General features: G+C 71.5%; 31 protein-coding genes and 1 riboswitch. Of the genes, 16 read left to right on the forward strand and 15 right to left on the reverse strand.

All coding sequences use genetic code 11. The features are described from left to right. The first annotated feature begins 672 nt into the window (after positions 1-672). Complete coding sequence (locus ACFO0C_RS19760) at positions 673-2433, forward strand: NAD-binding protein (RefSeq protein WP_378068114.1); 1761 nt, start codon at positions 673-675, stop codon at positions 2431-2433. Here ACFO0C_RS19760 and ACFO0C_RS19765 read toward each other — a convergent pair. Further along, positions 2416-3633 (reverse strand): DUF4032 domain-containing protein, encoded by a 1218-nt coding sequence (locus tag ACFO0C_RS19765; protein ID WP_378068115.1) that lies wholly within the window; start codon positions 3631-3633, stop codon positions 2416-2418. The genes ACFO0C_RS19760 and ACFO0C_RS19765 overlap by 18 nt on opposite strands. 90 nt (positions 3634-3723) lie before the next feature. Here ACFO0C_RS19765 and ACFO0C_RS19770 point away from each other — a divergent pair, with 90 nt between their 5' ends. Then, the gene (locus ACFO0C_RS19770; protein ID WP_378068116.1) at positions 3724-5121 is read left to right on the forward strand and encodes a trypsin-like serine peptidase; all 1398 of its coding nucleotides are present in this window, start codon (positions 3724-3726) and stop codon (positions 5119-5121) included. A 9-nt stretch (positions 5122-5130) separates the two neighbouring features. After that, positions 5131-5817: a phosphatase PAP2 family protein gene (locus ACFO0C_RS19775; protein ID WP_378068117.1), complete on the forward strand. Its 687-nt coding sequence runs from the start codon at positions 5131-5133 to the stop codon at positions 5815-5817. Between the two features lie 27 nt (positions 5818-5844). Here the strand turns inward: ACFO0C_RS19775 and nagA are convergent, their stop codons facing one another. From nagA to ACFO0C_RS19790, 3 genes are read right to left on the reverse strand one after another with little or no spacing between them, the layout of a single operon-like run. Continuing rightward, a complete protein-coding gene (nagA, locus tag ACFO0C_RS19780; protein ID WP_378068118.1) occupies positions 5845-6936 on the reverse strand; it encodes an N-acetylglucosamine-6-phosphate deacetylase in 1092 nt (363 codons plus the stop codon). Further along, positions 6933-7859: an ROK family protein gene (locus ACFO0C_RS19785; RefSeq protein ID WP_378068119.1), complete on the reverse strand. Its 927-nt coding sequence runs from the start codon at positions 7857-7859 to the stop codon at positions 6933-6935. Before ACFO0C_RS19785 ends, nagA begins: the two co-directional genes overlap by 4 nt. Further along, positions 7856-8779 (reverse strand): SIS domain-containing protein, encoded by a 924-nt coding sequence (locus ACFO0C_RS19790; protein ID WP_378068120.1) that lies wholly within the window; start codon positions 8777-8779, stop codon positions 7856-7858. The genes ACFO0C_RS19785 and ACFO0C_RS19790 overlap by 4 nt, the downstream gene beginning before the upstream one ends. Positions 8780-8969: 190 nt before the next feature. Here ACFO0C_RS19790 and ACFO0C_RS19795 point away from each other — a divergent pair, with 190 nt between their 5' ends. Both ACFO0C_RS19795 and ACFO0C_RS19800 read left to right on the forward strand, forming a co-directional pair. Continuing rightward, positions 8970-9755: a DeoR/GlpR family DNA-binding transcription regulator gene (locus ACFO0C_RS19795; protein WP_378068121.1), complete on the forward strand. Its 786-nt coding sequence runs from the start codon at positions 8970-8972 to the stop codon at positions 9753-9755. A gap of 160 nt (positions 9756-9915) precedes the next feature. Then, complete coding sequence (locus ACFO0C_RS19800; protein WP_378068518.1) at positions 9916-10251, forward strand: DUF3263 domain-containing protein; 336 nt, start codon at positions 9916-9918, stop codon at positions 10249-10251. Between the two features lie 7 nt (positions 10252-10258). Here ACFO0C_RS19800 and ACFO0C_RS19805 read toward each other — a convergent pair whose 3' ends face one another. Next, on the reverse strand, positions 10259-12472 hold the full coding sequence (locus tag ACFO0C_RS19805) for an AAA family ATPase (RefSeq protein WP_378068122.1): 2214 nt from the start codon (positions 12470-12472) through the stop codon (positions 10259-10261). A 171-nt stretch (positions 12473-12643) separates the two neighbouring features. On the opposite strand from ACFO0C_RS19805, the gene ACFO0C_RS19810 reads away from it, so the two are divergent. The 4 genes from ACFO0C_RS19810 (at position 12644) to thrC (ending at position 18711) form a co-directional block, all read left to right on the forward strand. Next, entirely contained in the window at positions 12644-15379 is a 2736-nt protein-coding gene (locus ACFO0C_RS19810; protein WP_378068123.1) for an alpha/beta fold hydrolase, read from the forward strand. After that, complete coding sequence (locus ACFO0C_RS19815) at positions 15376-16245, forward strand: ABC transporter permease (protein ID WP_378068124.1); 870 nt, start codon at positions 15376-15378, stop codon at positions 16243-16245. The genes ACFO0C_RS19810 and ACFO0C_RS19815 overlap by 4 nt, the downstream gene beginning before the upstream one ends. A 48-nt stretch (positions 16246-16293) precedes the next feature. Continuing rightward, positions 16294-17202, forward strand: a complete 909-nt coding sequence (locus ACFO0C_RS19820; protein WP_378068125.1) for a GNAT family N-acetyltransferase — start codon at positions 16294-16296, stop codon at positions 17200-17202. A 77-nt stretch (positions 17203-17279) separates the two neighbouring features. Further along, positions 17280-17418: riboswitch (SAM riboswitch) on the forward strand. 9 nt (positions 17419-17427) lie between these two features. Continuing rightward, positions 17428-18711, forward strand: coding sequence for a threonine synthase (thrC, locus tag ACFO0C_RS19825; protein ID WP_378068126.1), 1284 nt, complete (start codon positions 17428-17430; stop codon positions 18709-18711). 235 nt (positions 18712-18946) lie between these two features. Here thrC and ACFO0C_RS19830 read toward each other — a convergent pair whose 3' ends face one another. Beyond that, the gene (locus tag ACFO0C_RS19830) at positions 18947-19417 is read right to left on the reverse strand and encodes a hypothetical protein (protein ID WP_378068127.1); all 471 of its coding nucleotides are present in this window, start codon (positions 19415-19417) and stop codon (positions 18947-18949) included. Between the two features lie 22 nt (positions 19418-19439). Further along, positions 19440-19943, reverse strand: coding sequence for a GNAT family N-acetyltransferase (locus ACFO0C_RS19835; protein ID WP_378068128.1), 504 nt, complete (start codon positions 19941-19943; stop codon positions 19440-19442). An 83-nt stretch (positions 19944-20026) separates the two neighbouring features. On the opposite strand from ACFO0C_RS19835, the gene ACFO0C_RS19840 reads away from it, so the two are divergent. Then, complete coding sequence (locus ACFO0C_RS19840; RefSeq protein WP_378068129.1) at positions 20027-20734, forward strand: hypothetical protein; 708 nt, start codon at positions 20027-20029, stop codon at positions 20732-20734. A gap of 300 nt (positions 20735-21034) precedes the next feature. Next, positions 21035-22657, forward strand: a complete 1623-nt coding sequence (gene groL / locus ACFO0C_RS19845; RefSeq protein WP_378068130.1) for a chaperonin GroEL — start codon at positions 21035-21037, stop codon at positions 22655-22657. A gap of 325 nt (positions 22658-22982) precedes the next feature. On the opposite strand, the gene ACFO0C_RS19850 is transcribed toward groL, so the two are convergent. Further along, entirely contained in the window at positions 22983-27407 is a 4425-nt protein-coding gene (locus ACFO0C_RS19850) for an Ig-like domain-containing protein (RefSeq protein ID WP_378068131.1), read from the reverse strand. Between the two features lie 92 nt (positions 27408-27499). After that, positions 27500-32764, reverse strand: a complete 5265-nt coding sequence (locus ACFO0C_RS19855) for an Ig-like domain-containing protein (protein ID WP_378068132.1) — start codon at positions 32762-32764, stop codon at positions 27500-27502. A 177-nt stretch (positions 32765-32941) separates the two neighbouring features. On the opposite strand from ACFO0C_RS19855, the gene ACFO0C_RS19860 reads away from it, so the two are divergent. Further along, positions 32942-34741: a glycerol-3-phosphate dehydrogenase/oxidase gene (locus ACFO0C_RS19860; protein WP_378068133.1), complete on the forward strand. Its 1800-nt coding sequence runs from the start codon at positions 32942-32944 to the stop codon at positions 34739-34741. Then, a complete protein-coding gene (locus ACFO0C_RS19865) occupies positions 34738-35022 on the forward strand; it encodes a DUF4031 domain-containing protein (protein ID WP_378068134.1) in 285 nt (94 codons plus the stop codon). Before ACFO0C_RS19860 ends, ACFO0C_RS19865 begins: the two co-directional genes overlap by 4 nt. On the opposite strand, the gene ACFO0C_RS19870 is transcribed toward ACFO0C_RS19865, so the two are convergent. Then, positions 34994-35629: an HD domain-containing protein gene (locus ACFO0C_RS19870; protein WP_378068135.1), complete on the reverse strand. Its 636-nt coding sequence runs from the start codon at positions 35627-35629 to the stop codon at positions 34994-34996. The two genes, ACFO0C_RS19865 and ACFO0C_RS19870, sit on opposite strands and share 29 nt — an antisense overlap. A gap of 29 nt (positions 35630-35658) precedes the next feature. Between ACFO0C_RS19870 and ACFO0C_RS19875 the strand changes: the two genes are divergently transcribed. Beyond that, a complete protein-coding gene (locus tag ACFO0C_RS19875) occupies positions 35659-36786 on the forward strand; it encodes an FUSC family protein (protein WP_378068136.1) in 1128 nt (375 codons plus the stop codon). 57 nt (positions 36787-36843) lie between these two features. Beyond that, positions 36844-38553: a PrsW family glutamic-type intramembrane protease gene (locus ACFO0C_RS19880; protein WP_378068137.1), complete on the forward strand. Its 1710-nt coding sequence runs from the start codon at positions 36844-36846 to the stop codon at positions 38551-38553. Between the two features lie 19 nt (positions 38554-38572). Here the strand turns inward: ACFO0C_RS19880 and ACFO0C_RS19885 are convergent, their stop codons facing one another. After that, positions 38573-38869: a GroES family chaperonin gene (locus ACFO0C_RS19885; RefSeq protein ID WP_360331959.1), complete on the reverse strand. Its 297-nt coding sequence runs from the start codon at positions 38867-38869 to the stop codon at positions 38573-38575. 147 nt (positions 38870-39016) lie between these two features. Between ACFO0C_RS19885 and ACFO0C_RS19890 the strand changes: the two genes are divergently transcribed. Beyond that, positions 39017-40276, forward strand: a complete 1260-nt coding sequence (locus ACFO0C_RS19890) for an AI-2E family transporter (RefSeq protein ID WP_378068138.1) — start codon at positions 39017-39019, stop codon at positions 40274-40276. A 44-nt stretch (positions 40277-40320) separates the two neighbouring features. Here the strand turns inward: ACFO0C_RS19890 and ACFO0C_RS19895 are convergent, their stop codons facing one another. From ACFO0C_RS19895 to ACFO0C_RS19910, 4 genes are all read right to left on the reverse strand, one after another. Then, positions 40321-40668, reverse strand: coding sequence for a DUF1416 domain-containing protein (locus tag ACFO0C_RS19895; protein ID WP_378068139.1), 348 nt, complete (start codon positions 40666-40668; stop codon positions 40321-40323). A gap of 2 nt (positions 40669-40670) precedes the next feature. Beyond that, positions 40671-41519, reverse strand: coding sequence for a sulfurtransferase (locus tag ACFO0C_RS19900; protein ID WP_378068140.1), 849 nt, complete (start codon positions 41517-41519; stop codon positions 40671-40673). A gap of 173 nt (positions 41520-41692) precedes the next feature. Continuing rightward, positions 41693-41770 (reverse strand): Ms5788A family Cys-rich leader peptide, encoded by a 78-nt coding sequence (locus ACFO0C_RS19905; protein ID WP_311772860.1) that lies wholly within the window; start codon positions 41768-41770, stop codon positions 41693-41695. A gap of 69 nt (positions 41771-41839) precedes the next feature. Further along, a complete protein-coding gene (locus ACFO0C_RS19910; protein WP_378068141.1) occupies positions 41840-42568 on the reverse strand; it encodes an LmeA family phospholipid-binding protein in 729 nt (242 codons plus the stop codon). Between the last annotated feature and the right edge of the window lie 766 nt (positions 42569-43334).

Here is a 43334-nt window from a genome sequence, read left to right on the forward strand (position 1 = left end):
GCGGACGCCGGGACGATCGCGTCGGCCGGGTCGTCCGTGTCGATCACGGCTTCCGGGTCGACAGGGGTGTCCGGGTCGAGGACCGCATCGGGGTCGACGGCGAGGTCGGGATCGTCGGTGTCGGCCGGGTCGATCACGGCATCGGGGTCGACCAGCGTGTTGGGGCCGACCAGGACGCTCGGGTCCGGTGTGGAGCCGGGCGGGAAGTCCGGGGCGGTGACCGGGTCGTCACCGTCGTCGGGCATGCCGGCGCCCGGCCGGCCGGGCTGGAGGGGCGACCCGCCGAGGGGCAGCCCGGAGACGCGGCGGACCAGGACGGTCGTGCCGCCGGCCGCCCGCCCGTCGGGGCACAGGCCACTGATCCCGTCGACGGGGACGGGCGCACCCTTGACCGCGACGGGCCGGTCGGGGGCGGGCACGGTGCGCAGTACGTCGGCGGCGGGAAGGGTGTCCGTGTCCTTGCCGGTGGGAGCGTCACCGGCCCACGCGGGTGCCGCTCCGAGGAGAAGTACTCCGCCGGCGATCGCTCCGGTGCACCACAACTTGCGCACTGATCTTTCTCCCGTCACCTGAGGATGGGTTCGGGTGATACCCACCAAGTCGGACATTAGGTGTCGGATGGGGCAACGAGCGGGCCCACAGCGGGGTTCCGGCTGACTACGATTCGTGAACGTGAGTGCCGTACCGACTGAAAAGATCCACAACCGTCCCGAGTCCGACGAGGACACCCGGCCTCACCTGGTGCTCTGCGGTGCCGACGCGCTGGTGTACACACTTGCCGAGGAGCTGGCCAACTCGCGCCACCGGATCCGCATCACGGTGATCACTCCGCACCGGATCCGTCCGGACGTGCCCGACCTGGCCCAGCTCGCCGACCGCGACGTCGTGTGGATCAAATCGGACCGGCTGGACGAGCGCACCTTCCGCGATGCCGGCCTCACCGGGTCCTCGGCGCTCGCCCTCGTCATGCCCGACGACATGGTCAACCTGCACGCCGCGCTCTGCGCCCGCGAGGTCGAGGAGGATCTGCGGGTCGTGGTGCGGATGTTCAACACCGGGCTCGGGCAGAGCGTGGTCCGGCTCTTCCCGGACTGCGCGGTGCTGTCCGACGCCGAGATGGCCGCACCGGCGTTCGTCGCGGCGTCACTGGGCGAGGTCGCACCGACCCATTTCCGGCGCGCCGGCCGCACTCTCTATGTCGCGCACCGGGGAGACGTACCGGAACGATCGATTGTCCTGACCCTGACCTCCGCGAACGGTGAGGGCGAGGTGAGCGTCCTGCCCGCTGAACCGGAGCGCGCGGCGGCGAAGCCGGCCGATCTGGTGCTGGCCGAGGCGGTCGGGCGCCCGGCCGGTGAGGACGTCACCCGCAGGCTGCTGAGCCGGGCCGGGCGCCGCCGGAGGCCGGGACGCTCGATCCGCAACGCGGTGCGCGCCGCCCTCAGCCGCAAGCTCGGCATCGCCGTGCTGATCACCCTGGCCACCACGCTCGTCGCCGGCCTGGTGCTGGCGGAGTACGACGGTGCCGGCCACGGGCTGTGGGAGTCGATCTACATGACCCTGCTGACCGCCGTCGGGTCGTCCGATGTGGAGATCGGCCGCAACCCGGTGGCCCAGGCCGCGCAACTGGTGCTGACGATCGCCGGGCTCGCGCTGCTGCCGCTGATCACCGCCGCCGTGGTCGACGGGATGGTGAACGCGCGCCTCGCCCTCAGCCAGGGCCGGATCGTCGGCGAGATGAGCGACCACATCGTGCTCGTCGGTCTCGGCAATGTCGGCACGCAGGTGTTGCGGCAGCTCACCGACCTGGGCGTGCGCGTGGTGGCGATCGACCGGGTCGCCGACGCCCGCGGTGTGAAATCCGCCCAGCGCCGCGGTGTGCCGGTGATCGTCGGTGACGCCTCGGCCGAGGCCACCCTGCGGGCCGCGTCGATCGACACCTGCCGGGCGCTGGTCGTGCTCTCCACCGACGACACGGTCAACCTGCAGGCGGCGCTGCAGTCCCGGCTGGCCCGCCCCGACCTGCGGGTGGTGCTGCGGCTCTTCGACGACGACTTCGCCCAGCGTGTCGAGTCGGCCTTCCAGATCAACACCTCGCGCAGCGTCTCCCGGATCTGCGCCCCGGTCTTCGCCGCCGCCCTCCTGGAACGTGACGTGCACGCCACCATCCCGGTCGACCGCCACTCGGTGCTGGTCGCCACGGTCACCGTGTCGGCACTGTCCCCTCTGGACGGGGCGCCCCTCGATCACGCCGACCACCCGGGTGAGGCCCGGGTGCTCGGCATGTCGTCGGCCGGTCAGCAGTGGGTCGACTGGGTGCCGGACCGGCGGCGGGTGCTGGCCGAGGGCGACCGGATCCTGGTGGTGGCCCGTCGCGGCGGGCTGCGTGTCCTCGTCGAGCTGGCCAGCCCGCCGTTACAGCGTCCCGCTTAGCTCCTCGGCGTCGACGCCCAGCACCGCCTGCTCGTCCGGCTTGTTGGCCAGCACGTCGGTCAGATAGCCCTGGACCGCCGGGCCCATCCCGACGTCGCGCCCGGCCTTCTCGGAGAGTAGCCACTTGTGCTGGATGATCTGCGAGAAGACCTCCTGCGGCTCCAGCTTGCGGCGCAGATGGGCCGGGACGGCCCGGACCACCGGCTCGAACACCTCGGTCAGCCAGCGGTGCGCGGCCTGCTGCTCGTCCTTGAGGTGGCTCTCCGCGCGGTAGGCGTCGAGGTCGTTGAGCAGCTGCCGGGCCTGGTTCTCCTCGGCGTCCAGGCCGGTCAGCCGCATCAGCCGCCGGGTGTGATAGCCGGCGTCGACGACCTTGGGGCGCACCAGATAGCCGCCGTCCACCGTGGACATGGACACCTCGGCGATGTCGAAGCCCATCTCGTTGAGCCGCCGGATGCGCCGCTCGATGTGGTGCCGGGCGTCCTTGGCCACCTCCTGCTCGTAGGTGACCTCGTGCCACAGCCGCTCGTAGCGCGCCACGATGTCGTCGACCACCGTCTCCGGGTCGATCGACTCGTGCAGCAGCTCGGCGGCCTGCAGGTCCAGGCACTCACCGAAGATGTTGAGCCGCAGGATCTCGATGTCCTCGCTGCGCTGGCCCTCGGACAGTTTCGGGTACAGATTGCCGGTCTCGGCGTCGACCAGGTATGCCGCGAACGCACCGGCGTCCCGGCGGAACAGCGTGTTCGACAGGGAGCAGTCGCCCCACGAGAACCCGGTCAGGTGCATCCGCACGATCAGCGCGGCGAGGGCGTCCAGGAGGCGGCTCATGGTCTCCGGGCGGAGCACCCGGGAGAACAGCGCACGGTACGGCAGCGAGAACTGCAGATGCCGGGTGACCAGCACGGTCTCCAGCGGCTCACCCTCGGGCGTCTGCCGGTCGGTGGCGATCGCGACCGCCTCGACCGCCGGGAAGTCGATCTTCTCCAGGGCTCGGAGCAGGTCGTACTCCTTCTCCGCGATCCGTTCCCGGGTCTCCTTCATGGCGTAGACCACGCCGTTCAGCTTCACGAACCGGACGATGTGCCGCGAAATGCCCTGTGGCAGTGCGACCAGGTGGTCAGCGGGCCACTCCTCCAGCGGGATGTGCCACGGCAGATCCAGGAGCGCGGGGTCGACGACGGCAGAGGTGATGCGCACGGACCAAGTGTGCCGGTTCCTCCGGCGCGTCGTGCCCGCACGTGGCTCGTTACACAGGTGCGAAACGGCCCACGACGTAACGGGAGTGGCATGCGACGCAAGACAGGCATGGTCATCGGAACGTGCGCCGCCCTGACGCTGGCCGGAGTGGCCGGCGCGGTGGCCTCGGCGCGGGACGGCGCGGACCCGGCCGGATGGCACCAGGCGCCGGCGGTGGCACCGGCCCCGGTGGCGGAGCAGGGTCGCGTCCCAGCTGCCGCGGCCCCACGAGTCCCGCGGACCACGCCGGCCTCACCGTCCCCGTCGGTCACATCGGACACTCCCGGCCGGCCCGCCGCGCCGTCCGCCATACCGTCCTCCGTGCCGCCGATCCCGGAGCACGTGCAGGACCGGCGGCTCGAGTCGACCGACGTGCCCGCCTCCGGCCGTCAGCGGATCGGCACCCTCCACCGCGTCGACGAGCTGCTCGGCTACCAGGCGGGACCGGCCCGGCAGGAACTGTCCTACCCCGGCGCCTCCTACGTGAAGGTGCACTTCGAGCGGATCGCCGTGCCCGCCGGTGACTATGTGACCGTGTCCAACCCGTCCGGCACCGAGTCGTACCGCTACGAGGCCGACGCCGACGGCCGCTGGGCCATGTCGATCACCGGTGACACGGCCGTCGTCGAGGTGCACCGGCGGGCCGAGTCGCTCAGCAGCGCCGCCCTCAGCGACCTGGGCGTCGACATCGACCGGGTGGCCCGCGGGGACGCGCGTGAGTCCGGCGGCTCCGGGGCGGGCGGGCGTGTTCCCGGCCCGGCCGGTCCCGGGCGGGAGGAGTCGGTGTGCGGCACCGACACCTCCACGGACGCGGTCTGCTACCAGTCGAACGATCCGGTCGCCTACACCAAGTCGAAGGCGATCGCCCGGCTCCTGATCAACGGAACCGAGCTGTGCACCGGCTGGCGGGTCGGCGCCAAGAACCGCATGATCACCAACAACCACTGCCTGACCAGCTCGGACGAGGCGTACGACACCGAGGTGTGGTTCAACTACCAGTGCGCCCGGTGTGGCGGCTTCGACGTGTTCAAGCCCACCAAGGTCTGGGGTGACAAGGTGCTGGCCACCGACAAGACCTACGACTACACGCTGTTCACGGTGGACGGTTTCGCGTCGATCGAGAAGTTCGGCTTCCTCGTGCTGGACAACGCCCGGCCGAAGAAGGGCCAGGAGCTCTACGTGCCGCAGCATCCGGCCGGTGAGCCCGCCCGGATCGCCGGCAGCAAGGGTGAGGCGGCCGGCAACTGTGCCGTCGACAACCCCGACTACACCGGGTACGCCGCACACTCCGACGTCTCCTACTTCTGCGACACCGCGGGCGGCTCCTCCGGATCACCGGTGATCTCCCGGGCCACCGACAAGGTGGTCGCCCTGCACCACTTCGGCGGATGCCCCAACTCGGGGGTCCGCGGTGATCTGCTGGCCGGGAGGTTGCGCGCGTACCTCTAGGTTGGAGGGGTGCCCGAGAAGATCAACCGCAGCTGGTGGCCCGACCTGCTGGCCGTCGCCGCCTTCGTGGCGCTGACCGTCGCCCTGGCCCGGGGTCACCTGCTGACCCTCGACCAGCAGGTGGCCGACTGGTCCTTCGCCCAGCATGACCAGCGGCAGGTCTACTGGACCGCCCGGGTGTTCAACTACCTCGGTCAGGGCGCTCAGGTGCTGATGCCGGTGGCGGCGATCCTGACCTTCGTCTGGTGGCGCCGGACCCGGTCGATCCGGGTCGCGCTGCCGTTCGTCGCGGCGTTCGTTCTGACCTACTTCACGATCGGTCCGGCGAAGGTCTTCTTCGACCGGGCGGCGCCGCGGTTCCCCTTGGAGAACCGGGCGATGCTCTTCAATCCGGATGCGTCCGGCACTCTGTCGGTGAGCTACCCGTCCGGGCATGTGGCGAACTCGCTGGTCTGGTACGCGGTGATCGCCATCCTGCTGGTCGGCGTCCTGGGGCGCGCCCTGACCGGGCGCGAGAACTTCCTGGTCCGGGTGCTGCCGGTGGCGATCGTCTTCGTCACCACGGTCTACACCGGGTTCCACTGGATCACCGACTCGATCGCCGGGCTCCTCCTGGGAGTGGTCCTGGCCAGGTTGATCGAGCGGACCCCGTGGGACCGGATCCCGCTCGGCCCGCTGGAGAAGCGCGAGCCGTAGCCGGGACACCCGGCGACGGCTCGCGATCTAACCTTTGCCGGACCGCAGGACCGTACGCAGCGTCAGGTCGGCCGAGAGCACGACGACGTCGGCACGCAGCCCGGGCCGCAGAGCACCCACCCGGTCAGCGAGGCCGAGAAGCCGGGCCGGCGTGGTCGAGGCCATGTGCACCGCGTCGACCAGGGAGACGCCGGCGGCGACCGCGTTGCGCAACGCCACGTCCATGGTGAGGGTGCTCCCGGCGATCGCGCCGTTGTGGGCGAGCCGGGCCACCCGGTCGGCGACGACGACGTCCTGGCCGCCGAGCTCGTACTGTCCGTCGGGCATGCCGGTGGCGTCCATCGCGTCGGTGATCAGGACCGACCGGCCGGGCCCGGCGCTGCCGGCGGCGAACGCCAGCATCCCCGGGTGCAGGTGGATGCCGTCGGCGATCAGCTCGCACACGATGGTCGAGGAGAGCAGGCCGACGACCGGGCCCGGTTCGCGGTGGTGGGGCGGGCGCATGCCGTTGAACAGGTGGGTGGCCACGGTTGCGCCGGCCGCCACCCCGGCGTGGGTCTGGTCGTAGGTGGCGTCGGTGTGCCCGATCGCGGCGAGGACACCGTGCTCGGCCAGGTACGTGATGGCGTCGAGGGCTCCCGGCAGTTCCGGGGCGACGGTCATCATCCGTACCGCGCCCTCGCCGGTCTTGATCAGATCCTGGATCTCCGTCATCGACGGGTCACGCAGGTGGGCCGGGTTCTGTGCGCCGCACCGCACCTCGGAGAGGTAGGGGCCCTCGAAGTGGATCCCGGCCAGCGTGCCGTCGGCGACCAGCGGCTGGAAGGCCGCCACCGCCGACCGCATCAGGTCGAACGGCGAGCTGACCAGGCTGGCCAGCATGGTCGTCGTCCCGTGCGCCAGGTGGAAGGCGGCGGCCGCTCGCGCGGCCTCGGACGACCCGGTGGTGAAGGTGTGCCCGCCACCGCCATGGCAGTGCAGGTCGACGAAACCGGGCACGATCATGTCGTCACCGGCGCTCTCGTCCGGCACGATCGCCGTGATCAGATCGCCGTCCAGGTCGAGGTGGCCTCGGACGACCGCGTCGGGGGTGACGATCCGGCCGGAGATGCGGGTCACGGCGAGCCTTTCAGCCTGTCCAGGGCGAGCAGGGCGGAGCCGAGGCAGCCGGCGGTGTCGCCGAGTCCGGCCCGGACGATCTCGGGGGACCGGTGGAAGGTGACCCGCGCGGCGACCGCGGCGCGGACCGGGAGCAGCAGGTCGTCGCCGGCCTCGGCCAGTCCGCCGCCGAGCACGACGACACCGACGTCGTAGAGGGCCTGTGCGGTCAGCAGCCCGTCGGCGAGCGCCTCGACGGCGTCCTGCCAGACCCGGCGGGCCAGTTCCTCGCCGGCGGCCGCACGGGTGGCCACGTCGAAGGCGGTCGCGCCGGGCTCACCGGACAGTTCGGCGTATTTGCGGCCGACCGACTTGGCCGAGGCCTCCGCCTCCAGGCAGCCGCGCAGCCCGCAGCCGCAGGGCGAGCCGCCCGGCCGGACCACGACATGTCCCAGCTCACCGGCCGCTCCGTGCGCTCCCGGGTAGCCGCGGCCGTCGATCACCAGGCCACCGGCGATGCCGGTGCCGATCGCGACGAACAGCACATGCCGGCGTCCGCGTCCGGCGCCGAGGCGGGCCTCGGCGAGGGCGCCGGCACGCACGTCGTGGCCCAGGGCGGCGGGCAGGTCCAGGCGCTGCTCGGCGAGTTCCTTCAGCGGTACGTCACGGAAGCCCACATTCGCCGACCACACCGCGACGCCGCTCAGCTCGTCGACGACACCCGGCACCGCGATACCGGTCGCGACCGGCGTGAACCCGTCGGCGCGTGCCCGGCCGGCCAGTCCCTCGGCGACGCTCAGGATCGTCTCGGTGACCGCTTCCGGGCCGCGCTCGGCCCGGGTCGGGTGCCGTTCCTCGTGGTGCACGGTGCCGTCCGGGCGGACCAGCGCACACTTCATCCCCGTGCCGCCCACGTCGAGGGCGACGACTATCGGATCTTTCACGTGAGGACGACGGAACGGCTGAGGTTGCGTGGGTGGTCCGGGTCGAGGCCCTGGGTGGTGGCCAGCGACAGGGCGACGCGCTGGGCGAGGATCAGGTCGGCCATCGGGTCGAGGGGGGCACGTTTGCCCGCCCACTGGCCGATCGCGCCGTACCCACCGTGGTGCCGGCTGTGCACGAAGACGGCACCGGTCGCCTCGACCTCCTCGGCCAGCCCGGCCGGGACGTCACCGAAGGCCCACACGACACGGCGCGGGCCGGCGATCGCGATCGGGCCGTGCCGGTAGTCCATGGCCGGGTACGACTCGGTCCAGAACCCGGCGGTCTCCCGGCACTTGAGGGCGGCCTCCTCGGCGAGCCCGACGGTCCAGCCCCGGCCGATGAAGGTGATCTGGTCGACCAGCGACGGGTGCACCGGGAGCGGCAGGCGGATGGCGACCTCGGCGTCGGCCGCGGCGGCCTCGATGTCGTGACCCAGGTGGGCGCGGAGGGTGGCGAGCACGCTGGTGGCGAAGCGGGTCTGCACGACCGACTTCTCGTCGGCGAAGTCGAGCACGACGGCGTTCGTCGCGATCTCGGCGGCCGTCTGGGCGGCGTCGGCGGTGAAGACGGTGACCGGGGTGTGCTCACCGACGGCGCGCATCACGTCGAGCGTCTCGGTGGTGGTGCCGGAACGGGTGATCGCGACGAGCCGGTCGTAGCGCCGTGCATACGGGAAGTCGGAGGCCTGGAAGGCGTCGGTCTCGCCGTGTTCGAGCTGTTCGCGCAGCACCGCGTAGGACTTGGCCATGAACCACGAGGTGCCGCAGCCGACGACGGCGACGCGCTCCCCACGGGCCGGAAGCCCGGGTGACTCGGCTAGTTTCGCCGCCTGCCGCCAACATTCGGCTTGTGTGGCGATCTCCGCTTTGACATGGCTCATGTCGGTTCCTCACCGGTAGGTGCTGCGCATTCGCGCTCGGTTCCCGGGTCTTTCGCGCGTTATTGTGCTCAGAGTGTCGCCGCGGGGGCAAGCTCCAATGGTCCTTCGCGCATCAGATGGCTTTGCTTCCGGGCCTTTCGCGCACTAATGTGCACACACTTATCATGGAACGTGCATCGGAGAGTGGTGGGTGGACCGGTACGCGCGGTGGAATGCCCTGCTTGAGCTACTGACGGAGAGCGGCCGGGTGACGGTTGAGGAGGCCTCCGAGCGTCTCGACGTGTCCCAGGCCACCATCCGCCGCGACTTCGACCAGCTCGCCCAGCAGCAGATGATCACCCGCACCCGGGGTGGCGCGGTCGCCAACGGGGTGTCCTACGACCTGCCGCTGCGCTACAAGAGCGCCAAGCACTCGGCCGAGAAGCAGCGCATCGGCGAGGCCGCCGCCCGCCTGGTCTCGCCGGGCACGGTGGTCGGCCTCAACGGCGGCACCACGATCACCGAGGTGGCCCGGGCGCTGGCCGTCCGCCCCGACCTCAACGCCGGTGGTGAGGGCTCCCAGCTCACCGTCGTCACCAACGCCCTCAACATCGCCAACGAGCTGCTGCTGCGCTCACGGATGAAGATCGTGGTGGCCGGCGGAGTGGTCCGCCCGCAGTCCTTCGAGGTGGTCGGCCCGCTCGGCGGGGCGCTGCTCAAGGAGGTCACCCTCGACATCGTGCTGCTCGGTGTCGACGCCCTCGACGTCGAGCTCGGCGCGGCCTCCCACCACGAGGGCGAGGCGTCGATGAACAGCCTGATGGTCGCCCGGGCCAAGCGGGTCGTGGTGATCGCCGACTCGTCCAAGCTCGGTGGCCACGCGTTCGCCCGGATCTGCCCGATCAGCAAGATCGAGACGCTGGTCACCGACTCGGGGGCGCCCGCCTCGACGATCGCCGCGTTCCGGGACGCCGGAGTGGACGTCATCACCGCCTGATTTCCTCAGATCGGTGGTGATTTAGCCGATCGGGTGGCAGCTATGTGGACGGACCGTAGTCGATGGGTCGCGTCAGGTAGCGTCTGCGGGGATCTCCGGTGCGTCCTATGCTGAGGATCCCTCGTGAAATCCGTGGTCACCGATGCCGTCTGGGAGCGCCATGCAGCCCGCCGCCGACCCGACCGGTGACCAGCCGGTCGAGGAGCAGCAGCACATCCCCGCACCCCGCGTGGCGGAGCCGGTCACCCCCGTTCCCGCGACGGAGTCCGCGCTCACCGAGCGGGAGGTGGAGATCCTCGCCTTCGAGAGCAAGTGGTGGAAGCACGCCGGCTCCAAGGAGCAGGCCATCCGGGACACCTTCGGTCTCTCCTCGACCCGTTATTACCAGCTGCTCAACACCCTGCTCGACAACCCGGCCGCCCTGGAGAAGGACCCGGTCCTGGTCGGGCGCCTGCGCCGGCTCCGGTCGGCACGGGCCCGCACCCGCCGTCGCTGACCCCCGCTCAGGGCTGGTGCGACTCGGCGTAAGCGGCGAGCCACGCCACCTGGTCCGGATCGAGGGATGCCCGGACCCGGGAGCGGGCGGTCGCCACGTTCGCCGCGGTCACCGTCGTCGCCTCCAGTGAGTCGCGCATCGCGGCCAGCGCGGCCTCGCGGATCAGCGCCGAGCAGTCGGCCGCCGAGAAGCCGTCCAGTGCGGCGCCGAGCTCGGCCAGGTCGACCGAGTCGTCCAGCGGCACCGCCTTCGACGACGCGCGCAGGATCGCCGTACGGGCGTCGGCGTCCGGCGGCGGCACGAACACGAGACGCTCCAGCCGGCCGGGCCGCAGCAGCGCCGGGTCGATCAGGTCGGGCCGGTTGGTCGCCCCGATCACCACCACGTTGCGCAGGTCCTCGACACCGTCCAGCTCGGTCAGCAGGGCGGCCACCACCCGATCGGTGACGCCACCGTCGGTGCCCTGCCCGCGGGCCGGGGCCAGCGCGTCCACCTCGTCCAGGAAGACCAGCGTCGGTGCCGCCTCCCGGGCCCGGCGGAACAGCTCCCGCACCGACCGCTCACTGTCGCCGACCCACTTGCTGAGCAGCTCGGCGCCCTTGACCGAGAGGACGTTGGCTTTACCCGTACCCGCGATGGCCTTGACCAGATAGGTCTTTCCGCAGCCGGGCGGGCCGTAGAGCAGCACACCGCGCGGCGGCGACACCCCGAGCCGGGCGAACGTGTCCGGATAGGTCAGCGGCCACAGCACCGACTCGGTGAGCACCTGCTTGACCTCGGCCATGTCACCGACGTCGTCCAGGGTCACCGCCGCGACCTCCAGCGTGGACTCGACCATCGAGGTGGGCCGGACCACGTCGAGGGCCGCTTCGAAGTCGGCCATGGTGACCACCTCGGAGGACTCTCCGGCGGCTCCGACGAGTCGGAGGGCGGCCCGGACCCCGGCCTCCCGGGCCAGCGCGCCGAGATCGGCGGCGACGAATCCGGGGGTACGCCCGGCGACCTCGTCCAACCGCACGTCCTCGGCCAGAGGCATGCCGCGGGTGAGGACGCCCAGCTGCTCCCGTCGCATCGCCGCGTCCGGCAGCGGCACCGTGAGCTGGACGGACAGCAGCTCCGGAGCGCGCAGGGCCGGGTCGACCGACTCGGGTTTGCTGGTGGTGCAGACGACAGCGGTCCCGTCGGCGAGCGTGTCGGCCAGCACCTGACGGAACACCGTGGAGATCGGGCCGGGCTCCTCGCGTGGGGCCAGTGCCTCGACGTCCGAGATCAGTAGGACGGCCGGGTGCTTGGCTCGTACCTCCTGGGCGAGCTCTCGCAGCCGGGCCGCCGCCGCGTTGTTGGTGAGGGCGGCCAGTTCGGGTGCCCAGATCGTGCGCACCTCGGCGTTCACCGCCGTGCCGACCGCCCGGACCAGCGCCGATTTGCCGGACCCGGCGGGGCCGGAGATCAGCACGCCGAGTGTCACCCGGGTGCCCAGTTTGGCCAGCACCTCCCGGTGGTGGAAGCCGAGATCGAGCAGCTCCTCCAGCTCCTTGGCCTGGGCACGGAGGCCGGGCAGATCGTCGAGGCTCAGCGGCGGCACGTCCGGGTCGGTCGAGGCCGGCGCGTCCGGAGTGACCGCCGGTCGGGCCGCCGGAGTGGCCGCGGACGGGCCGTTCTGCCAGGCCACGACGGTGTCCATGGTGACCAGCGAGGCGTCTCCGCCGGCCACCTCGATCACTCTGAGCAGGGTGCTCGTCCAGGCGTAGCCGACCCGGTTGGCGAGGCTGCGCCGGGCGGCCTCGACGAGCGGCCGGTGGCCGGCCTCCGGCAGCACGTCCTGCGGCAGCAGGGAGACGTCGTCGCCGGCGCTGACCACCTTGCCGAGCAGGGCCAGCCGCAGCATCTCGGGGGAGACCACGGCCACCACCTCGGCCGGGCCGGAGAGCGTCACCCGGCTCGCCTGCGTCACCGGGACCGGGGTGACGGTTACCTGGCCGCCGTCGCGCATGCCGAGGTTGCCCAGAGTCAGGTCGTCGGCGTAGAGCAGGCCGCGCCCGGCCGTGGACTCGGCCCTGGCCACGATCCCGGCCGTGGTCCGTGTGCCGGTCAGCCGGACCGGATCACCGGGCCGCAGGGCCAGGGCGGCGATCACCTCGGGGTGCAACCGCACGATGCCGCGTCGCGCGTCCAGGGCGGCCGGTCGCAGGGTCACGGTCAGGGTGAGGTCATCGGCCACCGGGCGTGCCTTTCGAAAGGGCGGGTCTGCGGCGTCCACGCTATCCGTCCGTGGGTAGCCCCGCTTACCTCTGAAGATCAACTTTGGCAAGGTTGGAGTGCTTCTTACCTGTTCGGGCGGCTGAGAGGATTCACAGCAGCCGCTCAGCCGATTGCGGCTAGCGTGTGCGCCATGCCTGACCTGACCGCCGGACTGCGCCGTACGCTTTCCCGGCTTCCCCGGCGCCGGGTCCTGCCCGCCGCGGCCGCCCTCGTGGTGCTGGCCGGTGCCGCTGTGTGGGCGTTACGGCCCACGCCCGACGCCTGGACCACCGAGGACCTCCGGCTCGCCGGCGCTGACGTCGAGCTCGACGCGCGCTTCTACCTGCCGGCCGACCGGGACGGCAAGGTGCCCGCGGTGCTGCTCGCCCACGGGTTCGGCGGCACCAAGGAGTCGGTCCGTGACGACGCCGAGTCGCTGGCCGAGCGCGGTTACGCGGTTCTGACGTACACCGCCCGCGGGTTCGGCCGCAGCACCGGGCAGATCCACCTGGACAGCCCCGATCACGAGGTCAAGGACGCGCAGAAGCTGCTCGACTGGCTGGCCGCCCGTCCCGAGGTGGTCACCGACGCCACCGGCGATCCGAAGGTGGCGGCGGTCGGCGGCTCCTACGGCGGGGCGCTGGCCCTCATGCTGGCCGGTCAGGACCAGCGGGTCGACGCGATCGTCCCGCAGATCACGTGGAATGATCTGAACCAGGCCCTGGTCCCCGGCGGCGTCTTCAAGAAGGCGTGGGCCGGCTACTTCTTCGGCAACGGCGGCGCCTCGGCCCTGGGCCTGATGGGCGGCGGCGGGCGTGGCGGCGAGATGCCCGCGACCGACCCCGCCTGCGGCCGGTTCGCCGAGGACGTCTGCAAGGCCTACCTGCAGATGGCCACCACCGGCACCCCCGATGAGACGACCCGGGCGCTGCTGCTCAAGTCCAGCCCGGCCACCGTCCTCGACAAGATCAAGGCGCCGACGCTGCTGATCCAGGGCGCCGTCGACACCCTCTTCCCGCTCTCCGAGGCGGACGCCAACGCCAAGGGCATCGCCGCGACCGGCACCCCGGTGCGGGTCGCCTGGTTCACCGGCGGCCACGACGGCGGCGCCGGCCCGTCCTCCGACTCCGACCGGCTCAAATACCTGACGGTCCAGTGGCTCGACCACTACCTGAAGGGCGAGGGCGACGCGCCCGGCGACGACTTCACGTTCTCCCGGGTGGCCGGGTTCAGCGCGCTCGACCGCGGGCTGGTCACCAACGGCTACTCCACCGAGTCGTACCCGGGGCTCACCGGCACCGGCAGCACCGAGATCACCCTGGCCGGCGAGGCGCAGGCGATCGCGAACCCGCCGAACGGCAACCCCGGCGCCATCTCCTCGGTGCCCGGCATCACCAGCCGGCTCAGCTCGGTGCTCAGCGGTGGCGTCGCCATGGACGTCCCCGGCCAGCACGCGATCTTCGAGTCGGCGGCGCTGACCGCGCCGGTGGAGGTGGCCGGCGCGCCCACGCTGCGACTGCGGGCGGCGTCACCGACCGGCGAGGCGGTGCTCTTCGTCAAGCTCTACGACGTCGACGCCAACGGGTCGGCGACGCTCAGCGCGGGGCTGGTGGCGCCGATCAAGCTCACCGGCCTGCCGGCCGACATCAATGCGGCCTCACCGGTCAGCGTGACGCTCCCGGCCATCGTCCGGCAGATCGAGGCAGGTCATACGGTACGGATCACCGTCGCCACCTCCGATCAGGCGTTCCTCACTCCCGCCCAGCCCGCGACGTACACGGTCGCGGTCGAGCCGGCCCTGACCCTGCCCACGCTGACCGGCACGCCGATCGCCGACCCGGGCAGCCTCTGGTGGTTCGTGCTGGCCGGCGTGATCGGGGCGATCCTGCTCGGCCTGGCCGTGCTGCTGGTGGTCAGCCGGGTCCGGCACCGGCGGCGTGACGTGGCCGTGGTCGGGGAGCACGCGGACACCCCGCTGGTGGTGAACGGGCTGCGCAAGGCCTACGGCGACGGGTTCGTGGCGGTCCAGGAGATCGGCTTCACCGTCGAGCGCGGGCAGGTCGTCGGCCTGCTCGGGCCGAACGGTGCGGGCAAGACGACGACGCTGCGGGTGCTGATGGGCCTGACCCAGCCGACCGCGGGCGAGATCTACGTCTTCGGGCACCGGCTGGTCCCGGGCGCCCCGATCCTGTCGCGGGTCGGCGCGCTCGTCGAGGGCCCCGGCTTCCTGCCGCACCTGACCGGTGAGGAGAACCTGAAGGCGTACTGGCAGGCCACCGGCCGCCCGTGGGCCGACGCCCACTTCGAGGAGGCGCTGGAGATCGCCGGCCTGGGCGACTCGGTGCACCGCAAGACCCGGAAGTACAGCCACGGCATGCGGCAGCGGCTCGCGATCGCGCAGGCCATGCTCGGCCTGCCGGAGCTGCTGGTGCTCGACGAGCCGACGGACGGGCTGGACCCGCCGCAGATCGCCGAGATGCGCCGTGTCCTGCAGCGCTACGCGACCGACGGCCGGGCCGTGCTGGTCTCCAGCCACCTGCTCGCCGAGGTGGAGCAGACCTGCACCCACGCGGTCGTCGTCAACAAGGGCCGGATCGTCGCGTCCGGTCCGGTCAGCGACATCGTCGGGGACTCCCCGTCGGTCCAGCTGGACGTCTCCGACGTGCCCGCCGCCACCCGGATCCTCGAGGACCTCGGGGTGGCCTCGGTCAAGACCGAAGGCCCCAACGGGCTGATCGTGGACATGAACGGGACGGCCCGTTCCACGGTGGTCGCCTCGCTGGTCGAGGCCGGCATCGGGGTGGACCGGCTGGTGCCGCGCCGTCGCCTGGAGGACGCGTTCCTGTCCCTGGTCGGCGACAACTCGCGAGGAAGTGGAGACCGATGACCACCCTGGAGGCCGCTTCCGGCTACAAGCCGTCGCGCACCATGCCGCTCTGGGCCGAGGTGCGCCGGCAGGCGTCCCGCCGGCGCACCCAGATGGCGCTCGGCTTCATGGTGCTGCTGCCGCTGATCGTCCTGGCCGCCTTCGAGTTCGGTGGCGGCGGCCGCGACGACGACGACGGCAACGGCGGCGGCGCGTTCAGCAGCATGGCCGACCTGGCCACCTCCGGCGGGCTGAACTTCGCGCTCTTCGGGCTCGCCGTCTCGGCCGGGTTCCTGCTGGTCGTGGTGGTCGCGTTGTTCTTCGGTGACACCGTGGCCAGCGAGGCGAGCTGGGGCAGCCTGCGCTACCTGCTGGCGATCCCGGTCCCGCGGGCCCGGCTGCTCGGCGTCAAGCTGACCGTCGCCGCCGGCTACTCGCTGCTGGCCCTGTTCCTGCTGGTCGGCACCAGCCTGCTGGTCGGCACGCTGCGGTACGGCTGGTCCCCGATGGGCAGCACGATCGCCGCCGAGATCCCACCCGGCGAGGGCCTGCTGCGTCTGCTGGCGATCTGCGCCTACCTGGCGACCACCCTGCTCGTCGTGGCCGGCCTGGCGTTCCTGCTGTCGGTGCTGACCGACGCCGCTCTCGGGGCGGTCGGCGGCGCGGTGCTGCTCTGGATCCTGTCCAGCATCCTGGACCAGATCGACGCCCTCGGCAGCATCCGTAACGGCCTGCCCACCCACTACACGGACGCCTGGATGGGCCTGCTCTCCACCCCGGTGCAGACCGAGGACCTGGCGAAGGGGGCGATCTCCGCGGTCGTCTACGCCACCCTTTTCTGGGGTATCGCGTTCCTCCGGTTCACCCGCAAGGACGTCACGTCCTGACGTGCAATCGAGTTGACGGCCGGGCGGCCGCGCGATGGCATGGCGGTCGTGACGGCTGACTTCGCGATCCGCCCGGCCCGCCCCGACGACGCCGCGGGGGCGGTCGCCCTCCGCTCCGTGGTCCATCCCTATCTGGTCCGGGGCGAGGCGGCCACCCGCCGCATGTTCGCCGAGCCACCACCCGACGGGGACCGGATCTTCCTGGTGGCCGAGAGGGACGGCGGGATCGTCGGCTTCACCTCGGCGTTCCGGGACACCCGCTCGGCCGATTCCGGGTTCGGCCGGGTCGCTCTGCACGTGCACCCGCGGCACCGCGGCCGGGGTCTCGGTGCCGCCCTGCTCGGCGAGGCGGTCGGCCACCTGCGGTCGGTCGGGGTCCGGCGGGCGAGCAGCTGGGCCGCCCCGGACGCGGTCCGGTTCGCCCGCGCCCACGGGTTCGAGCCGTCCCGCGAGATGCGCTTCTCGGCCCTGGACCTGACCGGGTTCGGCGATCGGCCGTTCGTGCCGGCGCCACCCGGGATCCAGGTGGTGCGGCTGCGTGAGGTGGCGGAGGAGGCGTTGTACGCGGCGGACGTGGCGGCCGCGACCGACGAGCCCGGTGAGACCCCGCCGCAGCCCACGCCGTACCCGTTGTGGCGTTATGAGATCTGGGACGAACCGGGTCTGGACCGTGACGCCAGCACCGCCGCCGTCGCGGGCGGGGAGATCGTGTCGTTCTCGCTGGTCCTGCGCGACGGCGACCGGATGTGGTCGGACATGACCGCCACCGTCCCGGCACGTCGCGGCCAGGGGCTGGCCCGGCTGGTGAAGACGGCGGCACTGCGGCGTGCCGCGGCCTCCGGGGTACGCGCCGCCTTCACCAGCAACGACGAGGAGAACAAGCCGATGCTCGCGGTCAACGAGAGTCTTGGCTACCGCCCGGTGGCCACCCAGATCTCCTGCCTCGCCGAGTTCTGAAGGGTGTTCGCTCACACCTCGGGAACTTCGTGTGGCGTACGCGGGATCTCGTCGTAAGGTGTTGGAAACAACTGAATACCTCATCCAGAGGGGCAGAGGGATACGGCCCGACGAAGCCCCGGCAACCACCGCACAGCGATTCTCGATGACGAGCCGCGTGTGGCAGGTGCTAATTCCGTCCCCGTTCCGGCAGGTCGCCGCGGGGAAAGATGAGAGGAAACTCTAATGACGTCTGTCGTCGACGCGCCCTCGCACACCTCCGCCTCGCCCGCTCGTGGCCTGATCTGCCGCGCCTGCAGCGCCGAGTACCCTCTGGCCGCGCAGCACGCCTGTTACGAGTGTTTCGGCCCGCTCGAGGTCGCCTACGACGAGGCGGCGCTCGCGCGGGTGACCCGGGCCCAGATCGAGGCGGGCCCGCAGAACATCTGGCGTTACGCGGCTCTGCTGCCGGCCGGCCAGGACCCGGCGACCCGGGTGACCCTCGACCCGGGCCTGACCCCGCTGGTCGCCGCCCCGCAGCTGGCCGCGGCGGTCGGCATCGAGGCTCCGCTCTACGTCAAGGACGACTCGCAGAACCCGACGCACTCGTTCAAGGACCGGGTCGTCTCGGTGGCCCTGACCGCCGCCAAGGAGCTGGGCTTCAACCGCTTCTCCTGCGCCTCGACCGGCAACCTGGCCAACTCGGTCGCCGCCCACGCGGCCCGGGCCGGTGTCCCGAGCATCGTCTTCATCCCGGCCGACCTCGAGCCCGGCAAGATCATCACCACCGCGGTGTACGGCGGCGAGCTCGTCGCCATCGAGGGCTCCTACGACGACGTGAACCGGCTGTGCAGCGAGCTCGTGGAGACCGACGAGTTCGAGGACACCGCGTTCGTGAACGTGAACGTCCGCCCGTTCTACGCCGAGGGGTCCAAGACTCTGGGCTACGAGGTCGCCGAGCAGCTCGGCTGGCGCATCCCGGCCCAGGTGGTCATCCCGATGGCCTCCGGTGAGCTGCTCACCAAGGTGGACAAGGCGTTCAGCGAGCTGGTCGAGATCGGACTGGCCGAGGCCCCGGAGGGCGGCTGGACCGTGTTCGGCGCCCAGTCCGAGGGCTGCAACCCGATCGCTGTCGCCCTGCATGCCGACACCGACGTGATCACCCCGGTGAAGCCGACCGGCATCGCCAAGTCGCTCAACATCGGTGACCCGGCCGCCGGGCCGTACGCGATCGAGGCCGTCCGCCGCACCGGCGGCTGGATGGACTACGCGAACGACGACGAGATCCGTGCGGGCATCCGGCTGCTGGCCGAGACGACCGGCATCTTCGCCGAGACCGCCGGCGGCACCACCGTCGCGGTGCTCAAGAAGCTCGTGGCGAGCGGCAAGCTCGACCCCACGAAGGAGACGGTCGTCTACAACACCGGCGAGGGCCTGAAGACGCTCGACGCGGTCGCCGGCCAGGTTGGACCGACCCACACGATCAAGCCGTCGCTGCGCGGCGCCCGGGAGGCCGGCCTGCTCGGCTGACCCTGTTCCGGGTCGTCCGAGCAGACGGGCGAAGGTCACCAATTCGTGACCAACTCTCACTGACCGTCACCGGCGATCAGCCGGTTGTCAGAATTACCTCCTCCGAGGACTTGCACTCCGATCTCCGGATGGGCAGGATGCTCTCTGCGGGAGGACGCGACGCCGTACGAGGCCCCTCACCAGAGCTTGGCGACAATCTCCGAGGGTCCCAACGATCCAGCGCTGACCCAAACGGCTACGTGCCCGGAGGCGTTGTGCGTCCGTCCTCCCGACCAACTTCCTTTCGCAGCAGCCTGACGACCCACGGCCGCAGCGGGAGATCGAGCGGGTAATGCCCGTCGGCCAGGCCCGCGTTCCTCTCGAACCAGTTGCGCACCCCGTAGGACGTGGTCAGCGCGATCGACCAGCCACACGCGACCCAGTAGGCGGGCCAGAAGAGCGGGCCGAAGAACGCGTACTGGCTCGCGTGCCGGGACTCGTGCGTGAACAGCCGCAGTCGCTCCTCGGCGAGCAGCCACTCGGCGGACCGGTTCGTGATGATCACCGAGCCGACCGTGAAGCACGAGCCGGCCGGCATCCGGAACCGGAAGTTCTCCGCGATCAGCACCCCGTGCCGGCCCCGCCGGACCTTCGTGCCGGTACCGAGGGCCAGCAGCAGACCGACGAGGGTCGTCCCGTTCACCGCGGTCAGCGTCGTCCGCGTCACGTGCCACCCGCGCCCGGCCATCTCAGACCCGCCGGCGCATCTGCAACTCGGTGAGAGCGGGGACGGTCGGGTGCGGCAGACGGACACCGGTGTCGGCGAAACCGAGTTTCTCGTACGCCCGGACGGCCCGCTCGTTGCCGCAGACCACCTCGAGCATCAGCTCGTCACGCCCGGCCGCCGCGGACCAGTCGGCGACCGCCTCGACGAGCCGGCCGAGCATCTTGCCGCCCCGGCTGGCCGGGGTCAGGTAGACCGCGAAGATGACGGTGCAGCCCGGTTCGCCGGGAACCGTGGTCCCGCCGGCGTGCCCGACCAGCGGCCCACCCGGGTCGACGATGAACTGGGCGGTGTCGAACCCCTCCGACGACTGCCGGATTCGCTGCCGGTAGCTCTCGTGCGGCCGGGCGGCGGCCTGCGCCAGTGTCTCCAGGAACGCCAGCGGACTGTCGGCCAGCATCTCCAGGCGGAGCGCCCGCATCCGCCCGGCGTCGTCCGGGGTCACCCGCCGTACGTCCCAGTTCTCCATGCGTCCATCACTACCGCTGGGGCTGCGGGTCGGCAAGCAGGTTGTCGCTAAACCGGTTGGCGGGGGTGCGGCATGATTCGACGGTGAGCGATGAGTTCCCGCGGCCGTACGCGGAGGAGCCCCCTGTCCTCGAGTCCCTCTCCGGCCTCCGGCTCGTCCGTGCCCACCCGTGGTCCGTCGCCGCGACGGTGGCCGTCACCGCACTGCTGATGACGATCCACCCGCTGATGATCAGGGCGGCGATCGACTCGGACACCTTCTACGACGACCTCGTGCTCCTCCGGAGAGTGCTCCCGCTGCTCGCCGTCCTTCCCACGGTGGTGCCGCTGACGGTGGTCGCCCTGCTGGCGAGGCGGCGGGTGACGGTGCTCCGGGTGGCGGCGCTGCTGGTGGCGTCGGTTCTCGTCGTCATGGCCGCGGACTCGGTGTACGACTTGCTTCCGCTCTCCCTCACCCTCGGCGGCGGCGTGTGGTCCTGGCTCGTCCCGGCCGGGTACAGCGTGGTGACCCTGCTGTTCCTGGGCCTGCTCGCCGCCGTCCTGTACCCGGCCGCGACGCGCAGCGACCTACGGCTCCTGGTGCTGGCCTCGGTCGTCGTGACGGTGCTGTACCAGTTCACGATTCTGATCGACGAGCCCGGCAGCGAGCCGGATCTGTGGACGTGGGTGGTGGCGTTCGGGGTGGACGCCGTGGTCGGGGTCGCCTGGGCGATTGCGGCGCTCGTCACGTCCCGTCCGGCCGTCCCTGCCCGTGCCGGCACCCCCGCTGAGCTGGGCCGTCAAGATCCTTAGTCGAAACCGCGGCCACCGGCGGGGATTCGCGGGAAGATGGGGTTTCTTGCACTCGCCATCGGAGAGTGCTAAACAAGTGATTGGCACTCGCGCATGCTGAGTGCCAACAGGTCGGGACGGTGGGGTTCCGGTCGCGATGCTGCCATCGGCATCGGGGCACGGAGCCGGTCGTCGCGGGCTATCCGGCTCGGCCTGAGGACGTCACCTTCGCCAGGTGGTGGCGTCCGCAGACTTCCTCAACGTGCGGAGAGCGGGGCCGACGAGGCCCGGCACCGCGGATGTCCGGGAGGACAACGCCGTATGGCCAAGATCATCGCATTCGACGAGGAGGCTCGTCGGGGCCTCGAGCGTGGCATGAACCAGCTCGCCGACGCCGTCAAGGTGACGCTCGGCCCCAAGGGTCGCAACGTCGTGCTCGAGAAGAAGTGGGGCGCCCCCACGATCACCAACGATGGTGTATCCATCGCCAAGGAGATCGAGCTCGAGGACACCTTCGAGAAGATCGGCGCCGAGCTGGTCAAGGAGGTCGCCAAGAAGACCGACGACGTCGCCGGTGACGGCACGACGACCGCGACCGTCCTGGCCCAGGCGCTGGTCCGGGAGGGCCTGCGCAACGTGGCCGCCGGCGCCAACCCGCTGGGTCTCAAGCGGGGCATCGAGGCCGCGGTCGCCAGCGTTTCCGAGGCGCTCTCGCAGCTCGCCAAGGACGTGGAGACCAAGGAGCAGATCGCCTCCACCGCCTCCATCTCCGCCGGTGACTCCACGGTCGGCGAGATCATCGCCGAGGCCATGGACAAGGTCGGCAAGGAAGGCGTCATCACCGTCGAGGAGAGCAACACCTTCGGGCTGGAGCTGGAGCTCACCGAGGGCATGCGCTTCGACAAGGGCTACATCTCGGCGTACTTCATGACCGACGCCGAGCGCATGGAGGCCGTCTTCGACGACCCCTACATCCTCATCGCGAACAGCAAGATCTCCGCGGTCAAGGACCTGCTGCCGATCCTCGAGAAGGTCATGCAGTCCGGCAAGCCGCTGGTCATCATCGCCGAGGACGTCGAGGGCGAGGCCCTGGCCACCCTGGTCGTCAACAAGGTCCGTGGCACCTTCAAGTCGGTCGCCGTCAAGGCCCCCGGCTTCGGTGACCGCCGCAAGGCCATGCTGGAGGACATCGCCATCCTGACCGGTGGCGCCGTCATCAGCGAGGAGGTCGGCCTCAAGCTCGACGCCGCCGACCTGTCGCTGCTCGGCTCGGCCCGCAAGATCGTCATCACCAAGGACGAGACCACCGTCGTCGACGGCGCCGGCAACGGCGAGCAGATCCAGGGCCGGGTCAACCAGATCCGCGCCGAGATCGAGCGCTCGGACTCCGACTACGACCGTGAGAAGCTGCAGGAGCGTCTGGCCAAGCTGGCCGGCGGCGTTGCGGTCATCAAGGTCGGCGCGGCCACCGAGGTCGAGCTCAAGGAGCGCAAGCACCGCATCGAGGACGCCGTTCGCAACGCGAAGGCGGCCGTCGAGGAGGGCATCGTCCCCGGTGGTGGCGTCGCGCTGGTTCAGGCCGGCAAGACCGCGTTCGACAAGCTGGACCTGGCCGGCGACGAGGCCACCGGCGCGCAGATCGTCAAGGTCGCGCTCGATGCCCCGCTGCGTCAGATCGCCGTGAACGCCGGCCTCGAGGGCGGCGTCGTGGTGGAGAAGGTGCGCAACCTCGACGCGGGTCACGGCCTCAACGCCGCGACCGGCGAGTACGTCGACCTCCTGGCCGCGGGCATCATCGACCCGGCCAAGGTCACCCGCTCGGCGCTGCAGAACGCCGCGTCGATCGCCGCGCTGTTCCTCACCACCGAGGCCGTCGTGGCCGACAAGCCCGAGAAGACCCCGGCTCCGGCCGGTGCCCCGGGCGGCGGTGACATGGACTTCTGAGTCCATGAGTAACACCAGGTGATACCTGACGAACGGGCGGGCCGCCCTCAGCGGCCCGCCCGTTCGGCGTTTCCACCGATCGCCACCGGGTCGTCGTTGACCGTTCGCGGTGCCGCGCGGTTTACCCTTCGCGGTGCCGCGCGGGTCGGGCGGCGGTCTGGCGGTCGGTTTCTCACTGTTTGCGGTGTCGTCCGGGTCGGGTGGCGGTCTGGCGGTCGGTTTCTCACCGTTTGCGGTGTCGTCCGGGTCGGGCGGCGGTCCGGCGGTCGGTTTCTCACTGTTTGCGGTGTCGTCCGGGTCGGGTGGCGGTCTGGCGGTCGGTTTCTCACCGTTTGCGGTGTCGTCCGGGCCGGGCGGCGGTCAGCCAGCGCAGGAACGCCCCGGTGAGTACGACCAGCGCACCCGCCCGGGCCACGGAGGCGCTGTCCGGGCCGGTCACCGGCATGTCGGGCCGGGCCGCCGTGACCCGGACCGTGATCATCCCGGTCGCCGTACCGCCACGCCCGTCGGTGATCGTGTAGGTGAACCGGTCGAGGCCGGTGAAACCGTCGTCGGGGATGTAGGTGACCGCGCCGATGCTCTCCCCGGCGGCCGCGATCCCGGGGCCGGGGCCGGTGCGCGCCGTTCCGTGGGCCGGCCGGCCCACGCCCACGAGGGTGATGTCGTCGCCGTCGGGGTCCGAGTCGTTGCCAGCCGGCCACAACGTCACCTCCTCGCCCGAGGTCACCGCGGTCAGGTCACCGGTCACCAGGGGAGGCCGGTTCGGCCCGGACGACGGCGGGGCCGGTGACGGCGAACCGGGTGACGGCGAACCGGGTGACGGCGAACCGGGTGACGGCGAACCGGGTGACGGTGACCCCGGTGACGGCGAACCGGGCACCGGCGACGGCGAGCCGGAGGGCGGCGCACCCGGCGACGGGGAGGTCGGTGACGGTGGGACCGGCGGGGACGCCGAGGCCGTAGCGGACGGCGTGGGCCGGGGCAGCCGGTAGATGTGGACGGTCACCGCGGCGCTGTCGGTGCGGCCCATGTCGTCGCTGATCGTGTACGTGAGCGAGTCAGTCCACGCGCCCGGCGCCGAGACGTACGTGACCGTCCCGCCGGTGTCGATGACCGCCGTGCCGCCCCCGGTCGTGCGGACCTCGGTCACCGTGAGGGGCTGGCCGGTGTTCGGGTCGTGGTCGTTGGCGAGTACGTCCAGGATCGTCGGTGCGGACTCCTCCGCGGCGAAGTCGTCGTCCACGGCGACCGGCGGGGCGTTGCGGACGATCACGGTGAGGACGGCCGACGACGAGGCCCGCGCCGGGTCCTCGATCGTGTAGCCGACCGTGTCGACACCCTGGAACCCGGCCCGCGGACGGTAGGTGACGGTGCCGCCCGGCCCCCGGCGGATCGTGCCGAACCCGCCCCCGGTCACGGCGGCGACGGTGACCGGGTCGCCGTTCGCGTCGTCGTCGTTGCCGAGCAGGTCGACGGTGACGGGTGTGTCCGTGTCGGTGACGGCGGTGTCGGCCCTGGCCTGCGGCGCGATGTTGACGACGCCGATGGTCACGGTAGTGGTCGTCGTGCCGTTCCCGTCGCTGAGTGTGTAGTCGAACGTGTCCGGCCCCAGATACCCGGCCGTCGGGGTGAACGTGATCATCCGGCCCGGCCCGGGTACGGCGGTTCCGTGTGCGGGCGGGACCGTCACGGTGACGGTCACCGTCTCCCCGTTCGGGTCGTCGGTGTCGTTGGCGAACACGTCGATCACCTTGGCGCTGCCGGCCGGGACGGTGATCGCGTCGGCGCGGGCCACCGGCAGCCCGTTCGTCACGGTCACCGTGATGCGCCGGGTGTCGGTGCCGCCGTTGCCGTCGTCGATCGTGAAGTCGAAGTCGTCCGTACCCCAGAAGGTCTGATCGGGGGTGTAGCGGATGATGCCGCCTGCCTGGACCACCGCGGTGCCGTGCGCCGGGATCGTGGTCCCGGCGATCCGGAGCGGATCGCCCGTGTTGACGTCGGTGGCCCCGGTGAGCACGTCGACGTCGGCGTACTGGCCGGTGCCGATGGTGGCGGTGTGATCCGTGGCTACCGGGGAAGCATTACGCACGGTGACCGTGACCGTCGCCGTGACGGTGGTGTGGCCGTCGCTGATCGCGTAAGGGAACGTCACGTCGCCGCGGAACCCGGCCGGCGGCTGGTAGCGGACCAGGTCGTTGTCGTCGATCGCGGTCCCGTCGGCGGGCGTGCCGACGGAGTCGATCCCGAGCGGGTCGCCGTCCGGGTCGTAGTCGTTGTCGATCACGTCGATCAGCACATCGGTGTGGTGATCGGTCGACGCCAGGTCGTCGGCGGCGGTCGGCGCCGTGTTCGCCACGTCCACCCAGACGTCACCGATGTCCTGGTCACCGTGGCTGTCCATGACCGTGTAGGTGAAGTGTGCCCGGCCGGTGAACCCGCCGGCCGGGGTGAAGGTGAGCACGTTCCCGGCCTGGCCGACGGTGCCCTCGGCCGGATCGGGCGGGATGTGAACGGCTACCGACAGCGGGTCGGGGACGTTGACGTCGGTGTCGTTGTCCAGCACGGCGATCGCGACGGCCTGCCCGGACGGGGTGCCGGTCTCGTCGTCGCCGGCGACCGGCGGCACGTTCGCGGTGGTCACCGTGATCGTGGCGGTACGGACTCCGCCGCTGCCGTCGTCGACCTGGTAACTGAACGTGTCCGTCCCGGTCCAGCCGACCGACGGGAGGTAGGTGATCTTCCCGTCCGCTCCGGCGACGGCGGTGCCATGGCCTGGGACGCTGGCCAGCGTGACGGTCAGGACGGTGTCGTCCGGGTCGCTGACCAGGGCCGCCACGTCGATGGTGACCGGGTCGTTGTGCGAGGTCACGGCGTTGGCGGCGGGTGCGGTCGGCCGGCTGTTGACCCGTAGCGTCGCGGTCGCGGTGTCGTCTCCGGGCCCGGTGTCCCGGCCGTCCCCGGCCACGGTCAGGGTGGCCACCGCCGAGGCCGCGGCGGTGGAGCCGGCCTCGGCCGGAACGGTCACGCTCGCCTGATGGCCGGCCAGCAGCGGCCCGAGCGGGCAGGTGACGACGGCGCCGACGGCCATGCAGCCGAACGGCAGGGTGCCCGCGGTGACCCCGGCCGGGAGGGTGATCGTGACGCGGGCGTCCGGTTCCAGGTCGGGGCCGCCGTTGGTGACGATCGCGGTGTACGCCACCGGCTGCGGCGTGGCCGGCCGCTGCACCGTGTCCGGGGTGACGGTGAGCGCCGCGGCCAGGTCGGCGTCCGGCTGGAGCACGGTGCTGGCCACCGCCCCGCCCGACGAGGTGACGCTCACGCTGGTGGTCCGCCCGGTGTAGCCGGCGTTGACCATGTTGCTGATCGCGTGCCCGGCCGGTACGCCCACGTCGACCCGGACCCGGAACGTCACCCAGGTCGCCCCGAGGTAGGGGATGCTGCCCAGCCGGAACACCGCCGCCCCACCGGTCACCTCGGCGGCGTCCGCGTCGGCCGGGTCGGCGGCCGGCACCCCCTCGACGGTCAGCGAGCCGGGCACGTAGGTGGTCCAGGCCGGGAAGGCGTCCGAGATGACCACGCCGTCGGCCCAGTCGTTGCCCTCGTTGCGGACCTCGATCCGGTACTCGATCTCGTCGCCGGGCAGCAGCGAATCGCCGTCGACGTCGGTGGCCGTCGAGGTGGTCACGATCTTCGGGGCGTAGAGGTCGATGGCGATGGTGATGACGCCCGGGTAGTACGTCTCCCCGTTGGTCTTCATGCTCAGGGTGGCGCTGGTGACCGCGTTGCCGAGCACCCCGTCCGCGGCGATCTGGTCGATGTCGACGCCGAACAGGTTGGTGTAGGGCGGGTTCCGGCCTCCGACCGGCGACCCGCGTTCACTGACCGTGCTGTTGAAGACGTTGTCCGCCGGGTTCGCCCCGTCGCTCAGGAGCTGCCCGTCCAGGCGCAGCTCGTCGCCGAACTTGCCCAGGTCGCCCTCGTAGGAGACGGCACCCACCTCGGTGTGGACCGGCCCGCTGTGCGGTGTCTCGAAGCCGGTCACCGGGATCTGCACCGACTCGGTCCCGGAGATCGACCCGAAGCCGTCGTAGACGCGCAGGCTGCGGTAGTCCTCGGCGGCGTTGCGGTAGGCGATCACCAGGGTCCAGCCGGCGTAGCGGTCGACGCCCCGGCCGGACTGGATGTTCGCCACCCCGTAGACCCCGTCACCGGCCCCGGCGACCAGCGCCGTCACGTCGGCGAAGCCCTGGTAGGCGCCGGTGGCGGAGATCATGAACAGGCTGGTCGAGACGACCGGGGTCCAGGTGGCGGCGGAGGGCGTACGAAAGAGGACCTTGCCCTTGTCCGCCGGGGTGGGTGCGGCGGCACCGCTGGTGCCGGCCCGCGGATCGGCGCCCCAGTAGAGACCGGCGAAGAGGACGCTGCTGCCGGCCGGCATGGCCACCGTCGCGGTGCTGTCGTTGAACGTCGCCGGGTCCCCGTCGGTGTCGGTGTAGACCATGGCGTAGCCGTTGTCGTTGAGTTCCTCGGTGGCCGTGGAACCGATGCCGTTGCGGGCATTGGCACAGGTGCCGACCCCGATCGGGCAGGTCAGACTGGCGTTGCCGCGCAGCATGATCGCGCCGTTCGCGTTCACGTCGAACCGGGCGGCGAACGGTGTGGTGATCGCCGCCTCGGCAGGGCCGGGCGGCGCCGCCGTGATCAGCACGGCCAGGACCAGGAGCAGGATGCCGAGCAGCCGTCCCCGCACCACCTCACGCTAGCCGCAGAGATCGTCCCCGCCGGGGTGAACGGCCGAAGGGGCGGGCCGCGTGCGCGACCCGCCCCCGACGTGCCCGGCGGTCAGATCCGGTGCCGCCCGGCCCGGTGCCGGCCCGGCTGCCCGGCGGTGAACAGCAACAGGGCCCCGCCGACCACGATCGCGACGACTCCCGCCGAGATGGCGGGGACGAGGTCGAGGCCGGTCGTCGGCAGTTCCACGCCGGCGGCGGCGGTGATCCGGATGGCGATCGTCGCCTGGGCGGTGCTCCCGTTCACGTCCTGGATCGTGTAGGAGAGCGTCTCCGTGCCGGTGAAGCCGGTGGGCGCCACATAGGTGACGACCGAGCCGGTCATCGTCGCGGTGCCGTGGTCCGGCTTGCTGATCTTGAGGAGGGTCAGGGCACCGCCGTTCGGGTCGCTGTCGTTCGCGGTCGGGTCGAAGGAGAGTGACCCGCCGGACTCGACGGTGTACCGGTCCTTCACCGCGGCCGGTGCCCCGTCGACCCCCGCCACGGTCACCCGGACGGTGCCGGTGGTCCGGTTGCCGTCCGCGTCCACGGCCTCATAGGTGAACGAGTCCACGCCGACGAAACCGGGATCCGGGGTGTAGGTGAACGTGCCGTCCCCGTTCAGCCGCACCGTTCCGTGCTCCGGCTGCCCGACCGAGGTCACCGTGATGCCGATGCCGTTCTCGTCGACGGTCGGCAGCGGGATGACGACCGGCTGGTTCGGATGGGTGGCCGCCTCCTTGTCCGGGGCCTGCGGCGCGGGGGAGACCGCCACCGTCACGGTCGAGCCGGCGCTCTGCCCGAGGGCGTCCCGGGTCGAGTACGCGAAGGTGGCGACACCGGAGAAGCCCTCCGACGGGGTGTAGACGACCTGGTCACCGTCGACCGCCGCGGTGCCGTCGCCGGGCGTGCCGACGGACACCACGGCCAGGGAGCCGTCCGGGTCCACGTCGTTGTCGAGCACCGGGATGGTGATCGTCCGCTGGTACGGGGTGGTCGCCCGGTCCGGCACGGCGACCGGGCGATGGTCGGTCACGGTCACCGACACGGTGCCGGTGTCCCGGCCGCCGGCACCGTCGCCGACCACGTAGGTGAACTCGTCGACACCGGTGAAGTCCTTTGCCGGGGTGTACCGGATCCCGGCATCGGAGGCGACGGCCGTACCGTGGCCGGGATCGCCGACCGCGGTCACGGCGAGGGTCTGGTCGCCGTTCGGGTCGGTGTCGTTGCCGAGCACGTCCACGTCGACGTACCGGCCGCTCTCCACGGCGGCGACGTCGGCCACGGCGGTCGGTGCGGCGTTGCCCACCACCACGGTGACCTGGCCGACGCCGGTGTCACCGGCGGCGTCCTCGACGGTGTAGGTGAAGGTGTCGACGCCGTGGAAGCCCGCGTCCGGGCTGTACCGGACGATGCGGCTCGGGCTGACGGTCACGTGCCCGTGCGCCGGTGCCGTGGTCCGGACGACGGCCAGCAGATCGCCGTCCGGGTCACCGTCGTTGGCGGTCACGTCGATGTCGACCGGGGTACCGGGATCGGTCGAGGCCGTGTCGGGTCCCGCCACCGGCACCGCCGAGACCGCCACGGTGACGGTGGCCGTGTCGGTGGCCCCGAGATCGTCGGTGAGCACGTAGTCGAACGTGTCGGTGCCGGCGTATCCCCGGGTGGCGGTGTAGGTGAGGACACCGTTGGCCACTTTGACCGTTCCGTGGGCGGGGGCCCCGGCCCGCGCCACGCTCAGCGCCTGGCCGGTGTTCGGGTCGGTGTCGTTGGCGAGCACGTTCAGCTTGACGGCGACGCCGGACCGCACCGTGGAACGGTCGTCGATAGCGTTCGGTGCCACGTTGGCGACGGTGATGACCACGGACGCCGAGTCGGTGTTCCCGGCCGGGTCGGCGACGGTGTACGTGAACAGGTCGGTCCCGCAGAAGCCGGGGTTCGGGGTGTATCCGACGACGCCGTCCGGGCTGGTGACGATCGTGCCGTGGGCCGGCGCGGTCGTCGCGGTCATGGTCAGCACGTCGCCGTTCGGGTCGATGTCGTTGGTGAGGACGTTGATCGTCACCGGGCTGTCGGTGCCGGTGCCCGCCGTGTCCGGGTGGGCCTGCGGCGGCATGTCGACCGCGACCACCGTGACGGTCGCCTGGGCGGTGCCGCCGTGGCCGTCGTCGATCGTGTAGCGGAACGTGTCGGTGCCGTGGAATCCGTCGCGGGCCTGGTACTCGACGCCGTCGCCGACCACGGTGGCGCGGCCGTTCGCGGGTGCCGTGTCGACGGTGACGGCCAGGGCGTCGCCGTTCGGGTCGGTGTCGTTGCCGAGCACGTCCAGCGCGGCCGGTGCGTTCGAGGACACGGTGAAGGCGTCGGTACGGGCGACCGGCACCGCGTTGGCGACGTTGATCGTCACCGTGCCGGTGGCACTCGCCCGGCCGTCACTGACCGTGTACCCGAAGGCGTCGGTGCCACGGAAGCCGCTGTCCGGGGTGTAGGTGAGCGTGCCGTCGCCGTTGAGCACCACGGTCCCGTGCGCCGGGGTGGTGGTGCCGGTGACGGTCAGCGTGTCGCCGTTCGGGTCGGTCGAGTGGCCGGCCGGGTCGACGACCACCGCCGTGCCGTGCGTGGTGTCCGCCGACTCGGCCGCCGCGACGGGCTCCGCGTTGGCCACCGTCACCTCCACCGTGGCCGTGGCGGTCTGCCCGCTGTCGTCCCGGATCGTGTAGGTGAACCGGGCGGTCCCGGAGAAGCCGGCCGGCGCGGTGTAGGTGACCTTGTCGTTCCCGGCCTGGGCGCCGCCGTGGTTCGGTGTGGTCACCGAGACGACGGTGAGTGTGTCGCCGTTCGGGTCGGTGTCGTTGGCGAGCACGTCGACGGTCGCGGTGCCGCGGTAGGGAACGGTGCCGGTGTCGTCGGCGGCGACCGGGGGGCCGTTGGCCACGGTGACCGTGACGTCGCCGACGGCGGTGCCGCCGTGACCGTCCGAGATGGTGTAGCTGAAGGTCACCAGGCCCTTGACCGTCGCCGACGGGGTGTAGACCACCTTGCCGTCACTCACCCGGGTCGATCCCGCGCCGGATCGCGGCTGGGTCACCGAGTCGATCGTACGGGTGTCGCCGTTGGCGTCGGTGTCGTTGGCCAGCACGTCGATCGTGACCGGTGCGGCCGGCCCGGTCGAGGTGTCGTCGTCCACCGCGACCGGGGCGGCGTTCGCGGTTCCGACGCTGATCGTCGCCGTGTCCGAGGCGCCGTTCACGTCGGTCACCCGGTAGACGAAGGTGTCGTCGCCACGCCAGCCCGGGTTCGGCGTGTAGGTGATCGTCTGGTCGTCGTTCACCACCACCGTGCCGTGTGCCGGCGGGGTGCTGATCGTGATGGTGAGGTCGTTCCGGCTGTCGTCGGCGTCGGTGACGTCGTCCCGTACCCGGATGATCACCGCCGTTCCGGAGCCGGTGCTGGCCGACCCGGCGCTCGCCTTGGGCGACGAGTTGAGGGTCAGCATCGCGCTGTCGGTGTCGTTCGCCGGAGTGGTGTCGTCGCCGATGCCGGTGACGGTGAGCCCGGCCGTGACCGTGTCGGCCGCGCTGCCGTCCACGGTGGCCGGGAAGCTCGCCGCGGCGCTGGTGGCCGGTGCGATCGGGGTCAGCGCGCAGGTCACCCGGCGCGCCACGGCCGAGCAGCCGTTCGGCATCGCCCCGGGGGTCACGCCGGCGGGCAGGTCGACGGTGGCGACCGGCTGCGGTTCGAGGGCGACGCCGTCGTTGCGGGCCGAGGCGGTGAACGTGACGGTGGCCGGGGTCGCGTCCCGGTTCACCACGGCGGGCGTCGCGGTCAGGTGCGCGACCAGGTCGACGCTCGGCCGCCGGACCGTCACGACCGAGGTGTCACCGATACCGTTGAGCAGGAGCCCGGTGCTGGCGCCGACATAGGTCATGGTCGGCACGTTGACGATCGAGGTGCCGGGGGCGGTGTTCTCGTTCACCCGGGCCAGGAAGCTGACGTCGGTGGTGGCGCCGACCGCCAGGTCCGGCAGGGCGAAGGCGAGCGGGTTCGCGGTGTCGGCGACCGGGTTACCGGCCACCGTCATCGAGCCGGGCACGTAGGTCAAGCCGCTGGGCACCGCGTCGGAGAGGACCGCGTTGCGGGCGCCGTCGCTGCCCTCGTTGTGCACCGCGATGCGGTAGTGGACTAGGTCGCCGGGGTTCAGCTCGCCGCCGTTCAGGTCGTCGACGGTGGTGCCGGCGTCCAGGTCGGGGGCGAACAGGGCGGTGGTGAAGGTGATCGCGCCCGGGTAGAAGGTGTCACCGACGGTGGTCAGCCGCAGCGCCGCCGAGGTGTCGTTGTTGGCCAGCAGCCCGGTGGCGTCGAACTGGTCGGCGTCGATGCCCATCAGGTTCTTCGCGTTCGGGTTGCGCGCGGTGTTCGCCGTGCCGCCGGAGCTGACGCTGCTGTTGAAGAAGTTGGCCACCGGGTTCTCCGGGTCGGCCATCGAGATGCCGTTCAGCTTGAGGGCGTCGCCGACCTTGCCGTAGTCACCCTCGTAGACGACGGTGCCGATGGCGGCGTCGAACGCCCCGGTCTGCGGCGTCTGGATGCCGGACACGGTGATGTCCACCGAGGCCGAGTTGCTGCTGACCACGCCGTAGCCGTCATAGATGCGCAGGCTGTGCATCGGTTCGTCGGCGTGGTAGTACGCGATCACCAGGGCCCACCCGGCGTAGCGGTCGTTGCCGGTGCCCGCCTCGATGTCGGCGACCCGGTAGACGCCGTTGCCCGCACCCGCGACCTGCGCGGTCACGTCCGCGAACTGCTGATAGGTGGTGAGCCCGGACGGCTCGTAGTTGGTGGTCGCGTTGATCGCGGCCAGGGCGCTGCCGGGGACGCCGAAGCGCACGATCCGCTTGCGGGCGGCGTTCCGGGCCACCGCCCCACCGGTGCCGGCGCTGGTGTCGGCGCTCCAGTAGAGCCCGGCGAACAGGACCCGGCTGCCGGTCGGCATGCTGACCGTCGCCTCGCTGTCGTTGAACGTGTCGGTGCTGCCGTCGGCATCGGTGTAGCCCATGACGTAGCCGTTGTTGTTCAGCGTCTCGGTGCCGTTGTTGTCGTTGATCCCGGCCCGGGCGTGCGCACACGTCGCCACCGCCGCCGAGCACTGCATGTTCGTGTTCCCGGTGATCAGGATCGAGCCGTTCGTGTTGGCGCTGTACCGCGTCGTGAACGGATTGGTGATCGCCGCCTCCGCCTGTTTCGAGGAGACGGCGATACCGAGGGCGACCACCAGTGCCATGGTGATGATGGTGGTGATCACCTGCCGCGCGCGGGTACGCAGAACGGCTCGAGGCATGTTTTCTCGCATCCGGGGGGAGGCGGCCCTACTGGCCGGGAATCGCCGACCCTAAGAGCGGATGAGTGCAAATCGGGGGCAGATCGTTGCCCATCGGGTTGCGGACCCGTGCCCCGCGCTGCCGGCCCCGTGATTTCCCTCGCCGGGGTGAACGGCCGAAGCGCTAACGTGGGACGGGTGCGTGATCCCTCCGTCTCCCGTAACTCGGCCGGCCGTCTGTCCCCGATCCGTCGCACCGCCGATCTGCGGCGGCTGCGTGACGAACAGTTCGACGTCCTGGTGATCGGTGGCGGGGTCACCGGCGCCGGCGCGGCGGTCGACGCCGCGTCCCGGGGCCTCAAGGTGGCCCTGGTCGAGGCCCGTGACTTCGCCGCCGGCACGTCCAGCCGCTCCAGCAAGCTGATCCACGGCGGTCTGCGCTACCTGGAGCAACTCGAGCTGCACCTGGTGCACGAGGCGCTGACCGAGCGCGGCCTGCTGGCCACCCGGCTCGCGCCGCACCTGGTGCGCCCGGTGCCGATCCTGGTCCCGCTGCCCACCACCAACCTCCCGAAACGGGCGTGGCAGCGTGGCTATTACGGGCTCGGGGTGGCCGCCTACGACGCTTTCGCCGGCATGTTCGGCTCCGGGCGTGGCATGCCGCTGCACCGGCACCTGACCCGTGACGGCGCCCGTCACCTCTTCCCCAGCCTGCGCGCCGACCAGATCACCGGCGCGATCCGCTACTTCGACGGCCAGGTCGACGACGCCCGTCTCGTGGTCAACCTGGCCCGGACGGCGGCCAGCCTCGGCGCGGCCGTCGCCACCAGCGCCCGCGTGGTCGGTTTCGTCCGCGAGGCCCGGCAGGTGGTCGGCGTCCGCGTGCGCGACCTGGAGTCCCCCGACGAGGAGCCCTTCGAGGTCCGGGCGCGTACGGTCGTCGCCGCCACCGGCGTGTGGAGCGACGACATGTCGCAGATGCTCAACGACGTCGGCGTGCGCCCCGGCTTCCGGGTCCGCGCCTCCAAGGGTGTGCACCTGGTGGTGCCCCGCTCGGCGATCACCGGCGAGGCCGGGCTGATCCTGCGGACCGCGACGAGCGTGCTCTTCGTCATTCCGTGGGGCGGTCACTGGATCATCGGCACCACCGACACCGACTGGCAGCTCGACCGGGCCCACCCGGCGGCCTCCGCCCGGGACATCCGCTACCTGCTGGACCAGGTCAACACGGTGCTGGACCGGCCGCTCACCACCGACGACATCGAGGGTGTCTACGCCGGGTTGCGGCCGCTGCTCTCCGGCGAGGCCGACTCGACCTCCAAGCTGTCGCGCGAGCACGCGGTGGTCGAGCCGATGCTCGGGCTGATGCTGGTGGCCGGTGGGAAGTACACGACGTACCGGGTGATGGCGGCCGACGTCATCGACCGGGCGGTCCGTCGTCTCGGCGGCGCGGCCCAGCCGTCCCGGACCGACGAGCTGCCGCTGCTCGGCGCGGACGGCTATGCCGCCGCGTGGCGCGACCGGCATGACATCGCCCGGCGGCACGGCGTCACGGCGGGCGTCGTCGAGCATCTCCTGGAGCGGTACGGGACGATGACCGTCCACCTGCTGGCGATGATGGCCGCCCAGCCCGAACTGGCCGTCCCTCTCGCCGGTGCCCCGGAGTATCTGGCGGCCGAGGTCGCCTACGCGGCGCTCGCCGAGGGCGCCCTGCACCTCGACGACGTGCTCACCCGGCGCACCCGGATCTCGATCGAGACCGCCCACCGGGGTGCCGAGTCGGCCGGGCACGCCGCCGAGATCATGGGCGAGGCCCTCGGGTGGGACGCGACCGTCCGGCAGAAGGAGGTCGAGCACTACCTGGCCCGGGTCACCGCCGAGCGGCAGTCGCAGACGATGCCCGACGACGCGACCGCCGACGCCGCCCGGATCGGGGTGCCGGACGTGCGCGGGCTGGCCGCCGACCGGCGGTTGCCGCTGCTCGAGATCGACCTTTGATCCTTGTCGACGAGCCCCGCTGGCCGGGGCGCGGCCACCTGTGGTCGCACCTGGTCAGCGACGTCTCCTACGCGGAGTTGCACGCCTTCGCCGAGATGCTGGGCGTGCCACGGCGGGGTTTCGACCGGGACCACTACGACATCCCGGAGGCCCGGTTCCGCAGTGCGCTGTGGCTCGGCGCCACCCTGCTGCCGTCCCGGGAGCTGACCGCCCGTCTCCGCTCCTCCGGCCTGCGCCGCCCGAAACACCTGGTCAGGCCAGCTCCTCCAGCTCGGCCTTGAGGTTGGTGCGGGCCTGCTCCTCCCACTGCTCGTGGATCGGCGCGAGGCGGTAGATCGACGGCAGGTTCAGCAGCTCGGTGAGGACCCGGGAGCGGCCGCCGCGGAACGCGTCGTCGGGGACGTGCGCGTACTCCCGGCGGATCGCCGCGGCGTAGCGGGTGTACCGCTCCGGTTCGGCGGCCAGGATCGACAGGTCCGCGTCGCAGAGCAACTCGCCGTCCGGGTCGTCGTCCTCGGTCGCGTGCCCGGCGGTCAGGCTGACCAGGCGGGCCACTTCGGCCGACACCTCGTCGGGGGCGCCCAGGCTCTGCAGGAGGCCGGCCGCGAACTCGGCGCTGTCCCGCTCGTTCGCGTCACCCAGGGCACGGGGGTCGTAGACGGCGTCGTGCAGCCAGGCGGCCAGCCGTACGCGATCAGGGTTGGGGGTGAGGTGAGCGAAGCGATCGATCACCTCGAGCACCGACGCGAGGTGGGTCACGTCGTGGTAGTGGCGTTGCGGCTCGGTCCAGCGGCCCAGCAGGTACTGCCCGGCGGCGTCCAGGTCCGCGTCGGCCGCGGTGGCGCCGGCGCCACGGGCGGCCGAACGGAAGGCTTCGGGAGATGTCACCCTCGCATCCTGGCACGTACCTTGAGGTCATGATCCGGGTGACCGCCGCGCTGCACCGGGGCCGGGCCGGGCTGATGCTCGCCGTGCAGGCCGGGCTCGCCGCCGGTCTCGCCTGGTTCGTGGCCCACGACCTGTTCGGCCGGGAGATGCCGTTCTTCGCGCCGATCGCCGCGGTGATCGCTCTCGGCTCGTCGGTCGGCCAGCGGCTGCGGCGCACCACCGAGCTGGTCGCCGGGGTCGCCGCCGGGATCGGCCTGGGTGACGTGATCATCCTGCTGATCGGCGCCGGCCCGGTCCAGATCGGCGTGATCGTCCTGCTCGCCGTGCTGCTGGCCACCGCGGCCGGTGGTGGTGCGCCGCTGATCGTGCAGTCCGCCTCGTCGGCCGTGCTGGTCGCCACCCTGACCTCGACCACCGGCCAGCCCTGGACGCGTTTCCTGGATGCGCTGGTCGGCGGCGGGATCGCGCTGGTCGTGATGACCGTGCTGCTGCCGCTCAACCCGCTCACCGTGGTCCGGCGGGCGGCCGACCCGGCGCTGCGGGCCTTCACCGGCGGGCTGTACGACGCCGCCGCCGGACTGGCCGACAGGGACGCCGCCGTGGTGCGGGCCGCCGTGGAACGGTTGCGGGCCGCCGAGGGCACGTTCGCCGCGTTCAGCGCGGCCATCGACGCGGCCCGGGAGAACGTGGCGTTCGCGCCGGCCCGGTGGCGGGCCCGTGGCGCCCTGGCCCAGTACGTGGACGGTGCCGCCCAGCTCACCTACGCACTGCGCAACGTGCGGGTGCTGCTGCGCCGGGCACAGACCGCGATCGAGGACCGGGAGCCGATCCCCGAGGTGCTGCCGGTCTCGGTGCGGCACCTCGGCGACGCGGTCGAGCTGCTGCGGCAGGAGTGGGACCGGGGTGACGAGCCGGTCACCGCCCGGGAGCAGGCGCTGCGGGCGGTCGCCGGGTCGGGTCGCGCCTACCAGGCCGGGGTCGGTTACTCCGGCGGCGTGGTGGTGGCGCAGACCCGGACCGCGGTGGCCGATCTGCTGCGCGCGACCGGGGTCGAGTATGCCGAGGCGACCCGCCAGGTGCGCGACGCCATCGGCTGGACCGGGCGGCCGCACGGGACGCGCCGGAAGCCGGGCCGGTCCGGATCGATGCCTTCTTGATCGGTTTCGGGCTCCTCGGGCCGGTCGCGGATGGATACGGTGACTACGCTGGCGGGCATGGCCGATGTCTCGCCGAGCGGAACGCCCGATGCCGCCGACCGCCCGCAGTCCGCACCGCCGGCTGCCCCTGAGCCGCCGGCCGTCCCCGATTCTCCGGCTGCCCCCGCGTCTCCGGCCCCGCTCACCTTCGAGCCGCCGGTCTTCGGCGAGCCGCTGATCCGGCCGTCGTCCCCGGCCCCGCCTTTCTTGCAGCCTCCGGCAGCGCAGTCGTCTTTCGCGCCGTCGCCCACCGGGCCGCCGTCCCTCCCGCCGTTCTTCAAGACGGCCGCGCTGGAGACGGCTCCCGCGCCGGTTCCGCCCTACCCCGGGGTGGCCGACGCGGCGAACGCGCCCCTTCCCGGCCGCAGCACCGGCTGGCGGCGCTGGCTGCCGATGACAGCCGCGATCGTGGTGATCGCGCTGGTCGCCATCGGCATGCTCACCTACCTCGGCTACAACATCGGCGTGACCGGCCTGGCGATCGGCCTGACCGCGGCCATCCTGCCGGTCCCTCTGCTGGCCAGCACCTTCGTCTGGCTGGACCGTTACGAGCCGGAGCCGACGAAGTACCTGGTCTTCTGCTTCGCCTGGGGTGCCGCGATCGCGACCGCGGTGGCCCTGGTGGTCAACACCGGTTCAGCCTGGCTGTTCGACAAGATCGGGCTGCCCGACGCGCTGGTCGCGGTGCTGGTGGCGCCCTTCATCGAGGAGTCGATGAAGGTGCTCGGCCCGTTCCTGATCTTCCTGCGACGGCGGTCCGAGTGGTCCGGCATGACCGACGGCATCGTCTACTGCGGCCTGTCCGCGCTCGGCTTCGCCATGGTGGAAAATGTGCTCTACCTGGGCGGGCACGGCTACGCGGCCGGCGAGGCGGAGTACGGCCCGGCCACCGGCCTGCAGAACGTCTTCCTGATCTTCATCGTCCGGATCCTTTTCACCGGCTTCGCGCACCCGCTCTTCACCTCGATGGCGGGCATCGGCCTGGGCCTGTCGGCGCGCTCCGGCAACCGGACGATCCGCTGGCTCGCCCCGGTCGCCGGCATCCTGCTGGCGATGATGCTGCACGGCATCTTCAATCTGCTGCCGACGCTGGCCGGGGCCACCGGCGAGACCATGATCATGCTGTACGGCTACCTCGGCTTCATGGTGCCGTTCTTCTTCGCCGTGGTCGGCCTGGCCATCGCACTGCGCAGCTGGGAGGGCCGCCTGGCCGAGCGGGTCCTGTTCCGTTACGCGGAGGCCGGCTGGTTCGCCCCGGCCGAGGTGGCCGCGCTCGGCACGCTGGGCCGCCGGCACGCCGCCCGGGAGTGGGCACGCCGGGTGGCCGGGCAGGTCGGGCACCGGGCGATGCGTGACTTCCAGTTCGCCGCGACCCGGCTGGCCCTGATCCGGGACGGTCTGGAGCGCGGTCTGCCCCGCACGCCGATGGAGATGCACCGGGCCCTCGGCGAGGAGCGGGAGCTGCTGATCGCGATCACCAACTACCGGTCCGCCTTCGCCGGGCGCGACCCGCAGACGCCGCCGTCGTGGTGGGACGGCCACAACTACCGGATCACCTTCCCGGATGGCGTGGTGCGTACCGTCGCGCCGCCGCCGGAGCCGGTGATGCCGGTGCCGATCGTCCTGCCGCCCCCGCCGCCTCCGGCGTTCGGCGGTGCCTACGGTCCTCCGCCCGCCGGCCCCTACGGTGGTCCGCCGCCCTACGCTCCGCCGCCCCGGCAGTGGTGATCCGGCTGGTGGGACGGGGTCACAGGTAGAGGCCGGTGCCGTCCGACTCGACCCGGGTCGCCGCGACCGCGTGGACGTCCCGCTCGCGGAGCAGGACGTACCCCTTGCCGTGCAGCTCGACCTCGGAGCGGTCGTCCGGGTCGAACAGGACCCGGTCACCGACCACGATCGACCGGACGTTGGGGCCCACACCGACCGCGGTGGCCCAGGAGAGACGCCGGCCCATCGAGGCGGTGGCCGGGATCACGATGCCGGCTGTCGAACGGCGCTCCCCCTCCCCGCCGTCCTGGCGGACGAGGACGCGGTCGTGCAGCATCCGGATCGGCAATCCGGTCTCGGTACGGGTGTCGGCACTCACGTTGCAGACGGTACGCCGCCGCGTGTGGCCCCCGTCGCCGGGTAAGGCGTTGTGGGCGCCCGGGTACTAGCGTGGCTACTGCGCAGTTCGAGGTCGAGGGGGGTTATGCGGTTGAACCGCTTCCAGCGGGTCCGGGACAACCTGATCAAGGCCTACGACTCCGGCCGTGAGTCGGTGCGGCAGGCCCGGTCCGAGCGCCCGTCGGAGCCCGACCGGTATGACGAGTTCCTGCCCCCCTCGGCGGACGCCGAGATCGTGCACGCCTCGACGAACAGTCGTGACGACGCCGACGTGCCGCAGCCCCTGCGCATCGCCGCGGCCTGGAGCTGGCGGCTGATCGTGGTCGGCGTGATCGGCTGGGCCCTGCTCCGCCTGATCGGCATGGTCAGCATCGTGGTCGTCCCGCTGGCGATCGCGCTGCTGCTGTCGGCGCTGTTCGGCCCGGCGGTGGGCTGGTTGCTGCGGCTGCGCCTGCCCCGTTCGATGGCCACGTTCCTGGTGCTGGTCACCGGGATCGGCCTGCTCGTGGGCACGCTGACCCTGGTGGTGAACGAGTTCATCGCCGGCGTGCCGAAACTGACCGAGAACGCGGCGGCCGGTGTCAACCAGATCCAGACGTGGGCCAAGACCGGGCCGCTGCACCTCTCCAACGACCAGGTGGCGCAGGGCATCGCGGCCGCACAGGAGTGGGTCAACTCGAACACGGCGGCGCTGACGTCCACCGGCATCGCCACTGTCGCGACCATCGCCGAGCTGGTCACCGGCATGCTGCTGGTGATCTTTGCGACGTTCTTCTTCCTGCGCGACGGCCGGCAGATCTGGCGGTTCATCGTGCGGCTGTTCCCGGTGAACGCGCGCTGGTCGCTGGCCGACGCGGGGGACGCCGGCTGGCGCACGCTCGGCGCCTACGTGCGGGCCACCGTGCTGGTCGCCTTCATCGACGCGGTCGGCATCGGCCTGGCGCTGGTGGTGCTCGAGGTGGAGTTCGCGTTCCCGCTGGCCGCGCTGGTGTTCCTGGGCGCGTTCGTGCCGATCGTCGGCGCCAGCGTGTCGGGTGCGGTGGCGGTGCTGGTCGCTCTGGTCGACGAGGGTTGGGTGATCGCCCTGATCACTCTGGGCGCGGTCATCCTGGTGCAGCAGATCGAGGGGCACGTGCTCCAGCCGCTGATCATGGGCCGGGCGGTGTCGGTGCACCCGCTTGCGGTGATCATCGGGATCGCGTGCGGTGTGGTGCTGGCCGGGATCATCGGGGCGCTGGTGGCGGTGCCGCTGATAGCCGTTCTGAACACCGCGGTCCGCCGGTTGTCCCGCCGGCGCCCGGAGGTCCCACCCCACGCCGAGGTGGTGACCACCGGCGGAGCATGAAAATGGGGGCCCCGAGGGGCCCCCATTTTCCGACAGAGCGTGGGTCAGGCGGTGGCGACGTTCAGCGTGATCTCGTTGACGCCGCGGGCGGCGTCGACGGCCAGCTCGCCGTTGCCGTGCCGGCTGAGCGCCCGCACGGTCCAGGAGCCGGGCGCCGCGAAGAAGCGGAACACGCCCTCGGGCGACGAGACCACCTCGGCGGTGAACTCGCCGGCACCGTCGAGCAGGCGCACGTAGGCGCCGCCGACGACCTCGTCGTCCGCGTTGCGCACGAGGCCGGTGATCACCGTCTCCTTGGCCAGGTCCACGCTGCTGGGGAGGGGCGCGGACTGGTCCGGGGCGGCGCAGCCGGCCGGCAGGTCGGCGGTGACGTTCGTAGCGGGCACAGTCATGATCAGGCCTTTCCGGGCTCGTCGCCGAGGGCGATCGGCACACCGATGAGGGAGCCGTACTCGGTCCACGAACCGTCGTAGTTCTTCACGTTCTCGTGGCCGAGGATCTCCTTGAGCACGAACCAGGTGTGCGAGGAGCGCTCGCCGATCCGGCAGTACGCGATGGTGTCCTTGCTGCCGTCGAGACCGGCCTCGCCGTAGATCTTGGCGAGCTCCTCGTCGGACTTGAAGGTGCCGTCCTCGTTGGCGGCCTTGCTCCACGGCACGCTGATCGCGGTCGGGATGTGGCCGGCCCGCTGCGACTGCTCCTGCGGCAGGTGCGCCGGGGCGAGCAGGCGGCCCGCGAACTCGTCGGGGCTGCGGACGTCGACCAGGTTCTTCACGCCGATGGCCTGCACGACCTCGTCGCGGAAGGCGCGGATCTCCAGGTTCGGAGCCTTGGCGGTGTAGGAGGTCGTCTCGCGGACCGGCACGTCCTTGGAGTAGACGCGGGCGTCCAGCTCCCACTTCTTGCGGCCGCCGTCGATCAGCTTGACCTGCTCGTGGCCGTACAGCTTGAAGTACCAGTACGCGTACGCCGCGAACCAGTTGTTGTTGCCGCCGTACAGGATCACGGTGTCGTCGTTGGAGATGCCACGCTCGGACAGCAGGGCCTCGAACTGCTCCTGGTTGACGAAGTCACGCCGGACCGGGTCCTGCAGGTCCTTCTTCCAGTCGATCTTGATGGCGCCGGGGATGTGGCCGCCGTCGTAGGCGGAGGTGTCCTCGTCGACCTCGACGAAGACGAGGCCCGGGGTCTCCAGGTTGTTCTCGGCCCACTCGGCCGAGACGAGTGCGGTGTCGCGACTCATCGGTTCACTCCCTGTGGAAGGTGGGTGGAGGGAGAGTCAGCGCACGGAGAGAGCTAGATGTCGCACTCCGCGCGGACCCATCGGTGGGTGGGATCACGGGCTGCTGTGCGACGGCGCCACTGCCGGCAGAGATGCCTAGAGCTTCAGAATGTGCTCAGCACGAGGTGGCCCCGTCAGATGACGGGACGACACAGGCACGCGGCCACGCGGCACAGGTCGACCGCGCGCCTTTTCGTGAGCAACAGGCTCATGGGAAACGACCCTACCAGCGGGCCCAACTCTCGGAACAGGTCCGACCACGATCCGGGATCGGACGGTCGTCACACCCCGGCCGCGGCGAGGCTGACGTCGCTCGCCCCGAAGGTGACCCGCAGCCCCTCCGGAAGCGGCCGCAACTCCTGCACCACCAGGTTCATCGGCAACTTCGGCACGTCCAGCTCGAAGGCCATGCTCTGGATGAAAGCGTCCACCTGACCCTGCACGAACGGGTTGACCGGGAGATCCGGCGTCTTCACATCGGAGAAGCGCACCTGCACCTTGCCGTCGACGACCTTGAGGTCGGCGGAGGCGGACAACTGGACATCCTGGAGCTGCGAGATCGTCACCACTCCGGACCCGACCAGCTTGCCGTCCTTCTCGGCGAGCGTCAGGCCTTTCTGGCCGGTCGCGTCGGCCAGAAGGCCGTAGTCGAGGGTGCCGGTGCCGGTGACCGAGCCGGCCACCACGTCGCCCTGGCCGCGCAGGGCGCTCAGCGGGGCCTTGACGTCACGGGCCCGGATGTCCAGCAGGTCCATCCGGATGGTCTCGCCGGTGCCGGTCTGCGCCTTGAAGTCCGGCAGCTCGATCCGGATCTCCTCGTACTTCCCGGCGAGGACCTGGGTGAGGAACGGGACGCCGGCGATGGTGACCACCGGGCGGCTGCTCTCCGCCTTCTGGTTCGCCACCTCCGCGGCCACCTTGTCGGCCAGGACGTTCTCGGCGTAGGAGTTGCTGAAGCGGTCCAGCACCGCGACCCCGGCGATCAGGAGGACGAGCAGGGTCAGGATCACGAAACGCAGAGTGCGTCCCCGGCGACGGCGGGGACGATCCGATCCGTACACCTCGGCCACTGTTCCTCCCGAATCTCGCCACTGCCCTGGGGAACGTACATGCCCGCGTCCAGGGTTCAGCGAAACCGTGTCAGTGGGGCGGACGGGTCAGGAGAGGTACCAGTGGACCGACAGATAGGCCGCCACCGAGGTCAGGGCGAAGCCGCCGAGCGGGCCCTGCATGTGCCGGGCCAGCCAGAACGTCGGCGCCTCGCCGGCCAGCCGGCGGCCGGCCTCGCCGAAGTTGACCGCCAGATCGACCAGCTGGGCGGCCACCGCGGCGATCAGGCCGAGCACCGCACCCTTGGTCGGGTCGAACGGCAGCACCATGTAACTGCCGAGCATCGCCGAGGCGAGGGTGCCCAGCATGGCGCCGAGCACGATGCCGGTCGCACCGCGCGGCACCTGCAGGGCGATCCGTGGCTTGGGGAACACCGCATCGGTGACCCGGGCGATCAGCAGGGCAGTGCCGGCGCCGACACAGCAGATCAGGATCGCCTGCGCGCCGAGCGGCTCGCGGACCAGCGTGATCAGGACGGCGTAGGCGACCGCACCGCACACGATGAGCAGCGTGGTCCTCCACGAGTCCCTGGCGCGCTGCCGGTCCTCGGCCCGGATCACCTGACCGATCATCGCGGCCGTGAACCCGCCGAGACCCACCCAGAACAGCGGCAGCAGGGCGCCCGGCTCACCGGTCACCGCGAGATAGTCGGCGGCCAGCGCGGCC

Source organism: Actinoplanes subglobosus (assembly GCF_042650585.1).
GTDB classification, from domain to species: domain Bacteria; phylum Actinomycetota; class Actinomycetes; order Mycobacteriales; family Micromonosporaceae; genus Actinoplanes; species Actinoplanes subglobosus.

What these genes read in the sequence shown, in the direction of transcription:
- ACFO0C_RS19810 (WP_378068123.1), top strand. Translation starts at nt 12,644, where the DNA reads ATGCCTGACCTGACCGCCGGACTGCGCCGTACGCTTTCCCGGCTTCCC.
- ACFO0C_RS19895 (WP_378068139.1), bottom strand. Translation starts at nt 40,668, where the DNA reads ATGACTGTGCCCGCTACGAACGTCACCGCCGACCTGCCGGCCGGCTGC.
- thrC (WP_378068126.1), top strand. Translation starts at nt 17,428, where the DNA reads ATGACGTCTGTCGTCGACGCGCCCTCGCACACCTCCGCCTCGCCCGCT.
- ACFO0C_RS19885 (WP_360331959.1), bottom strand. Translation starts at nt 38,869, where the DNA reads ATGCTGCACGACCGCGTCCTCGTCCGCCAGGACGGCGGGGAGGGGGAG.
- ACFO0C_RS19890 (WP_378068138.1), top strand. Translation starts at nt 39,017, where the DNA reads ATGCGGTTGAACCGCTTCCAGCGGGTCCGGGACAACCTGATCAAGGCC.
- ACFO0C_RS19800 (WP_378068518.1), top strand. Translation starts at nt 9,916, where the DNA reads ATGCAGCCCGCCGCCGACCCGACCGGTGACCAGCCGGTCGAGGAGCAG.
- ACFO0C_RS19880 (WP_378068137.1), top strand. Translation starts at nt 36,844, where the DNA reads ATGGCCGATGTCTCGCCGAGCGGAACGCCCGATGCCGCCGACCGCCCG.
- ACFO0C_RS19815 (WP_378068124.1), top strand. Translation starts at nt 15,376, where the DNA reads ATGACCACCCTGGAGGCCGCTTCCGGCTACAAGCCGTCGCGCACCATG.
- ACFO0C_RS19900 (WP_378068140.1), bottom strand. Translation starts at nt 41,519, where the DNA reads ATGAGTCGCGACACCGCACTCGTCTCGGCCGAGTGGGCCGAGAACAAC.
- ACFO0C_RS19905 (WP_311772860.1), bottom strand. Translation starts at nt 41,770, where the DNA reads ATGAGCCTGTTGCTCACGAAAAGGCGCGCGGTCGACCTGTGCCGCGTG.
- ACFO0C_RS19835 (WP_378068128.1), bottom strand. Translation starts at nt 19,943, where the DNA reads ATGGAGAACTGGGACGTACGGCGGGTGACCCCGGACGACGCCGGGCGG.
- ACFO0C_RS19770 (WP_378068116.1), top strand. Translation starts at nt 3,724, where the DNA reads ATGCGACGCAAGACAGGCATGGTCATCGGAACGTGCGCCGCCCTGACG.
- ACFO0C_RS19875 (WP_378068136.1), top strand. Translation starts at nt 35,659, where the DNA reads ATGATCCGGGTGACCGCCGCGCTGCACCGGGGCCGGGCCGGGCTGATG.
- ACFO0C_RS19855 (WP_378068132.1), bottom strand. Translation starts at nt 32,764, where the DNA reads ATGCCTCGAGCCGTTCTGCGTACCCGCGCGCGGCAGGTGATCACCACC.
- groL (WP_378068130.1), top strand. Translation starts at nt 21,035, where the DNA reads ATGGCCAAGATCATCGCATTCGACGAGGAGGCTCGTCGGGGCCTCGAG.
- ACFO0C_RS19790 (WP_378068120.1), bottom strand. Translation starts at nt 8,779, where the DNA reads ATGAGCCATGTCAAAGCGGAGATCGCCACACAAGCCGAATGTTGGCGG.